The 57,671-nt window shown below is 47.9% G+C and carries 48 protein-coding genes and 2 tRNA genes (1 of these 50 cut by a window edge); 27 read left to right on the top strand and 23 right to left on the bottom strand.

Annotated features, from left to right (window positions below; translation table 11 throughout):
- From HMPREF0645_RS04800 to HMPREF0645_RS14360, 3 genes are all read left to right on the top strand, one after another.
- A protein-coding gene (locus HMPREF0645_RS04800; protein WP_007173767.1) for a DNA polymerase III subunit gamma/tau crosses the window boundary here: on the top strand, window positions 1–908 show its 3' portion. The gene continues 901 nt to the left of window position 1, outside the view; only the last 908 of its 1,809 coding nucleotides appear in the window; its start codon lies beyond the left edge, outside the window; its stop codon occupies window positions 906–908.
- 458 nt (window positions 909–1,366) lie between these two features.
- Window positions 1,367–1,558: a hypothetical protein gene (locus HMPREF0645_RS14365; protein ID WP_336433164.1), complete on the top strand. Its 192-nt coding sequence runs from the start codon at window positions 1,367–1,369 to the stop codon at window positions 1,556–1,558.
- Between the two features lie 13 nt (window positions 1,559–1,571).
- Complete coding sequence (locus HMPREF0645_RS14360; protein ID WP_007173765.1) at window positions 1,572–1,844, top strand: STAS domain-containing protein; 273 nt, start codon at window positions 1,572–1,574, stop codon at window positions 1,842–1,844.
- Window positions 1,845–1,861: 17 nt separating this feature from the next.
- On the opposite strand, the gene asnA is transcribed toward HMPREF0645_RS14360, so the two are convergent.
- A complete protein-coding gene (asnA, locus tag HMPREF0645_RS04785) occupies window positions 1,862–2,899 on the bottom strand; it encodes an aspartate--ammonia ligase (RefSeq protein ID WP_044123305.1) in 1,038 nt (345 codons plus the stop codon).
- Between the two features lie 344 nt (window positions 2,900–3,243).
- On the opposite strand from asnA, the gene HMPREF0645_RS04780 reads away from it, so the two are divergent.
- From HMPREF0645_RS04780 to HMPREF0645_RS04755, 6 genes are all read left to right on the top strand, one after another.
- Window positions 3,244–3,317 (top strand) — tRNA-Pro (locus tag HMPREF0645_RS04780).
- A gap of 145 nt (window positions 3,318–3,462) precedes the next feature.
- Window positions 3,463–3,539: transfer RNA gene (locus tag HMPREF0645_RS04775), tRNA-Arg, on the top strand.
- A 36-nt stretch (window positions 3,540–3,575) separates the two neighbouring features.
- Window positions 3,576–4,799 carry a peptidase T gene (gene pepT / locus HMPREF0645_RS04770; protein WP_007173763.1) on the top strand — a complete coding sequence of 408 codons (1,224 nt, stop codon included), beginning with the start codon at window positions 3,576–3,578 and terminating at the stop codon, window positions 4,797–4,799.
- A 133-nt stretch (window positions 4,800–4,932) separates the two neighbouring features.
- Window positions 4,933–7,185, top strand: coding sequence for a cation:proton antiporter (locus HMPREF0645_RS04765; protein WP_007173762.1), 2,253 nt, complete (start codon window positions 4,933–4,935; stop codon window positions 7,183–7,185).
- 40 nt (window positions 7,186–7,225) lie between these two features.
- On the top strand, window positions 7,226–8,035 hold the full coding sequence (locus HMPREF0645_RS04760; RefSeq protein WP_007173761.1) for a TrmH family RNA methyltransferase: 810 nt from the start codon (window positions 7,226–7,228) through the stop codon (window positions 8,033–8,035).
- A 47-nt stretch (window positions 8,036–8,082) separates the two neighbouring features.
- Window positions 8,083–8,658: an NUDIX hydrolase gene (locus HMPREF0645_RS04755; RefSeq protein WP_007173760.1), complete on the top strand. Its 576-nt coding sequence runs from the start codon at window positions 8,083–8,085 to the stop codon at window positions 8,656–8,658.
- An 83-nt stretch (window positions 8,659–8,741) separates the two neighbouring features.
- On the opposite strand, the gene HMPREF0645_RS04750 is transcribed toward HMPREF0645_RS04755, so the two are convergent.
- The 12 genes from HMPREF0645_RS04750 to nusB all read right to left on the bottom strand — a co-directional run bounded on the left by HMPREF0645_RS04750 (window position 8,742) and on the right by nusB (window position 21,019).
- Complete coding sequence (locus tag HMPREF0645_RS04750; protein ID WP_007173759.1) at window positions 8,742–11,600, bottom strand: putative LPS assembly protein LptD; 2,859 nt, start codon at window positions 11,598–11,600, stop codon at window positions 8,742–8,744.
- A gap of 62 nt (window positions 11,601–11,662) precedes the next feature.
- The gene (locus HMPREF0645_RS04745; protein ID WP_245544002.1) at window positions 11,663–12,220 is read right to left on the bottom strand and encodes an HD domain-containing protein; all 558 of its coding nucleotides are present in this window, start codon (window positions 12,218–12,220) and stop codon (window positions 11,663–11,665) included.
- A gap of 93 nt (window positions 12,221–12,313) precedes the next feature.
- A complete protein-coding gene (locus HMPREF0645_RS04740) occupies window positions 12,314–14,089 on the bottom strand; it encodes a biotin/lipoyl-binding protein (protein ID WP_007173757.1) in 1,776 nt (591 codons plus the stop codon).
- A gap of 447 nt (window positions 14,090–14,536) precedes the next feature.
- Window positions 14,537–15,004, bottom strand: coding sequence for a preQ(1) synthase (gene queF / locus HMPREF0645_RS04735; protein WP_007173756.1), 468 nt, complete (start codon window positions 15,002–15,004; stop codon window positions 14,537–14,539).
- Between the two features lie 5 nt (window positions 15,005–15,009).
- A complete protein-coding gene (locus HMPREF0645_RS04730; RefSeq protein ID WP_044123405.1) occupies window positions 15,010–15,699 on the bottom strand; it encodes a queuosine precursor transporter in 690 nt (229 codons plus the stop codon).
- A gap of 176 nt (window positions 15,700–15,875) precedes the next feature.
- Window positions 15,876–16,859, bottom strand: a complete 984-nt coding sequence (locus HMPREF0645_RS04725) for a calcium/sodium antiporter (protein ID WP_007173754.1) — start codon at window positions 16,857–16,859, stop codon at window positions 15,876–15,878.
- A 114-nt stretch (window positions 16,860–16,973) separates the two neighbouring features.
- Window positions 16,974–17,390 carry an Hsp20/alpha crystallin family protein gene (locus tag HMPREF0645_RS04720; RefSeq protein WP_007173753.1) on the bottom strand — a complete coding sequence of 139 codons (417 nt, stop codon included), beginning with the start codon at window positions 17,388–17,390 and terminating at the stop codon, window positions 16,974–16,976.
- A 186-nt stretch (window positions 17,391–17,576) separates the two neighbouring features.
- On the bottom strand, window positions 17,577–18,023 hold the full coding sequence (locus tag HMPREF0645_RS04715) for a DUF5606 family protein (protein WP_007173752.1): 447 nt from the start codon (window positions 18,021–18,023) through the stop codon (window positions 17,577–17,579).
- Window position 18,024: 1 nt separating this feature from the next.
- Entirely contained in the window at window positions 18,025–18,591 is a 567-nt protein-coding gene (coaE, locus tag HMPREF0645_RS04710) for a dephospho-CoA kinase (protein ID WP_007173751.1), read from the bottom strand.
- Between the two features lie 3 nt (window positions 18,592–18,594).
- A complete protein-coding gene (locus HMPREF0645_RS04705; RefSeq protein ID WP_007173750.1) occupies window positions 18,595–19,572 on the bottom strand; it encodes a CdaR family protein in 978 nt (325 codons plus the stop codon).
- Window positions 19,565–19,885 carry a preprotein translocase subunit YajC gene (gene yajC, locus HMPREF0645_RS04700; protein WP_007173749.1) on the bottom strand — a complete coding sequence of 107 codons (321 nt, stop codon included), beginning with the start codon at window positions 19,883–19,885 and terminating at the stop codon, window positions 19,565–19,567. The genes HMPREF0645_RS04705 and yajC overlap by 8 nt, the downstream gene beginning before the upstream one ends.
- Window positions 19,886–19,909: 24 nt before the next feature.
- Complete coding sequence (gene nusB, locus HMPREF0645_RS04695) at window positions 19,910–21,019, bottom strand: transcription antitermination factor NusB (RefSeq protein WP_007173748.1); 1,110 nt, start codon at window positions 21,017–21,019, stop codon at window positions 19,910–19,912.
- 228 nt (window positions 21,020–21,247) lie between these two features.
- Between nusB and HMPREF0645_RS04690 the strand changes: the two genes are divergently transcribed.
- The 4 genes from HMPREF0645_RS04690 to purN are packed head-to-tail and all read left to right on the top strand — an operon-like array spanning window position 21,248 to window position 23,576.
- Window positions 21,248–21,901 (top strand): 50S ribosomal protein L25/general stress protein Ctc, encoded by a 654-nt coding sequence (locus HMPREF0645_RS04690; RefSeq protein WP_007173746.1) that lies wholly within the window; start codon window positions 21,248–21,250, stop codon window positions 21,899–21,901.
- Between the two features lie 10 nt (window positions 21,902–21,911).
- The gene (gene pth, locus HMPREF0645_RS04685) at window positions 21,912–22,496 is read left to right on the top strand and encodes an aminoacyl-tRNA hydrolase (protein ID WP_007173745.1); all 585 of its coding nucleotides are present in this window, start codon (window positions 21,912–21,914) and stop codon (window positions 22,494–22,496) included.
- Entirely contained in the window at window positions 22,489–22,944 is a 456-nt protein-coding gene (locus HMPREF0645_RS04680; protein WP_007173744.1) for an RNA-binding S4 domain-containing protein, read from the top strand. The genes pth and HMPREF0645_RS04680 overlap by 8 nt, the downstream gene beginning before the upstream one ends.
- 59 nt (window positions 22,945–23,003) lie before the next feature.
- Window positions 23,004–23,576, top strand: coding sequence for a phosphoribosylglycinamide formyltransferase (purN, locus tag HMPREF0645_RS04675; protein WP_007173743.1), 573 nt, complete (start codon window positions 23,004–23,006; stop codon window positions 23,574–23,576).
- Window positions 23,577–23,670: 94 nt separating this feature from the next.
- Here the strand turns inward: purN and HMPREF0645_RS04670 are convergent, their stop codons facing one another.
- Window positions 23,671–26,625, bottom strand: a complete 2,955-nt coding sequence (locus HMPREF0645_RS04670) for a TonB-dependent receptor (protein WP_007173742.1) — start codon at window positions 26,623–26,625, stop codon at window positions 23,671–23,673.
- An 890-nt stretch (window positions 26,626–27,515) separates the two neighbouring features.
- Here HMPREF0645_RS04670 and aroB point away from each other — a divergent pair.
- The gene (gene aroB / locus HMPREF0645_RS04665; protein WP_007173740.1) at window positions 27,516–28,577 is read left to right on the top strand and encodes a 3-dehydroquinate synthase; all 1,062 of its coding nucleotides are present in this window, start codon (window positions 27,516–27,518) and stop codon (window positions 28,575–28,577) included.
- Between the two features lie 51 nt (window positions 28,578–28,628).
- Here the strand turns inward: aroB and HMPREF0645_RS04660 are convergent, their stop codons facing one another.
- From HMPREF0645_RS04660 to HMPREF0645_RS04650, 3 genes are read right to left on the bottom strand one after another with little or no spacing between them, the layout of a single operon-like run.
- Window positions 28,629–29,615 carry an AMP-binding protein gene (locus HMPREF0645_RS04660; protein ID WP_007173739.1) on the bottom strand — a complete coding sequence of 329 codons (987 nt, stop codon included), beginning with the start codon at window positions 29,613–29,615 and terminating at the stop codon, window positions 28,629–28,631.
- A 10-nt stretch (window positions 29,616–29,625) separates the two neighbouring features.
- A complete protein-coding gene (locus tag HMPREF0645_RS04655; RefSeq protein WP_044123303.1) occupies window positions 29,626–30,648 on the bottom strand; it encodes an o-succinylbenzoate synthase in 1,023 nt (340 codons plus the stop codon).
- Between the two features lie 23 nt (window positions 30,649–30,671).
- Window positions 30,672–32,969, bottom strand: coding sequence for an alpha-N-acetylglucosaminidase (locus HMPREF0645_RS04650; RefSeq protein ID WP_156777868.1), 2,298 nt, complete (start codon window positions 32,967–32,969; stop codon window positions 30,672–30,674).
- A 303-nt stretch (window positions 32,970–33,272) separates the two neighbouring features.
- Here HMPREF0645_RS04650 and HMPREF0645_RS04645 point away from each other — a divergent pair, with 303 nt between their 5' ends.
- Both HMPREF0645_RS04645 and HMPREF0645_RS04640 read left to right on the top strand, forming a co-directional pair.
- Window positions 33,273–34,829, top strand: coding sequence for a TlpA family protein disulfide reductase (locus HMPREF0645_RS04645; protein ID WP_007173736.1), 1,557 nt, complete (start codon window positions 33,273–33,275; stop codon window positions 34,827–34,829).
- Window positions 34,830–34,954: 125 nt separating this feature from the next.
- On the top strand, window positions 34,955–36,949 hold the full coding sequence (locus HMPREF0645_RS04640) for a TlpA family protein disulfide reductase (protein ID WP_007173735.1): 1,995 nt from the start codon (window positions 34,955–34,957) through the stop codon (window positions 36,947–36,949).
- Between the two features lie 206 nt (window positions 36,950–37,155).
- Here HMPREF0645_RS04640 and HMPREF0645_RS04635 read toward each other — a convergent pair whose 3' ends face one another.
- Window positions 37,156–38,187, bottom strand: coding sequence for an SDR family oxidoreductase (locus HMPREF0645_RS04635; protein ID WP_007173734.1), 1,032 nt, complete (start codon window positions 38,185–38,187; stop codon window positions 37,156–37,158).
- Window positions 38,188–38,835: 648 nt separating this feature from the next.
- On the opposite strand from HMPREF0645_RS04635, the gene HMPREF0645_RS13640 reads away from it, so the two are divergent.
- Genes HMPREF0645_RS13640 through HMPREF0645_RS04620 form a run of 4 tightly spaced genes read left to right on the top strand, consistent with a single transcriptional unit; the run spans window position 38,836 to window position 44,329 of the window.
- Entirely contained in the window at window positions 38,836–39,147 is a 312-nt protein-coding gene (locus HMPREF0645_RS13640; RefSeq protein WP_156777856.1) for a hypothetical protein, read from the top strand.
- Between the two features lie 33 nt (window positions 39,148–39,180).
- On the top strand, window positions 39,181–41,955 hold the full coding sequence (locus HMPREF0645_RS04630; RefSeq protein WP_007173732.1) for a TonB-dependent receptor: 2,775 nt from the start codon (window positions 39,181–39,183) through the stop codon (window positions 41,953–41,955).
- Between the two features lie 22 nt (window positions 41,956–41,977).
- The gene (locus tag HMPREF0645_RS04625; protein WP_007173731.1) at window positions 41,978–43,369 is read left to right on the top strand and encodes a hypothetical protein; all 1,392 of its coding nucleotides are present in this window, start codon (window positions 41,978–41,980) and stop codon (window positions 43,367–43,369) included.
- 12 nt (window positions 43,370–43,381) lie between these two features.
- The gene (locus HMPREF0645_RS04620; protein WP_007173730.1) at window positions 43,382–44,329 is read left to right on the top strand and encodes a metallophosphoesterase; all 948 of its coding nucleotides are present in this window, start codon (window positions 43,382–43,384) and stop codon (window positions 44,327–44,329) included.
- A gap of 104 nt (window positions 44,330–44,433) precedes the next feature.
- Here HMPREF0645_RS04620 and thiD read toward each other — a convergent pair whose 3' ends face one another.
- The 4 genes from thiD to HMPREF0645_RS04600 are packed head-to-tail and all read right to left on the bottom strand — an operon-like array spanning window position 44,434 to window position 48,292.
- Window positions 44,434–45,270, bottom strand: coding sequence for a bifunctional hydroxymethylpyrimidine kinase/phosphomethylpyrimidine kinase (gene thiD, locus HMPREF0645_RS04615; RefSeq protein ID WP_007173729.1), 837 nt, complete (start codon window positions 45,268–45,270; stop codon window positions 44,434–44,436).
- Window positions 45,267–46,043, bottom strand: a complete 777-nt coding sequence (locus HMPREF0645_RS04610; protein ID WP_007173728.1) for a sulfide-dependent adenosine diphosphate thiazole synthase — start codon at window positions 46,041–46,043, stop codon at window positions 45,267–45,269. The genes thiD and HMPREF0645_RS04610 overlap by 4 nt, the downstream gene beginning before the upstream one ends.
- 58 nt (window positions 46,044–46,101) lie before the next feature.
- A complete protein-coding gene (gene thiC, locus HMPREF0645_RS04605) occupies window positions 46,102–47,685 on the bottom strand; it encodes a phosphomethylpyrimidine synthase ThiC (RefSeq protein WP_007173727.1) in 1,584 nt (527 codons plus the stop codon).
- Window positions 47,675–48,292, bottom strand: a complete 618-nt coding sequence (locus HMPREF0645_RS04600; protein ID WP_007173726.1) for a thiamine phosphate synthase — start codon at window positions 48,290–48,292, stop codon at window positions 47,675–47,677. Before HMPREF0645_RS04600 ends, thiC begins: the two co-directional genes overlap by 11 nt.
- Before the next feature lie 433 nt (window positions 48,293–48,725).
- On the opposite strand from HMPREF0645_RS04600, the gene HMPREF0645_RS04595 reads away from it, so the two are divergent.
- The 6 genes from HMPREF0645_RS04595 (at window position 48,726) to HMPREF0645_RS04570 (ending at window position 54,748) form a co-directional block, all read left to right on the top strand.
- Window positions 48,726–49,361 carry a thiamine phosphate synthase gene (locus tag HMPREF0645_RS04595; RefSeq protein WP_044123403.1) on the top strand — a complete coding sequence of 212 codons (636 nt, stop codon included), beginning with the start codon at window positions 48,726–48,728 and terminating at the stop codon, window positions 49,359–49,361.
- Between the two features lie 74 nt (window positions 49,362–49,435).
- A complete protein-coding gene (locus HMPREF0645_RS04590) occupies window positions 49,436–49,882 on the top strand; it encodes a PaaI family thioesterase (RefSeq protein WP_007173724.1) in 447 nt (148 codons plus the stop codon).
- 11 nt (window positions 49,883–49,893) lie between these two features.
- Window positions 49,894–50,943: an isochorismate synthase gene (locus HMPREF0645_RS04585; protein WP_156777855.1), complete on the top strand. Its 1,050-nt coding sequence runs from the start codon at window positions 49,894–49,896 to the stop codon at window positions 50,941–50,943.
- An 11-nt stretch (window positions 50,944–50,954) separates the two neighbouring features.
- Window positions 50,955–52,625, top strand: a complete 1,671-nt coding sequence (gene menD, locus HMPREF0645_RS04580) for a 2-succinyl-5-enolpyruvyl-6-hydroxy-3-cyclohexene-1-carboxylic-acid synthase (protein WP_007173722.1) — start codon at window positions 50,955–50,957, stop codon at window positions 52,623–52,625.
- The gene (gene menB, locus HMPREF0645_RS04575) at window positions 52,625–53,488 is read left to right on the top strand and encodes a 1,4-dihydroxy-2-naphthoyl-CoA synthase (RefSeq protein ID WP_007173721.1); all 864 of its coding nucleotides are present in this window, start codon (window positions 52,625–52,627) and stop codon (window positions 53,486–53,488) included. The genes menD and menB overlap by 1 nt, the downstream gene beginning before the upstream one ends.
- Before the next feature lie 132 nt (window positions 53,489–53,620).
- Window positions 53,621–54,748, top strand: coding sequence for an acyltransferase family protein (locus HMPREF0645_RS04570; protein ID WP_044123302.1), 1,128 nt, complete (start codon window positions 53,621–53,623; stop codon window positions 54,746–54,748).
- An 827-nt stretch (window positions 54,749–55,575) separates the two neighbouring features.
- On the opposite strand, the gene HMPREF0645_RS04560 is transcribed toward HMPREF0645_RS04570, so the two are convergent.
- Window positions 55,576–56,214 carry a hypothetical protein gene (locus HMPREF0645_RS04560; RefSeq protein WP_007173716.1) on the bottom strand — a complete coding sequence of 213 codons (639 nt, stop codon included), beginning with the start codon at window positions 56,212–56,214 and terminating at the stop codon, window positions 55,576–55,578.
- A 656-nt stretch (window positions 56,215–56,870) separates the two neighbouring features.
- Here HMPREF0645_RS04560 and HMPREF0645_RS04550 point away from each other — a divergent pair.
- The coding region (locus tag HMPREF0645_RS04550) for an amino acid--tRNA ligase-related protein (RefSeq protein WP_007173714.1) at window positions 56,871–57,671 on the top strand (801 nt) is incomplete at its 3' end.

The raw sequence follows: 57,671 nt of genomic DNA, 5'->3' as shown, positions 1-57,671 counted from the left end.
AGACACTCCCACTGCTCGAGGTGAGCCAACAGCAGCGGCAGAAATATCAGGAACAAGCGAAAAAGTGCCCTAAACGCTTTCTGTATCAAGCTCTTAAAATCATGAACGAATGCGACGTGAACTACCGACAGAGCAGCAACAAGCGGCTTCTGGCAGAACTGACGCTCATCCGTGTGGCACAAATCACCCAACCGAGCGATGATGATGCCGAGGGGGCGGGGCGTAGCCCCAAGTGTTTGAAAATCCTGTTCAAGAATATCAAGACTTCTCAGCCTAAACCGGCGCAGCAGGTAGCCGGGGCCGAGAAACGTGTACAAGCAGCTGCAGAGCTCTCGCAAGCCGTTGCTGCCAACTCCTCTGCAATATCCCCTAACGAGGCAAAGACACACAACATCCCACAAAACACCACTCATGCCAAGCCTTCGGCATCCCGCGTAAAGCTGAAGAATGTAGGAATAACCTTCGGCAATCTACGGCGTGGGGTACAGCAACCCAACAGCATCGCGGTAAGTAAGGCCGAAGAAAAAAGCGTTCCAGACAACAACAAGAAGTTTACCGAGGAAGAACTCAGCATTCAATGGACACTGATGTGCAACCGTATGCCGCAACGCCTGGTTGGGTTGGCATCACGGCTCAAGAACATCACCCCGCACATTGCAGACTACCCCAATATTGAGGTGGTTATTGATAATGAAATCTTGCTCAGTCAAGTCAACGATATCAAGAACAGCATTGCTGCCACGATGAAGAAGACGCTGGGCAACGACGGGATAACCGTCAGCCTGAAACTTGCTGACATCGACAACAGGCGAAGAGCCTATACCAAGCGCGAAATCTTTGATGAACTGCGGCAGAAAAACCCTGCCATTGAGAAACTCAGAGTCAAGTTAGGTTTGGAACTCGCCTGACGGTTGTGCAGTTCCATGCTTTTCGCAACCATCATTCCACTGCAAATCCACGCCTTCTATATTCCACGAAAAATACGAACAAACCGGCTTCCGTATTTCTCGTATTCTGAAACAAAAAACCTTTTCTCCGAAATACTCGAAAAATGGTGCGTTTTTACAACTCCCTAATCCTCAGTCATTTGGCTTTCAATCACCCTTTTTCCTCATTATTTCCACTTTCTTTCCGACCGCGACTAAGCCTTAATGGCAACATCAATAAGCCTTAGTCGCAAGGCGACAAAAGCCTAAACGCAACGCGATTAGAGCTTAGACGCCATGCGATTAAACCTTTCTCGCCAAAACCCGACAGCTTGTTCCGCTCAAAAGAGACGTAAAACCTCGTATACATCAGGTTTTCCATTCTATTTCATCCGAAAAAATAGTCTGGTTTGGCGTTATATTTTCTTGACAAAATTGATATGATTCACTATAAGCCGTGTTTGCTCTTCATGCGGCGCATATCTGAGGCTGTAGATACCAGCGTGGCGACAGACGAGATAGACACCAACGACGAGACGGATATGCAATTGGACACAGAAAGCCTTACGATTCCTGACGGGGTTGAAGTGTATGAAATAAACGACCCCCTTCTTCTTTGGAGCCGGCAATAAATTTGAGGAGGTGATGGACGAAATGCGGAAACACCCCAAGGTGCGCATCATACGTATGCGCAGGGTTCCTTTTGTCGACTCCACGGGGATCCACAACCTCACAACACTTTGCAAGCACTCACGCCAAGCAGGCGTGCCTGTCGTGCTGTCCGGGGTGCTTCCAAAAGTGAAAGACGTGCTCGACAAGGCAAGGGTTAACGACTTGCTGGGCGAAGAAAACATCTGCCCCCATATCAATCTTGCATTGGAACGTGCCAATAAAATTGTGTCGACAATGAAAATTTAAAAGGCAGATGCTCCGAATCAAATGAGGGGCATACCCAGCTCGCCACATTCTCTCTTCATGTCTTCAGGCCAGATGCTTGCCTGGATTTCGCCTATATGTGCCTTGTGCAATAGTATCATGCACAGACGGCTCTGGCCGATACCTCCACCGATGCAGAGAGGCAGTTGGTCGTTGAGCAGCTGCTGATGAAAGTAGAGTTTTTTGCGGTCTTCTTTTCCCGTGCACTCCAACTGCCGCAGCAAGGCCTTCTTGTCTACACGAATACCCATGGAACTCAGTTCTATGGAACGTTGCAAAATGGGGTACCAAACCAATATATCGCCGTTCAAGCCAGCCTTGCCGTTCTCTGCCACCGTAGACCAGTCGTCGTAGTCCGGTGCACGACCATCATGCTTCTCACCATTCGACAGTTTTCCACCGATACCCTCGATGAACACAGCACCATATTTCCTGCATGCTGCCTCCTCGCGCTCCTTGGCCGACAGGTCAGGATATTCATCCAGCAAATCCTGACTGTGTATGAAATGAATCTCCTTGGGCAAGAAAGGCTTGATTTGCGGATAGCATTCACAGGCAAGGAACTCCGTGCGGAGAATAGCTGCATAAATGCGTCGCACCACATCCTCAAGGAATGCAACAGTGCGATCAGCTTCCGTTATAACAGCTTCCCAGTCCCACTGATCCACATATAAAGAATGGAGATTGTCCAGCTCCTCGTCAGCCCGAATGGCATTCATGTCAGTATAGATACCATACCCCGGATCTACGTTGTATTCAGCCAACGTGAGTCGTTTCCATTTGGCCAACGAATGAACAACCTCAGCCTTAGCTTCGCCCAAATCCTTAATGGGAAAACTAACCGGACGTTCTACGCCGTTCAGATCATCATTGATACCCAGTCCCTTCAATACGAAAAGAGGTGCCGTGACACGGCGCAAACGCAATTCCGTGGACAGATTCTGCTGAAAAAAATCCTTGATTTTCTTGATACCCTGCTCCGTTTCGCGCATATCGAGCAGAGCCGTATACCCTTCTGGTTTGATCAGATTGCTCATTGTATATAACCTTTCGTTCTTTTTACAGTTGCGTGCAAAGTTAATCATTTATTGAATAAATGCACACTCAATTGCGTTTTATTTTGCAAAATGGCAGCAATTTATTTTTTTAGATATCTTTTTGAACACCTATCAGTATACTGGAAAACCGAAACGAGAAAACCTCCAACGACTCCATGTGGAGTATATCTCGTCTTGTTCACATCCTGACAACTGCAGAACGGGTAGGCAGATACTTTTAAGAAAAAGAAGAAATTTTCTTGGTGGTATAACAAAAAAGATATACCTTTGCAGTCGAAATTCAGGTGGGCATATTCCACAGAGCCCGTATACCTGACATTTCACGGGGTGTAGCGCAGTCCGGTAGCGCTCCTGGTTTGGGACCAGGTGGTCGCAGGTTCGAATCCTGTCGCCCCGACTTTGGAAAAGCCGAATGACTGACAACAAGCCATTCGGTTTTTTATTGTAGAATCTTTGACCCGGCAACGTATCCCCTGTTTTTTTTCTTCATAGTCTTTGTATTTCCCAAAATTATTATTATTTTTGCACATATTTTAATTCACGGCTCCGTAGCTCAGTTGAATAGAGCACCAGATTCCGGTTCTGGGTGTCGCGGGTTTGAGTCCCGCCGGAGTCACCATGAAGCATTGCTTCACGTTATTTTTTCCTTGAAAATATGGATATAACTGAAAGATTTATTAACTACACGAAGTTCGACACACAGTCGGCAGAAGATTCCGACACCGTGCCCAGTACATCAAAACAGCTTGTTTTTGCCAAATATCTGAAGGAGGAACTTGAGCGCGAAGGCCTCAAAGACGTTGAGATGGACGAGATGGGATACATCTACGCCACATTGCCTTCCAACACCAAGAAAGAAGTTCCTACCATTGGATTTATTGCCCATTACGACACGGCACTTGATGCCAGTGGTGCCAATGTCAAGGCTCGCATCATCAAAAATTATGATGGCGGCGACATCGAACTGTCACCAGGTATTATTTCCTCTCCCCAAAAATTCCCAGAGCTTCTGGCTCACAAGGGTGAGGATATCATTGTGACCGACGGCACAACCCTTCTCGGCGCCGACGACAAGGCTGGTATTGCCGAGATTGTGCAGGCCATGTGTTTTCTGCGCGACCACAACGAGATTAAACATGGCGATATTCGCGTGGCTTTCAATCCCGATGAGGAGATTGGCATGGGTGCCCATCACTTCGACGTGGAGAAGTTTGGATGCCAATGGGCATACACCATGGACGGTGGCGACATTGGCAACCTGGAATATGAAAACTTCAATGCTGCTGCAGCCAAAATCCTGATTAAAGGCGTGAGCGTCCATACGGGGTATGCAAAAGACAAAATGATAAATGCCAGCCGACTGGCCTGCGAGTTCAACAGCTTTATTCCCGAGACCGATATCCCCGAAACCACCGAGGGCTATCAGGGTTTCTATCATCTCCTTGGCATTGACAGTCGTTGTGAAGAGGCCAAGTTGAACTATATCATTCGCGACCACGACCGCAAGAAATTCGAAGACCGAAAAGACTTCATCGAGGACATTGCCCGGCAGATGAATGAAAAATACGGTGACGGAACTGTAACCGTGGAATTACGCGACCAGTACTATAACATGAAGGAGAAGATCGATCCCAACATGTATGTCATCGATATCGTGCTCAAGGCCATGCAGGAAACGGGTGTCACGCCTAAGGTAGAGCCTATCCGTGGCGGCACCGACGGTGCGCAGCTCTCTTTCAAGGGTCTTCCCTGCCCCAACATTTTCGCCGGTGGCGTAAACTTCCACGGCCCCTACGAATTTGTTTCCGTGCAGGTTATGGAAAAGGCTGTGCAGGTCATTACGAAGATTTGCGAAATCACTGGAACGTATAATGATTAAGGTGATTTCTACTAATCACCTTCATCTACTATATAGGTTGAAAATATGGGATAGGCCATGTCGTCATCTGGCTTCCTCAAGGTTCAATCATAAAACCCGACATTAAAACATAGCCTCCGCACAGCAAGGGCTTATGGCACAACTTCCCGACCTCATCAAAGACTTGGCATTGATTCTTGTAGTTGCAGGAACAGTGACCTTGATATTCAAAAAGCTCAGACAGCCCCTTGTCTTGGGATATCTGGTGGCCGGTTTTCTGGTAAGTCCACACATGCCTTACACCATGCATGTCATGGACGAGTCAGCTATCCGGACTTGGGCTGACATCGGCGTGATGTTCTTGCTTTTCTCATTAGGGCTTGACTTTTCTTTCAAAAAGATTCTCAAGATGGGAATGTCGCCCATCATTGCTGCCATGTCCATTATTTTCTCCATGTCCCTATTGGGCGTTGGAGTCGGGCACGCCTTCCACTGGAGCCGAATGGACAGCCTTTTCCTGGGCGGAATGCTGGCTATGTCATCCACCACCATCATATACAAGGCTTTCGACGAGATGGGGCTGCGGCCACAACGATTTGCCGGTCTTGTGATGAGTGTTCTAATACTGGAAGACATCCTGGCTATTGTCATGATGATCATGCTATCGTCGCTGGCCAATGGACAAAACCCGGATGGCGAGCAGATGCTGGCCTCCGTCCTCCGCATTGGGTTCTTCCTAATTCTCTGGTTTGTGGTGGGGTTATTTATCGTTCCATCCCTCTTGCGCAACACCAGGAAACTCATGACCGATGAGACCATGGTCATCGTTTCAATCGGCCTGTGTTGCCTGATGGCATGGATATCCACCACCGTCGGATTCAGTTCTGCCTTTGGATCTTTCATCATGGGCAGCATCCTTGCCGAAACCATCGAGGCTGACAAGATCATCAGATTGGTAGAACCCGTAAAGAATCTCTTTGGAGCCATCTTCTTTGTATCCGTTGGTATGCTTGTCGATCCCAAAATCATCGTGGAGCATGCTCTACCTATTATAATCCTGGTGGCTACCGTTCTGTTGGGACAGGGCATCTTCGGTTCTGCCGGCTTCATGCTTAGCGGCCAACCGCTGAAGACCGCCATGCGGTGTGGATTCTCCATGGCACAGATTGGAGAATTTGCCTTTATCATTGCATCGCTTGGACTTTCGCTCGGCGTCATCAGCGATTTCCTCTATCCTGTAGTTGTGGCCGTATCGGTTATCACTACATTTCTCACCCCCTATATGATTCGATTCGCCGAACCATGCTATAACAGTTTGGAAAGGCATCTTCCCAAACGATGGATCAGGCGGCTTGATCACCTTGGCTCAGCCCAGGTGACCACCCCACAGGAACAGAGCAACTGGAAGAAACTGTTGCGAAAGATTATTGTCAGTACCTTGATTTATACCATTCTCTGTACTGCTGTCACGACGCTGATGTTGACATTCTTCCTGCCTTTTATACGCAGCATACTGCCACATTGGTGGGCTAATGCCGTCTGCGGAGTTGCCACACTTGCCGTCTTGGCTCCACTTATGCGCTCGCTCATCATGAAACACAACCACGGCCAGGAATTCAAGGTTCTGTGGATAGAGAACCGTCTCAACCGCTTGCCGCTCATATTCACGATCTTAGTCCGCATCGTTATTGTGGCAGCACTCCTCTTTTACATCTGCAACCTCCTCACACATTTTGCCAGTGCCGTGGTCATCACGCTGGCTCTGGTCATTATCGTGATCATGATACTGTCGCGAAAACTCAAACACCGCGCTATCCGATTGGAACGCATGTTTGTCAAAAACCTTCAAAGCAGGGATATTGAAGCACAGGTACACGGGCGGCGACGCCCACTCTATGAAGGCAGGTTGCTCGATCGCTCCATCCACATATCAGACTTTGAAGTACCACCCGACTCTGCATGGGCAGGCAAACGACTGAACCAACTGCGCCTGAGCAACCGGTTTGGAGTACATGTAAGCAGCATCCTTCGTGGCAGGCAGCGCATGAACATCCCCTATGGCGAAACCATCTTGTTTCCCGACGATCGCCTCCAAGCCATTGGAAACGACGAGCAGCTACATCAGTTCGGCAAGGCGCTGAAGGAAGAACTTGTACCCGAGGACGAACACATTGAAGAGCGAGAAATGAAGCTCCAGAAGCTCATCCTTACCGACCGCTGCCCATTTGTCGGCAAAACACTGAAAGAGAGTGGCATTCGTAGCCGGTTCAACTGCATGGTCGTGGGTATCGAGGAGGGGCAGGCCAATCTCACCATGATTAATCCCCTACACGTTTTTAAGAAAGGCGACATCATTTGGGTAGTGGGCGAAAAGGCATCGCTGTTGCAACTCGCACAGGCCAACTAACATCCACTCACTCCACCCCATTACTCCACAACGACACGACATGAATACTGAACTTATCATCTCCAGCCTACAAAATGCAAAGGTAAAAAATCTTGTGGCATTACAACAGAAATCGTCTGAACGCCGCAAGCAAGGACTTTTTGTAGTAGAGGGAGTGCGTGAGCTGATTCATTGCGCGCATGCTGGATATGAAATAGAAAATTTGTTTTGCTGCCGCGATATTCTTGACAAAAACCCAGAGGCATGGAAGTTGGACAGCCTCATTGGGCAAACAACCATATACGAAGTCACACAGGCTGTGTATGAGAAGATGGCTTATCGCGGCAGTACGGAGGGCATGATGGCCGAAGTCAAGGTAAAGAACAGGACATTGGCCGACCTCGATTTGCCCGAAAGCCCATTGATCGTTGTTCTGGAAAGCGTGGAAAAGCCGGGGAACCTCGGTGCTGTGTTGCGCAGTGCAGACGCATCGAAAGCAGATGCTGTCATCGTGTGCAACCCCCTGACCGACCTTTTCAATCCCAACCTGATTCGAAGCAGCATCGGGGCAATCTTTACGGTGCCCACAGTAGCTTGCTCTTCCCAAGCATGCATGAATTTTCTCAAAGAGCGAAACATCAAGATTCTCACGGCACAATTGCAGGATTCCGCTCCCTATTATGACTCCGACATGCGTGGGGGCACAGCCATCGTGATGGGTACCGAATCAACAGGTCTGACCGACGCTTGGCGAAAGGCTGCCGACGCCCACATCCGCATTCCGATGCTGGGTCAACTGGATTCACTCAACGTGTCGGTAAGTGCAGCAATATTGATGTTTGAGGCTGTGCGTCAACGCAGTTTTAAATAAAGCATCACATACACTGCACTATAAATTCCCCTTCAAATAATGCAGCAATGAAACAAAGAACCGATGAAGAGATGCGTTGGAAGACACTCGGCAGCGAGTATCTTATCAAACGACCATGGCTCACTGCACGTCGCGACAAATTGGAGTTGCCCACCGGCAAAGTGTTCGATGAATACTATGTGCTGGAATATCCCACATGGGTCAACGTGATTGCACTGACAAAAGAAAGGAAAATTATACTCGAACGACAATACCGACATGCCCTCGGGGTAGTGTCTACAGAAATTGTGGCCGGCTGTGTGGAAGAGGGTGAAACCCCAATTGAGGGTGCCCAGCGGGAGTTACAGGAGGAGACGGGCTACACAGGTGGTAAATGGACAGAGCTGATGACCATCTCGCCCAACCCCAGCACCATGACCAACCTCTGTCATTGTTTCCTCGCAGAAGGTGTGGAGCGAACCACCGAACAACATTGGGATGCCACCGAAGACCTTGAAGTGTTTCTGAAAAACGAAGAAGAAGTGTTTGCCATGCTGCAACAGGGAGTGTTTCTCCAAGCCATGATGGTGGCACCATTGTGGAAATATTTTGCCTCCCGGCACTCAAACCTGCCTTCAGAATAAATCTGTATTCCTATCGAACATCACGTTTCAGACGGCAGCAAAAAGTCAAAAAAACCACATCCGTCCTTTTAAGTCCATATTTCCTAATACCATTGCACAGCATTGCTGTAGCCACTTCGCTTGTCATATTTCAGAGCATCGGTAAGCGTCGCAGCATTGGCTCGGAAAGAGAAGTTATAACTTGTATAAGGTGCCAACACCACCGAACAACTCATGTTGAAACAGTGAAGATCGCGCTGAAGAGACGCCGTGGTCATGGAAATCTTCTTGTTTTCAAAATCATAGCCACTGGAAAAGCTGATATTCCAACCGTCGCTGATGCGAAGGTTACCACTCACATTCAGCGTCTGGCTGAACTTATAGGGATAGCGCATGGTTTTCTCGTTGAACTTGCCACTTGTATTCTCACGCATCGTGATGCCATAGCCAAACGTCAACGACCATGGCATGGAGAATGCCATATAGCCATTCTCGTCAGTCGTAGCTTTCCCGCTTCCGCTTTTGTTCTTGGCTCCACGTTGCCCTTCAACCATATCCTTGTCTATATTGCTCTCCCGGCCAGTGTCAATTCCTTCCTCGTCATCCTTGTTTGTCTTGTCCTCCTCGTGCTCACCACCACCAAACAGTTTTTTGATTTTTTCAGGATTCAGCGTGTACGAGATATTTTGCGACATGCCCTGAAAACGCCCGAAGCGTCCGTAGCCCCATTCTGTGTGATCACCCACGTATGGTTTGCCGTTCTCATCGAGTTCGTAGGCATAAGTGGCAAACACTGCATTCATGTTGAACGTATAGTTTTTCCACCACTTCAATCGGATGCGCATGGACAGGTCACTCCACGGACGCTTGGCAGCAGCCATGTTATAGGACATCGAGGCACCAAGCTCGTCGATAATACTTATTTTCTTAAAACCCGTGGAGTCTTTGTCAGTCTTAATTCTCATCTCAACGTTGTTGCTCACATCCCACGAAATACTTCCCGTGCGCCCTTTGCCCGGAACTCCATACAAACTATTCAAATAGGGCGAATATTCCACCAATGACACGTTGCCGTTGGCATCCGTCCTCTGGTAAGTTTCGTAATATCCATATCGCGATGAACCAAAATCCGGTGCGTAACTGAAACTTATCTGTGGTGTGAACACGTGCCGAATGGCCTGTATCTTGTCGCCAAACAGCTTTCTGTTGGGAACGAAGAAACCATAAAACTTGGTGTTCGCCGACACGCTCATGTTCCAATTATAAAGATTGTGAAATCCATAGGTGGTGTCAGCCACTTCTTTTTGGTTAGCCTCATCCCATGATTTCATTACCTTGCTGGAGGTCATGCGGTCGGTAAAACTAAACGAGGGAGTGACGTTGATATAATTAAACAGCGTGAAGTTGGCATTCACCGGTATGCTGTGTTGCATACCATTGCGCCAATCCTTGATAAAATTGGAGTGCAAGAGTTTATCTTCCTTGGTGTTGATCGAGTTGCTCAGCTGTCCGGTATAACTCATCGAAATCTTCTCGTACCAGCGCTCGTTGCCAACCCGGTGCTTGCGACGGAAGGGATAAAAACGACTGATGGAAATATTCAGATCGGGCAGAGTCATGGCGATGCTCGAGTCGCGCATGTTCTGCGAGAGGTTGGCCGACGTGCTCAATGACATGCCTATGCTTGAGAATGTGGTGCTCCAGCTCACCGACGATGTACGCGTGGTCTGTGTCATGGCCTGTGGGCTGTACATGCTCGTCAGGTTATTGCGCTCGTAGCTCTGCGATGCATAGTTGACGCTTGCCGACAAAGAACTGAACGGGTTGAACTTAGGGTCTTGGCGGTGACTCCATTGCAGTTTGAAACTCTCTTGTTCCTGATAGTCGGGCATGCCCTTGTCACCCGTCTTGGTGTTCTGAAAACTCACAAAGAAAGAGCCGTTGTACTTGTAACGTCTGCGGTAGTTGCTGGCAGCAGATACCCCCCATGAACCCTTGGTGTAGATCTCACCCAGTAGCTTCAAATCCCACTTGTCGCTCATGGCAAAGTAATATCCTCCGTCGCGAAGGTAGAAACCGCGACTGTTCTCATCGCCGTAGGTTGGCATGATAAATCCGCTGGAATAGCTCTTGGTAAAGGGAAAGAACCCATAGGGAACGGCCAGTGGCAAGGGCACGTCGGCCACGACGAGATATGCCGGACCGAAAACTACATCCTTGCCGGGGCGTACCTTTGCCCTCGACAAGGCAATATAAAAGTCGGGGTGCTCGAGGTCGCACGTGGTGTAGCGTCCACGGGCCAAAAACATTTCACCCTTGTCATTTCGCTTGGAGATCTCACTCGTCAGGAAACCGTCCTCCTGAGCAGTATAGGCATTCTGCACAAGCCCCTTCTTGGTTTTGAAATTAAACGAAATGGTGTCGGTGTCATATTTATCCTGCCCCATTGTGAAGACAGGGCGCCCTTTGATTCCCCGCTTCTCTGTTGAATCAGCCGTGCCCGTGGCGTGCACCAGACTGCTGTCAAGACTCATGTGAATCTTGTCACTCTTGAGGTTCATATTCTCATAGTCCACCTCTGACCCACCATACAGATAGGCTGTTTTCGTCCCAGCCTCATAGACCAAAGAGTCCTGAGCCTGGTATTTCACGGGGGCATCAATGCCGCTTTTTTTCTTCCTGTTCAGGGAGTCGAGATGTATGGAGTCGTCAATCGCCCTGTTGTGATGATATATGGCCAGCTCCAAGGAGTCCATCTCTGTGGTGTCCTTGACCACCTGCCCCGCGACAGACTTGTCGGCCGAACCCACTTGCGTCGAGTCCTTGCCGGCTGAATCTCTCGGGGCTTCGGCATCCATGCCCGCCTCGGCCCGATCCTCTCCCCAGTACGGGGACACTCGGCTTTCTGCCATGGCAAAAACCAAGGCAAAAACCAAGAATATGATGGAAAACCTTGTCCTCATTTGGAGTGCAAAAGTAAATAAATAATGATGAATAACCGACTGATTTCGCTATTTTAACGTTGTCAGCCGAACATTGTTTCCCATTCCTTAAAACGTGCCAATCCGTCGACTCCGAAGCGAGCCAGACTTCGCTCAGCCTCGGCCGTGGTTTTCACGCGCTCCAACTTCGATTTGCTATAAAACTTATCGGCATAACACACCACCTTTTCTTCCAAGCTCTCGGGCAGAAAATCCTCTGCAGGTAACGGAAGTTTACCTGCGATAATGGCCTCCTTGCTCAATCCGGCTCCCGTGTGTCGCTCACACACTCGGGCGTGGCGTGGGTAGCCCTCTGCCCTGAGCAGCGTTGCCCCAATGCGTCCATGCAGCAAATAGGGTTCATGACCGAAACAATGTATTTCCGGCGCGTCGCATTCGAAGATACCAATATCGTGCAACATAGCTGCCTCCTCCACAAATTGCCTATCAAGATGCAATTCGGGATGACGGTCGCATATCTGCAAGGCGCGCTCACAAACTGCCCTGCTATGTGTCAAAAAGATGCGACGAAGTTCACTTCCCTCAGGGTAATACCTGTCAATCAGCCGCATAACCCATTCCGTGTTGTCGTTTGCTTTCATATTTTCCAAAGTTTTCGCCCTCTCCTCCACCATTGGAGAAGAGGGCGCATACTACTGTCAATTCATCACATCGCCCCTAAACGGACGCTGCAATCATTCATGTTCTCTCTCGATATAGGCTATGACGTCGCCTTTCTGAACCTTTGATCCCTGTCGGGCATTGATTTCCACAAGCTTGCCACCCAAGGCAGCACTGACCTGCACAAATTCGCCCCAAGGAGCCTGGATACAGCAAAAGGCATCTCCCTCCTTATAGCTCTTGCCTATATAGGGTTCTACGGCCGGGGCAGCTTCGCCATCACCTTGGAACTCCCAGAACACCTGTCCCTTGACCGGAGCCACGATGGCATCGGCCTTGGCATGCTTATACGCAGCCAACTGCTCGGGCGTGGCATTGCTACCGAGCTTGGCATCCTTGGCTTTCTGCAAGTCGGCCAAGAAGTTTTTCTTAGCCTGCCCGCTCTTGTAGTTACGGTACTGCTCGGGGTGCATGGCCAGCTCCCAGAGTTCTTCGTCGTCCTGTCCGTAGACCCAACCGTTTTCATCCATCTCCTTCTTGAAGTCGTCGAGTGCGTTTGGAAGCAACGTGTGAGGATCGGCATCGGTAAACTCAAAGCCTTTCTCCTTGGCCAACTTCACCAGCTCTTCGTCGATCTTGCCGGGTACCTTGCCACTCTTGCCGAGAATCATACCCCACATGGCGTCGTCCATCATGGCATAGCGACCCTTGCCCTGCTCCATTGTCAGGAGATTGAAGAGTGCGATGTTTTTGGTATATTGTGAGAACGGGGTCACCAATGGTGGGTAGCCCACACGAGGCCACACGTAGGCCACTTCGTCGAACAGTTTTATCAACAGGTCGTCCACGCTCAGCTCAGGTTCTCCCTTCTTCTTGCGCAGATTGTTGATGGTGCCGTGAATGCCACTCAGATCCGACATCATCGAACCCATCATGCCACCGGGCAAACCACAGCCCAAGAGGAGCGAACTCATGATTTTGTTGCCGGGATTGATAAAGTAGCCGAGCCACTCATCAATAAATTCCTGTGTCATGGCACGTGCCTTCATATACGCACCCATGTTGATTTCCGGAACGTCGAAGCCGGCACCTTTCAGCATGCTCTGCACCGAGATAATGTCAGGATGTACCTTGCCCCACGATAGTGGCTCTATGGCCGTATCAATTATGTCGACACCGTTGCGCGCAACCTCAAGCATGGAAGCCATGCTCAGACCCGGACCCGAGTGGCCGTGATATTCGATAATGATGTCGGGATGTTTGTCCTTGATGCGCTTCGTAAGCTGACCCAAAAATGCTGGCTGACCAATGCCGGCCATATCCTTGAGACATATTTCCTCTGCACCGGCAGCAATCTCCTGATCGGCCAAATGCTCATAATAGTCGAGCGTATGGACAGGAGACGTGGTGATGCACAATGTTCCCTGCGGAGTCATTCCGGCTTCCTTGGCCCATCTGATGGAGGGTGCAATGTTGCGGATGTCGTTCAAGCCATCAAAAATACGGGTAATGTCCACGCCCTGTGCATGCTTCACTCGATACATCATGGCACGCACGTCATCGGGCACAGGATACATACGAAGTGCGTTCAGGCCACGATCGAGCATATGGGTTTTGATGCCGGCCTCATTGAAGGGCTTACAAAAAGCGCGCACGGCTTCGTTTGGATTCTCACCGGCAAGCAGTTGCACCTGCTCGAAAGCACCACCATTGGTCTCCACACGGGAGAAACATCCCATGTCTATAATGACCGGGGCGATGCGCTCTAACTGATCCTTGCGTGGCTGAAATTTTCCGGAACTCTGCCACATGTCCCTGTAGAGGAGACTGAACTGAATTTTCTTGCTCATTTATTTCTTCCTTTTCTGACAGTTTCATCAATCAGTCCGACAGACCGTCAGAAAGCCGGACTGATTAAAATGTCCATGATAGACTTGCAAAATTAGATAAAATTTCCCGAAATATCGAGCAAGCTATTATTTTTTATTCATTTATAACGAATGTTTTTGACACATAAAATTTAAAACGCACTGATAATCAGGTACAACTCGCGAGACATCCTTCATGTTGCCGCGAAACTTCTGTGACAGGGCGACAAGACTCAAACCACAGCGTGCTTCGGACGGAAGACACGTGTACGGCGGACGGAAGACACGTGTACGGCGGACGGAAGACACGTGTCTCTCGGTCGGAATACGCTAATCATAAAATGAAACGGAAAGCGTACTGTGTTTCAATCAGATCAAAATTCCTGTCGACAAATTCGCCGCACAAATATGACCCGCAACGAGTTCTACCTACCGTTGGCCATGGTTGAGAAACCTCGCCTCAGCCATCTTCTCGTATGGAGTGCCGGGCTGTCCATAATTGGCATACGGATAAATGCTGATGCCCCCTCGGGGTGTGAACAAACCGGTCACCTCAATATACTTGGGTGCCATGAGTTTGATGAGGTCTTTCATGATGATATTGACACAGTCCTCGTGGAAGTCGCCGTGGTTTCGAAAGCTGAAGAGATAAAGTTTCAGACTCTTACTTTCCACCATGCGTTCCGCTGGCACGTAACTGATGCGTATCTCAGCAAAGTCAGGCTGCCCCGTGATGGGACACAGCGATGTGAACTCGGGACAGTTGAACTGAACCCAATAGTCGTTTTCCGGATGTTTGTTGTTGAAAGTCTCCAACACCTCGGGGGCGTAATCCATGCTGTAGCGTGTTTTGGCGCCCAATGATTTCAATCCTTCTTGCTCTCGGTTTGATGCCATAGTCTCTACAAACTAAATACTTTCCAAATGCTATAATTCACGTCTGTGTCGTAAACGTCTTCTCCCTCATACTGCTTCAGTACCTTCACAACCCTCATGGTGAGAGGCAAAGCCACCACCTCATAGGCCGTCTTGAGGACAACCTGCCACAGCATAAGCCACGGCAGCTCGCTTGTCGGCACCACACCGGCCAGAGCCAAGGGAAAAAATATGACCGAATCACAAGTCTCACCGGCAATGGTACTGAGTATGGCGCGAGCCGAAAAACGTTTGCCGCCGTCTCGTATCTTCATACGACTCATCACATAGGCATTCACAAAGCTGCCGACAACAAACGCCACAAACGATGCTAACGCGATGCGCGGAGCCAACCCAAAGATGGCATGAAAGCCCTCATCGTTGTTCCAATAGTCAGCTCCCGGAATGAGGTCACAGATGGCTCCCATGGCCACGAAGAAGAAATTCATGACAAAACCCATCCAGATAAGCAATCGTGCCTTGCGGAATCCCCAGACTTCGCAAACACAGTCGTTAATGATATAAGATATCGGAAACACGATAAGACCACCCGTAAGGCTAATTGGACCAACCGCTATTTGCTTTGTTTCGAGAACGTTTGCTGCAATAAGGCAAACGCAAAAGAGTATGCTGAAAAGCATAAACAGCACACTCACTGTCTGTTTGTTATTATTCATGTCTTGTTTTTTAAGAGGTTTATCAAGCACTCTGTTTCGGTTGCAAAGGTACGATTATATTTCCATTTGCAACCGATAAGTATCTAAAAAAGTGTTTAGTGCCCAGCGATTATGGCAATAACGGGTATAAAAAATGACACCAAAACCCACTTTTGCCAGCCTTCACAAGCTAAACATCAGACGGTCTGGACGATCAGATAGGTCATGTAGCCCAGAAAACCGGCCGTGAGCAGTGCTCCCTCCCATCGTTCAACACGATATTTGGTGAACGAGAAGAGCCACAACACAACGATAGATAGCAACAGCATACCAAGGTCAATATTGGTTATGCCCTGGATGTTCATGGGCGAAATGAGTCCGGTGATACCAAGTATCATTAATATATTGAAGACATTGGAACCCAAAACATTACCAATGGCGATGCCACTGTTGCCTCGGCGAGCAGCTACTGCGGTGGTGGCAAGTTCGGGAAGCGACGTGCCACAAGCCACGATGGTCAGACCGATGAGCGCCTCGCTCATGCCGAGATTGGTGGCAATGGCCGACGCATTGTCCACAAAGACATTGGAACCCAACACCAAGCACGCCAAACCGAGAATGACCAGCAACACTGACCGAAGAACGGTCCTCGGTTGTTTTTCGGTAGCACCCTCATCAGATCCCTGTCCAAAACTAGCACGAGCACCTTTAAGCGTAATATACATGAACACGACAAATAGAATAAACAACAACAGCGCATCAATCCGAGAGATACTCGAATCAATGCACATCACCAGCAATACCACCGATGCAAGGATGGCAAAGGGCATGTCCTTTTTCACCGTTGCAGGCAAAACGTGTATGGGACATATCATTGCCGCGACGCCAACGATGAGCGCAGTGTTGAAAATATTGCTTCCCACGACATTACCGACAGCGAGATCGGGCGTACCATTCACGGCCGACATCAGGCTCACGAAAAACTCGGGCATGGACGTTCCAATGGACACAATGGTGAGACCAATGACAATTTGAGGAACCCCCATGCGCTCGGCCAAGCCCACAGCACCATCGGTAAGGCGGTCGGCCCCCCACAAAACCACGATAATTCCTACAATAAAAAGTACGATTTGAAGCCACATCTCTGAAGCTGCAAACGAAAAAAGGAGCATAGTATTCATCTTGAAAATAGTATAAATAACTATGCAAAATTACAAAAAAAGTCCCAAACACTTATACGTTTGGGACTAAAACCAACTATTATGTTGTTGTTTACTTATGAGATGTGCAGCAAACTACTTGACCTCAATGGCTCTCATCACCTTCTTTTCTTCCTTGCTGAGCTTCGGAAGTTCAATGGTGAGCACGCCGTCGGACATGCACGCTGCTATCTTCTCGCAGTCTACGTCATCTGGCAGAATAAGTGTCTGCTCAAACTTAGCGTATGAGAACTCGCGCCGCAGATAGCGACCATTTTCCTCCTTGTCGCTATTTTGCTTTTCCATCTTGATGGTAAGGTCTCCTTCAGCATCTACATTGATGTCAAAATCCTCCTTTTTCAAGCCCGGTGCAGCAAGTTCGACGATGTATTTGTCGTCATTCTCCCGTACATTGATAGCCGGTGAGGTTGAGCTTGAGCGGTTCATACTGTTCGTGTCAAAAAAACTATTAAAGACTTCTGGAAGCCATCCGTTACGTGTGTACATAATCATATCTCCTATTTTTAAGTTGTTGTGTTGTTTGTTATGTTCACCCTCTGAAATGCAACAACCATACCATCAATAATAAGAAGCCATTCTGTCACCCATGTGCGCCATTTTGACACAGACCTTTGTTTATGTTCTGAGATATAAGACAAGAAAAACCCCGTTATCTTGTGGACAACGGGGCTGTATGATTTATTCAGTTGCACTCTCTTGGTCGGTCTCACTGTCGTTTTCGACAGGAGCCAGAAGGGTCTTAAAGTCAGTATATCCGTTTTTTACCAGGATGTTGTACCACTGCAACAGCTTCTTGATATCACTGTCATGCACGCGATCACGATCAAAATTGGGTAACACCTCACCAAAATAGTCGCGGAGCTCCTTGCCAGAACATTTCTTATAATTTATGGTGGTCTCCTTGCCATCCTCTTTTTTACTTAGGTTCGCCAGCACTTGCCAAAGTGGGACATCGTCCGATTCAGTATACATGGCAATGTCGCCCAAGCTCGTTACACGATCGGTAGCGAAAGCGGGGAGGCGACGACGGTTTTCGTCTATTGTTTCAATGATAAGATTAGACTTGCCACGAGACACCAGTTTGTAGAGTCCAGGCTTGCCTGCAATTGATAGTATTGTTTCCATTTTACTTATTGTTGATTTGAATTAATAATTGATCTATTTGTACTTCCAAGTCTTTCCTCCCATCATTTTCTATAATAAAGTCGCTCCGCTCGGCAACTGCTTCTTGTGGCATCTGGCGATTTATCCACTCCATCGTCTTCTCAAACGTAGTGTTGTCTCGGCGCATCACCCGGGCGATGCGGGCATCAAGAGGAGCACACACGCAAACGACAAAGTCGAAAGAGACACGGTTGTTGAACCCACTCTCAAAGAGTATGGCACTCTCCAACCACGTATAGTCACTATTTATAAAATCGCGAGCCACCGCAGGGTGAACAACATTGTTGATGGCCTGTTTGTTGTGCTCCGACATGAGGAGATACCTAACCAATACCGCCTTCTGCAAAACGCCGCCAGAATAGACATCGGGGCCAACAAGGTCGGACAGCTCCCGGCAAAGCTGCACATCATCATGCATTAATCGCTCAGCAGCAGCATCACAATCGTACACTTTGATCCCCCGCTTGGCAAGCAGACGGCATACATGGCTTTTACCACTGCCTATTCCTCCAGTAATGGCAACTCTCATAGACTACTGTTCAATAAGATAGTCAATCTGTTTAATTTCCAAATGTGCATTGCTCACCCCACGGGGCTTGCTTTGCAGATACAGATTGCATTTATCAGACGGACGAGCAGCTATTTCACGGTAGTCTACCACCACCTGGAAGTCGCTTGGCCTTATCGTGCGGAACATGCTGGCACCTACCGTAAAACGCACCTTGACCTTTTGAGGGAATGTGCGAACCGTCAGACCTTCGGGCTTATTGATAGCCGTGATGGGAACCTCGACGCTCTCTTCGGTAAGGATGTCGGGGTACAAGGTGAGACTAATGGTGCTCGGGACTATTTTGGCACCCACGATGGGCTTGAGTCTGACCTTACGAACAACGGTGTCATCGAAGTTGACAATGTTCTGGTATTCCGTAGTCACCGAATGGATGCTGTCTAATTTGTCCTTAGTCGCATAAACCACGACCTTCTCGGGCGAAAACTGCACATGAGAGAGATAGAAGTTGCTGGCCGGAACGACGTTGCCCACAAGTTTGACCTCCACCTCTTTATTTAGTCCGTAGTTGAAATAAAACTCCAAGCGCTCTGCCTTGATGGCGGTAATAACTGTTGAGGCAAAAAGCTGTTGGCGAACAGACTTCTGTATATCGGCAACGCTTAACTGCCCCTTGTTCGTCTGACGATCAGCATAATCCGAAAAATTATAGGTAAGCGGATGAAGTTTGCTGCTGGTAATATATGACAACAGCATGAACCCCTTATCGCGCACGGTGATATACGCGGTGTCGGACATTTCGGTCGTCATCACCACATTCTTCGGTATCCCGGTAAGGCGCAAACCGACGGGGATCTCCTGCTCATAGGTCTCATTGAGCGTCATCATCAACCAGAAGATACCGCTGAGCGCCAAAAAGAACAGAAAAAACAGAAACTCCCTGTTCAACAATTTAAACAAGAAGCCTCTGAAAATATGATATGTCTTGCTAAGACTATGCATTAGGTTGCTGCTGAGTTACGTCTGCAAAGACATAGCTCCTGTCAACAGAGATAACAACGCCACGCGCAATTTCGACCTCGACAATGTTCTTGGCTTGATCAATGCGCTTCACCGTGCCGAATATACCTCCGCCACACACTACTTTCGTGCCTTCTTGAAGAGAATTCTGAAATTCGCGAATCTTCTTCTGCTTCTTCTGCTGTGGGCGAACCATGAAAAACCACATGATGGCAAAAATAACCACCATCATAACCAGCATGCCTCCCATGCCTCCTCCCTGTGCTGCCTGTGCAGCTAAAACTAATGTATTCATTGAGTAATTATTAATTGAGTTCTGTTAAAGATTATTCTTCTGATCCTCTGTCTCCCCATTTTCCACAGACTCCGAGTTACTGTCTGCATCTGGAGTCTGGGCATCTGGCTGCTCTTTGATTCGGGGACGGTGGACAAATCGTACAGGAGTCTTGCTGCTACTACCGAAACTTCCGTCGCCAGACTCTTGATTGCGCTGCCGCGTGTCTGGCAGTTCTTTGAACATCTTTCCCGTTTCAATGAGGTAACGCCCTATGGAATCAAGCATTCCGTTAATATATGCTCCACTGCGCGGAGTGGAATACAACTTAGCCAACTCCACATATTCATTGATAGTTACTGTGGCAGGAATATTGGGGAAAGTCAACATTTCGGCAATTGCAATCTGCATAATCACCACATCCATATAGGCCAACCGGGAAAAATCCCAGTTGCGGGATGTCTCGCTCATGTAGCGATGGTAGTCATCGGCATTGAGAATCGTTGCTCGAAACAGCTTGCATGCAAAATCCTTGTCTTCTTCATCCTTATATTCCGGTAACAAATCCTGCTTGCTCCTATTTTCAGGTGCGAAACGCTTGATGGTCTTGACAACAAATGTATCCACTATATCCTTGTCGTCGTTCCAATAGAGACTCTTTTCCTCTAAGAGTGCGTCCAAGTCGGCATTATCCTGTATGAGTGCTTTGTAAAGCCTGCGCCACAACTCACGGTCAGTCTCATAATCGGTTTCCGCACCTGCCATATAGTCTTTGTATATTTGGCTCTGTTCGATCTGGTTACAAAGCTTCCTCACAAACTCTATATCGTCATTCCATGTCAACTTCTTATCTTCAACAAATTCGTTGAGCATGTTATTCTCCTCAAGTTGTACAGCAAACCGATTGAAAGCAAACCTCTGGGAGGGTGCCTCCTCGCCCTCACGCTCAGCACGCTGACTCAGCACATCGGAGCGATAACGCTCTTCCCTGGTTACAGCAACAATGAGTTCTAATAGGAAATTGTAAAGGTCGTACGCCTTAGACAAACTGAAAAGCAATTCTTTCTCAGCGGTGTCCATGTTCTTGTTACCATTCTGATAGTAAGCGTAGGTTAGCTGAACTACCTTAATGCGTATTAAATCCCTATTGATCATTACTCTTACGTTTCGATGTATATGTATTATATACGTGCAAAAGTAAGTAATTTTCCATACTCCTGCAAGGAACGACTGTATAAAACGTTATTTTTTAGGGAAACTTTGCACATTAAAAATAAAAACTGTAACTTTGCACCGCATTTTCACTTTGGTAAAATGATTTCCAGTGTGATGGTGAATTAATTATACAGTTTAATTTAGAGTAACACATTTAAAAGTAAAATCATGAAAGAGATTAGTCTCACAGGTAAGAAGCGCGTAGACCTTGGCAAGAAAGCTTCCAAAACCCTCCGCAAGGAAGGCCTTATTCCATGTAACCTTTATGGTGAAGCAAAAGAAAACGGCAAACCAGTTGCCACAGCTTTCGTATCGCCTTTCAAGGAGCTTCGCAAGCTCATCTATACTCCTCATATCTACGTGATCAAGATTTCGCTGGACGGTGAAGAACACACCGCTATTATGAAGGAGATTCAATTCCACCCAGTAACAGATGCTCCCCTGCACGTAGACTTCTACGAGGTAAACGACCAGAAACCTATTACTATCGGTATTCCGGTTAAGTTGGTAGGCCTTGCACAGGGTGTCCGTGATGGTGGCCGCATGAACCTCTCCATCCGCAAGATTGAAGTTACCGCTCCGTATCAGCAAATTCCAGAGCATCTTGACATTGATGTTTCAAAACTGACAATTGGCAAGAGCATTCGAGTTGGCGACCTGAGCTACGAAGGACTCAAATATGCTACAAGCAAAAATGTTGTTATTTGCTCGATCAAGATGACACGTAATGTGGTTGACACAACCGGGTCAGCAGAAGAAGGAGAAAGTGCCGACACAGAGGCAGAAGCAGAAACAACAGAAAAACCTGCTGACGGAGAGTAAAACTTACTAAATGGATAAATTCTTGATTTGTGGACTGGGTAACCCCGGTGATGAATATGCCGGCACCAGACACAACACAGGCTTTATGATATTGGACGCTTTTGCTAAGGCGTCCAATATTTGTTTTGAGGACAAGCGGTATGGGTTCGTAGCCAACACGTCCATCAAGGGACGCAAGGTCATACTGCTCAAGCCTACAACGTTCATGAATCTCAGTGGAAATGCTGTGAGGTACTGGCTCAATGAAGAAAAGATAGACCAAAGCCGATTACTCGTTATCAGTGACGATGTAGCTCTCCCCCTTGGAGAATTCAGACTGAAGGCAGGCGGAAGCAACGGCGGACACAACGGGCTTGGTCATATCATACAACTCATTGGCGACAATTATGCCCGGCTACGTGTTGGGGTGGGCAATGACTACCCGCGCGGAGGACAAGTGGACTGGGTGTTGGGGCGCTATTCGGAAGACGAGATGAAAGTGCTTCAGCCTACATTCGACCTCTCTATTGAAATGATCAAGAGTTTTGTGTTACAAGGCATCAATAATACGATGAATCAGTATAACCGATTAGGAAAACGCAAAAACAATGGCTAACGACAATTCTAATCTTCGTCTTCCCAAACATGGAGAATCGGCACGCATCGACAAGTGGTTATGGGCAGCTCGCATCTTCAAAACCCGAACAGTAGCTTCAGATGCCATCAAAAACAATCGTGTAACGATAGACGGCAATTCCGTCAAGCCAAGCCGCGTCATCAAGGAGGGCGAAGTGATCAGTGTGAAGAAACCTCCTGTCACCTATTCTTTCAAAGTGTTGGCATGTATAGAACAGCGCGTCGGAGCCAAGCTTTTGCCTCAGGTCTATGAAAACGTTACCGACCCCAAACAGTATGAGTTGCTGGAGATGAGCCGCATCAGTGGATTCGTAGACAGGGCACGTGGTACTGGAAGACCCACAAAGAAAGATCGTCGTGCCATTGACGCCTTTATAGAACCTGCCATGTATGGGTTTGATGATGAAGACTGGGAAGATATTGACTAAATTTGATTATCCACAGTCCGCATTATCGAGAGAAACAGCAGCTCCTAAACTATAAAACCATGACCAACATAGCTATCTTCGTTTCAGGCAATGGAACCAACTGCGAGAATATCATTCGCTATTTTGAAAACAGTGCAGACATCAACATCAGGCTCGTTTTGAGCAACAAGGCTGATGCATACGCCTTGGTAAGAGCGCAAAAACTTGGAATCAAAACATATGTTGTACCCAAGGCAGAGTTCAACACTCCAAGCCACCTCATGCCCATTCTCCAAAACCATGATATCAACTTCATCGTGCTCGCCGGTTTCCTGTTGTTCATTCCCGATTTCCTCATCAAAGCTTTTCCCCATCGTATCATCAACCTCCACCCAGCCCTTCTACCCAAGTATGGGGGCAAGGGAATGTGGGGGCACCATGTCCACGAAGCTGTCAAGGCTTCCGGCGATACCGAAACGGGCATGACCGTCCATTGGGTAAGTCCTGAAATAGATGGCGGAGAAATTATCGTACAATACAAGACACCAGTCTCTCCAAGCGATACAGCCGATGACATCGCAGCCAAGGAGCATCGTTTGGAGATGGAGTATTTCCCCCAGACCATCGAAAAGATTATCAAAGGACAATTATAAAAATCTGTCTCTCCCCTGCATCAGTAGATGCCATCATCTTGCAATCGGGGGCATTTCATCTTGACGATGAAATGCCCCTGATTGTTTATTATCTTCAGAACATCGGTCTGCCGAAGCCGCCACCTCTCGGCCCTCTGCCGCCACGCCCATGGCTACCTCTGTGATAATCACCACCATGACCCATGCCCGGGGCACCCATACCGCGTCGTCCCGCTCTCGTACCAAAGAGATTGAGTCGGTAATTCACGTGCAGCATAACAAAACTATTGATAGAATTGTATTCCGTATCGCTGCGCATCATGGCATTGATGCTTCTGCTGAGATTGCTCTGATTGTGCAGGATATCGTAGAACTGTAGCATAACCACCAACGGGCGTCCCTTCAGGAAACTCTGCGACATCTGAGCATTCCACACCAATTCATTGGTATTTAGTGAATTGTCATTATATCCGCGTCGACTGTTCATGTGGATATCGCTGGACAGAGTTGTGCCCCAAGGTGCTGTGGCATTGACATTCACTCCGTACGCATACTGCCACGTATTCATATTGGCCGTTCTTTGTAGCTTATTGCGGGAGTGTCGGTAGTTCAGCGAACCATCAAGCTCCACCTCCAACCAGTCATTACGATAGCTTCCGGACAAGCGTTCACCAAGATTCAGATCCTTGGTGGTGTTCTTCTCAGAACTGGATGTCCTGTTCAGACTCACATATCCCACATTATTAGAATACTCCATATTGGTGAATGTATTGATATTCCAATGGCCAGCCGAGTCAATCGGCGTATTGAACATCAATGATCCGTTCACATTCCAGTCGCCGTTGATATTCTCAGGACGTGTAATTCGACCTCCGGTTTGCTCATTATAGGTCACCTTGTTGCTAATGGAGTTGCTCGTTGTAGAGAAGCGGAGGTGAGTCATCACCGACCGTTGTGTGGATTCGAAATACCCGTTGTAAAACAGCCTGAAGTTTTGTGTAAACGAAGGTTTCAGTCCAGGATTACCCGTGGAGATGTTCAGAGGGTTTGAGTCATCATAAATATCGAGCAACTGGTTAATGCCCGGTTGCGTCGTATTGGCTCGGTAGTTTATGCGGAGATTAGTCACTTTGTTGAAACGATAACGAAAGTCTAACGTTGGCGACACGTTGAACACATTGCGCGTGGTATCCACATTCACTCCCTGGTAATTCTGAACATATTTGGATGTCTGAGGCTGCATCATAATTCCGGCATTCAACTGGTATTTCTGACGAATCATTCGGAACATCACCTCAATAACATGCCTGTAGTTTTTATATTCCGAGAAACGGCTCAGGTCCTTGTCCAGATAATCAGTATAGGCATTCTCCAAACGACCTAAGTAATTGTCCCATGTGCGGTATCCCCCTTGGATGTCTGTAAAGAAATTCTCTCCAAGATTCGAGAAGTCGTAGGTCGAACGGTCGCTCTTGCTGTAATTGTAGCGAAACTGATAGCGAAACTGCAAAAACGTGGCTTTCCACAGTGGTTCGCTGTAGGTGGCTTGCAACCCATATCCCCAGTTCTTGCTTGGAGTCAGGGTATATCTGTTGGTCTGGTAGGTAGAGTCTGTGCCAAACAAGTTTTTCAGTTGGTATAGGTGCACATTGTTGGTCGAGAGATTCCTCGACTCCCTGTCGCCATAATCCACATTAGCCCTCAGCGTTACATTGCGTCCCTTGTTGTTCAGCCGGCGGTTGTATTGTAGCATGGCTCCAAAATTTTTGTTGTCAGAATAGGTCATGCCCTTGCGGTCGCTGGAGTTGACCATCAGACTGTCTTTGCTGAGCAGTTCCATTGATTCTGGCGAAAGCGGGTCGGTCACATATTGGTAGGGATCCTCGTTATACGACGCTGACCGACTATCCGAAAGTCCGTCGCTGGTGCCGAAACTCACGTTAGGTCTGAACATAATGTTGCTCATCGAGTCGGGCATCCATTCTATACGAGCCTGCGCGTTCCAGTTGTCGCCACGCGAGTAGTTCTGACTACGACTGTTTGAGAAAGATCCCGACCGACTCACAAAATTTTCCGTCGACCTCTTGGTCAGCACATCGCCATCATTATGGTTCCATCTCACGCTGCCGTCAATTTTCAGCACATCTTTCTTCTCATAGTTCATGTTCAAGCCTGTCATTTTCGAGGCATTCAGGCCATTGCGCCCTCGACCAAACCGTCCCCCTCGGCCGCCAAACCCCATGTCGTTCACATTGTTGGCATTGCCGATGCCGAATACGCGCAACTTGCTGTTAAAATAGGCACCAAACACCTTGGCGCCATAGCGATCCTTGGTGCCAATACCCACATCGGCGTTAGCCATCAGCCCCCGATTCATACCTGGCTTCACGCCGAAGTCGAGCACAGTCTCTTCTTCTCCATCGTCAATACCCGTCACGCGAGACAAATCGCTCTTTTGGTCATACGATTTGATCCTGTCGACTATTGAGGTTGGTATATTCTTCAAAGCCGTTTTCGTATCACCGGTCATAAATTCCTTGCCGTCCACAAGAATCTTTTTCACCTCCTTGCCATTGATCGTGACCTTTCCATCGTCGTCTACCTGCGCTCCCGGCAGACGTTTGACGAGTTCCTCGATGGCCGATCCTTCTGGTGTTCGATAGGCTGCACTGTTATAAACAAAGGTATCCTCCTTCACACTTACCTTCAGAGCCTGGGCGGTAATCTGTGCCTCTTTCAGCATCACCGCATCAGACTTCATCTCGATTTTGCCGACATGGTGGTTGTGATTAGACTGGATATGCATCCGTTTAAAAGTGGAAACATATCCTATACTCGACATTTTCAGTATGTAGCGTCCATTGGCTGGTGCGCGGAGTACAAACTTTCCACTGTCATTTGACACTGTCCCACCAACAAACGTGGAGTCCAGCTTCAGCAGCTGTACCGTCACCATCGGAATAGATTCCTTAGAATCGCTATCAATGAGAATACCTGAAATTTCTCTTTTCTGGGCTACGGTTATCACAGATATCAACATCATCATAGCCAGCAGAAGACCTTTTTTCATCACTTTAATATGCTATTGAAAATAATAGTTTACATTTTTAAGACGTAATGACCGTCCTTTGGTTTAACCTGTCATCCTGAAAAATATGGTTCATCCGACATTTCGAGTGATACGACAGTCATATAGTGCATATTCTTCCCTCTTCATTCTTCCCTCTTCATTCTTCCCTCTTCATTCTTCACTCTTCATTCTTCACTCTTCACTCTTCACTCTTCATTCTTCACTTTATAAAATATTATTACCGTTTCCGGTCATTTTCTTTCGTCTCATCTGGACAGAAATGCGCCATGTTTTTGCAAATAATTCTAATCCCGAAGAGTATCAAAAACATAAGCCCGATGCGACTATAGCCTTGTGGCACCGCGATTCGAGCTTATCGATTGTGCGACCAAAGCTTTGTCGCATCGTGATTAAAGTTTAAACGCAATCGCGTTTAATATCTAATCGTAGACAACAAAAATCGTATAGTAAAATCGTATTTAGTAAAACTCTGATTGTCAACCCACTACGAATCATCTCAAATTTCTCGAATTTCAAACCGATGGATTTATATTTTTAAATTCGCGAAATATAGAGAGATGTTTGTCAGAAAAAATATCAGTATCTGTTGTCTCAGGATTCATCCCGGACAACTGTTGATGAGAACAAAACTGCATGGATGACCGATGATCCATTTTAGCTGATGTAATAGGACACAGAAAGCATCCTCGTCAGGTATAATCTTGCTTCTCGTGTTAAATCACTCCAAATGTCGTATGAACCAAAAATATCACCCCATCGAAGACTCTTAACTCTTAAACACACGTATAGAAAACAATATAAAGGGTAAAAAGTTGGCACAAAACACATATTCTCACTATATTTGCATCTGAACATAATTTGTATTGATCATGGAAAGAAGAGTGATTATTTCCAACAACATCGAGGCCGACTTGACCACGGCTCTCTCTGAGTACAGACACGACAAACTTTTTGTATTGACAGACGACACCACCAAGGCCAAGTGCTGGCCCGTAGTACAGCACTATAGTTGCCTGCAGGATGCACACCTGATGACCATCAGCCCCACCGACACACATAAAAACATCGAATCGCTTACCCACGTCTGGCAAGCTCTGCAGAACGGAGGTGCCACCCGGCACTCGTGCATGCTGAATCTCGGGGGAGGCATGGTGACCGACCTTGGCGGTTTTGCAGCCGCCACTTTTAAGCGAGGCATCCGTTTCATCAACATGCCCACCACGCTCCTTGCCATGACCGATGCTTCGGTGGGTGGCAAAACGGGCATTAACTTCGGTGGTCTGAAAAACGAGATAGGTGTTTTTTGCAATGCCGAATATGTCATTCTTTCCACTGATTTTCTACAAACCCTCGACCCACAAAACCTCCGTTCGGGCTATGCCGAGATGATCAAGCACGGGCTTATCTCCAACACCGCCCACTGGGCAGAACTGCTTCGTTTCGACCTTGCAGAGCCTGACCTCAACCAACTGCAGTCGATGTTGGAAAAATCGGTACAGGTGAAAGAGCACATCGTTGAGCAAGATCCCAAGGAGCAAGGCCTTAGGAAAGCCCTGAACTTCGGTCACACCTTCGGACATGCTTTCGAAAGTTTCTCGATGAAATACGATCACGTCACGCCACCCTTGCTCCATGGTTATGCCGTGGCTTTTGGTATGATATGCGAACTCTACCTATCTGCTGTCAAAACAGGATTCCCAACCGACCGAATGCAGCAAACCACACGCTTCATACGCGACTATTATGGATCGTATCACATCACTTGCGACAATTATCCAGAGCTCATCTCACTAATGATGCACGACAAGAAAAACACTGCCGGCATCATTAACTTCACACTCTTGGGCGACATTGGTGACATTCGTATCAACCAAACCGCTACCGAAAAAGAGATCAAAGAAGCACTCGATTTCTTTCGCGAAGGAGGTTGATAATTCATAATTCACAATTCATAATTCATAATTAAGGCTGCGCGGTGGCAATTATGAATTGTGAATTATGAATTGTGAATTAAATCTCGCCGGCTTCCCGGTTTCGGTTAATGGAATTTTGTCCACATGGACATATTTTCGGGGCACCCAATATTTAGGCAAGGCATTCAAACAAATCTCCGATACCTCTGCCATATCGGTGTCTTCGGTGAGTAGCACCACCTCCTCGCCAAATTTTTCGGACGGTGCCTTAGAAATGAGGAAAGGCTTGGCAAGAAAAGGCCTGAGCGTTTTCTCCACCTCTTCAATCTGTATCTTCACTCCACCCGAAACAATAACATTATCTTTCCGACCCAAGATTCTAAACCCCTTGGTTGGGCATATCTCCACCATATCATTGGTGACCAAAGCCCCATCATGTATCATCGGTGCGTTAATGACCAAGCATCCCTCCGCGTTCTTGCTGATTTCCACCGTATCAAACGGCCTGTACCACTCGCTTGCATCGGGCCCATTGAGCTGTCTGAGGGCAACATGCGAAAGCGTTTCCGTCATGCCATAGGTGCTCCAGACATGATTTGGGAATGTCCTCAGCTGTCGGGCGAGTTGTCCGTCAACAGCCGCGCCGCCTATAATCAAGTGGTTTATGCTGCGCAGCCAGTCGGCTTCCTCCGCCACCTGCAACGAGTTGTACACCTGCAGAGGCACCATTGCCGCAAACGTGATGCGCCCATGCTCTCGATATTCGGCAGGAAGTCCGGCGTATGGATGACCCATGGGCGGCACCGCCACAAGTTTCATGCCTCGCTCCAAACTCCTAACCACCATCATTTTGGCTCCGATATAATCGAGATTCATGCAGAGTAGAGCCGTATCTCCAGCCGTGAGCCCAAGAAAATCACAGGTCGTTTTGGCAGAATGAAGCATACGCTCCTTCTCCACCAACATTGCCTTGGGCTTGCCTGTAGACCCACTGGTATGCACCGTCAGGCACGACTCACCATTCTTCCACTCACTTAAAAAATCATCCAACAACATGACATTAATTCTAAATGGCCCACAGCTTGTCTCCCCTAATCTGTAAGGGCGTCTCAATATTATCAATGTAGAGCTGTCCCGTTCCTAACCCCTGGGGCATCGTGATGTCCGGTCCGTACACCTTTGCACACAGTTGTGCCACCGCGTTCAGCCCAATATTGCTTTCCAAGGCCGACGTAATCCATGAACCAATACCACGCTCCTGCGCAAGTCTTATCCACTCCCGGGTGCCCATCATACCCCCATGTAAACTGGGTTTCAACACGATATAGGCCGGACGTATCTCGTCTAACAGCCTCGCCTTCATGTCTGGTCGATTCACACCGATAAGTTCCTCGTCGAGCGCAATGGGCAAAGGCGACTCCCGACAGAGCCGAGCCATCTCACGCCACTGGTGCTGACGTATGGGCTGCTCTATGGAATGGATGTCGTATCGACTCAATTCCTCCAAGCGACTCATGGCATTTTCAGGCGTGAACCCGCCGTTGGCATCCACCCGAAGTTCTACCTGTTCACGGGAAAAGCACTGTCGGATATGCTTGATGAGTGCAATCTCTTTCTGCCAGTCAATAGCACCAATCTTGAGTTTCACACATCCAAAGCCGGCCTTCAGCTTCTCCTCTATCCGTGCATACATCTCTTCAAAAGTGCCCATCCATACTAATCCGTTAATGGTGATGCCTTCCTCACCCCGTGAAAAGGGCGTGTCGAAAAGAGCCGTAGAACCCTTGGCGTCAAGCTGGGCAAAGGCAGTCTCGAGCCCAAAAAGTATAGAGGGATAAGGGCGGAGCATCTCATAAGGTATGCCGCCCGTCTTTTCCACAAGACTGCACACCCTGTCGAGAATCTGCTCATAGCGTTTGTCCGGCATGGCATCGCAGCTGAGGTCGGGCAACACCGAGCATTCGCCAATACCCGCCACGCCTTCTTGCTCCATGCGCACATAGTAGGAATGGTGCGTGGTGTACACACCGCGGCTTGTTCCTGCCGGTTGCTTAAAGTGAAGAACTCTGTCTGTATATGATATTTTCATTGTCGTTGAATGGATATTGGGAGTCATTTCACGTCCAACAAGCATGATCGGCTTTGGCTCAGAAACCTCATCACCTCCTTAGCCACATCCACACTGTTGCCTTCGGGAGCCGATGTATAAACGTTATGCTGCTTGGTCCAAGGCTCCTCCAAGGCATACCAGTCGATCTGTGGTGCGGCCGGCAGAGCCAGCTCATACAATTCGTCGGCAGTTTTTCCGGCATAAGAACCTGCTCCGAGAGCGTCGAAATCGGGCTGCGCATGGGCTGTCATCTGTTTGGAGAGCGCATCAAGATAAGTATGCCAGCGCATAAAATAGAAATCGCGGAGCAGTCCCTGCCATTCCTTGTGGGCATAGTCGCGCAGTCCGCCCTCGTTGGCACACGTGCGGTTGCCCCATGTCGTAATCTGAACCCGGGCATTCCATTCGTAAAGATTCTTTTCCTCGAGTGTAGTGCTCAGACTTCGAGCCTGTTCAATACGGGTGCCCAGACGGAACTCCTGACGCGTGCCGAGCAACTTGTCCTGTAGCAACAGCATATTAAGGAAGCGAGCAGAGTCGGCCGAGAAGGCCGTTCGATCGAAACCCTTGTAATCGGCTATGGTGCGAAGATATTGCAAGCGAGCCTGGTCGTCCATGGCTTGGCGCACGATATCCACAAGGTCGTACTCAAAATTGTTATTACCACGATACCGGTCGGCCACACTCGTCATGAGTTGTGCAGCCCTGAGCGTGACGTTGGGGTCGTAATAGTTGCGCATCTTCGACCAACTTTTAACCTGAAAGTTATCAAGCGACGGTCTCCCGTTAAAAATACTTTCGTGAGGTCCCTGCTGATTGTTGCCAACAGGACAGTTGTATATCGAGCCTATAAGCAATTGCCAAGCCTCCTGTATCTTCGGGTTGTCTATACCATAGCGAGCCTTGACATAGTTGCGCGTCCAGCCCTCCTTGAAGTCCCTCCTGTCACGTTCTGCGGAAACAAGATCGTTGGCACGCCAAACCAGTTCACTCATCAACTCGAACATGATAGGATTATTTTCAGAGCCCTCCATCGTGAATCCAATGCCCTTGAGATGTTTCCGGGCATTCTGATAAGGTGTTGAGGGCGATGCTGCAAGTTTGAAATTATGGACAAGCTGATCCATACGGCCATGCAGCCCCACATTGGCACCAAAATTCTCGAGCATACAAAACAGCCAGTTGTGCCTGCCATAACCTTCCTTGCGCTGCCAAATCGACGGTGCTCCGAACATTGGACGACACTCCGAGAAAAGGTCGAGAATGATGATGTCGCCTTCGGGCAGAGCTTCTATCATTTGTGGGCGCGGGTTCTCCATCCATCCCTGAATCACCCAGTTTGACTTGCCATTTGCCCGCTTCATAGCAGCAAGCAATTTGCGCCCGGCCTCAGCATAGTCTACCGAAGCATCATCCGGTGACTCATGAAACGGATCCATCGAATAGTAATCAGCCTTGCCATAAAGGCGAGTAAGTTCTCGATAATACAGATCAGCTATATGGTCAAACTTCGGGTCGGTGGCAGAAAGGTTGGCCGGACGTGTGTAGCCGTTCCACGTACCGCCGTCAGTGACGTCGAGTCCCAGTTTCGCCTTGGCATCGTGGGGCATCATGCCACAGTATCCGGGAAGCACAGGACTCATCCCCAACTCCTTCTCACGCTTGAGTATACGTTTTTGCAGTGCCTCTTGCTGGGCGTACCACGCATCGGGCAGCGGACCGCCCCACCCTTCAAGATTGTTCATCTCCCACCACGCCAAAAACGCGGGACCAGCAATAAACTTGTTGACCTCGTCTTTGCTGTAGCCAAGTTTCATCAGCATATTGCGCCACGCTACTTCTGCCCCTACTACAGCCAGTGGCATATTTACCCCGTGCAATGCCATCCAGTCTATTTCCTGCTCCCATCTTTCCCAGTCCCAGAAAGCCATGGAATAGGAAAATGTGCAATAATTAAAATTGTATCGCCATGTCAAATCGGTCTCACGCCGCTCTACCTTCGGCACGGTTGGCCAGGTTACAGGGGCTTTCACCTTCATGTTGTTCCATGTGAGGTGTATGCCGGCATAATATTTCAGATACCAGTTCAACCCCGAGGCGATATTCACCCAGGAGTTTCCTTTGATGCAGACACGTTTTCCCTGCTGCGAGAGTTCAAAGAAGTCTCGTTCTGACGGTTGCAGGACAGTTTTGAAATGTCGTGATGCCCCGGGAGCGACACGCTCTATCAGATCATCAACAGGATTGCCCTGTATGGTCAAGGCACACATGCAAAACAAAGTTATCAACAAGTTTCTCATAAGCTCATGATTACGTTTCATACAAATTTACATATATTTCGCGACATATAAGCCAGTGGGAATAAAAAACAAAAAAATAATTTCCCAAATGCCCTTTCCTCTTGATGAAAAAGAGACCAGCATAGATTCGTTGTTTTTTTAAATATTGAAGACTTTATTAGGTAACCATACGTAAATGATGTAATTTTGCAAATAGAGATATACGAACTTTTGATTAAATTCTATAAGACGTTGGAATTAATCTGTCAAAGTATGAAGAATGATCATCTTATCCCACATTTACACTGTCAAGAACCTATATGAATGATTGGACAAAGGATTGAAAGACTACTTGCCATTACTGTTCTTGCTGTTGTCACGATAACTGTAAAAAGTCAAGTTCTGACACAAGTTCCCGAGCATATAAAGAACCATCAAATGGACATGAAAGCACCGTTGCCAGAGCCTTCGTTCAGAATGGACACAACGGTTGTACGGATTCATTTTCTGAACTGGAACACAGAAAAGAATACATTTAAAGAAGTTCTGCTATCCGCAGCGGGGGTATTCCCCAATTATACAGATCACTATAACGGGCATATCAATAATGAGGGACATGCCGTGATACGTTTCTTTCAACATGGGTCGAGCCGTGCGTCACTAAGAGTAGGCAACATTTCTAAAGAATTTTATTTATTTCCCGGTGAAACAGCGGATATATATGTTGATTTACCGAGACTTGCAGAAGTTTGCGATAGCTTCGAAAACAATGGGATCAACAATAAGACCTATAGCCTAAGCCAAACGGACACATTGACTGCGGAACAGCAGGAGAGGCTTCTTATAAAAGAGGAATATGATTTGTCACATCATCCCTATTTGTGGTTTGAAGGACATTATGCCGATCTCAACACGGCTATCCATAGATACATGCCTTTTCAGGAGGGATATGGATGGAATCTAAACTTAGAAGCCGATCTGTCTCTGAATCGACCTCTCGCAGATAGTTATGTTGACGGGATGATGAAATGGCGCAATTACTTAAAGCACAAGATTGTAACTGACACTCGACTTCCTCTTTGTGCCAAGCAACTCTGCTCTTTTTCAGTAGACCTCAATGCAGAAAGTTTCCTCTGGGGGAATGTGCAATTACAAGATGTTATGGCTGCATGCAAAGAAGGTAACTCTCCAAACAAATATGAAGAAAGGCCCATGAGTCAACAGCAAACAGAATTTTTACGCTCACTTGGAACCAACAATAACTTTCGGGCATACTTTTTTCAACCCCATAATACAACACCAAAGTACTGGGATGCTATTTCAGGTGACAATCCGTGCGATTTTATTCACGATCTACGCATCGTACAAGACTATCCACGTCATATAAACTTCTACGGTAAACTGCCAGACGGATCAATGGACAATGTGCGTCTTTCATATTTTCATCAACTGTTTCAACAATTAGTAATTGCGCAGAAGAGTATTGAACACCAAGTGTATAGCAATGTCCTTGAAGACTTGAAACGTCGCTATAAAGGAAAAGTGGTGCTTATTGATTTTTGGGCTACATGGTGTGGCGGGTGTATAGCTACTATGAATGAGATGGAACCGTATAAGGACAGTAAGTTCAATCATCCTGATTTAGCTTTTGTATATATCACTGATCAGAGTTCCCCCGTAGGTCGCTGGCAACAATATAGAAACAAAATACGAGGAGATCACCTCCGTTTGAATGATCAGCAGATGGACTCGCTTAATCAACTATTTACCATTAGAGTATTACCTACATACATTCTAATGGATCGAAAGGGAAACGTTCACGAGATACAGCATAAATCTATAGAGGAGGAACTGAATAAAGAACTAAATAAAAAGGAATAGATTATAAAACAATCCTACATTCTCATGACGAACCCATATCATATCCTTCATAAAGGATTATAGGCCAAGAAGTATAGAACTTCATTGCAAGTTTCATCGCAAAATATCTAATATAAATCTAGGAAATGAATAGAATACTCCTTATTGCAATACTCTTACTCAATAGTATAACAGCATTTAGCAATCTCTGTCTTCAAAATATAACTTGTGATAATAAACTCACTTTATCCAATTGGAGAAACCTGAAAACCGGTAACTGGGAAATAGGTTTTTATGAAGAGGGTGTTATTTACAATTCGCATTTTTGGAGATATAAGTCAAAAAAAAGGAAAGGAGATATCTATAATATTCTTATTACAGATGGCAAGGAAGATATTCCTGTACAAGTAAAAGTACTAAGAAATAATACGAGCGAGATTACAATTGCTAATCTCAAGACTATTGTTTGCGAGAAAATAACAACAAAGTATCTACCAGATTATCCTGCGAAAGATGATTCGCCCATCAAAAACGTCGGCTATTTACATAAAGATTCTGTAACAATAATTGGATGGCTACGTAATATGTCTGAAAAAGACAAATCTTCTAACGGTGATTTTGGCGTGACCTTTGATGACCTGTTTACAAATCTGGAACGTACATATTCTGCAAGAATTAATCCTGATGGACACTTTTGTTTGACATTACCCTTAATCAACACAACAGAAGTCTATCTTGATTGGCAACGCACTAATATCGTGTCAGTGTTTGAGCCTGGTGAGACTTACTTTCTACTTTGTGACTATCAAACAGGTGAAAGGTTTTTTATGGGCACAAGTGCACGTCTGCAAAATGAACTTCTGCGGACAAATTTCTTCCCAACATTTAAACGGAAGGATGAATCAGAAGATTTCACCTGTTTTATGAAAAAATTAGAACATAACAAAAACAATGTCTATCGGTCGCTTAATGAACTTATTAACCAACATTCTAATCTTTCAAGTCGCTTCAAAGAGTATACCAGAATGACTTTGAAATTTGCGGAGGCATACACAATAAGTCAGTCTAAGTATATGACTTCCTCTTTTAAATTGCCAAAATACCTCTGCGATTATCTTTATCAAAACTTTTGGAAAAGTCCATTACACCCATATTCTTTATATCGAGAAATGATTTGGTTTATGGAAGATATGGTAAGCAATTACACTCCAAGCACCTTTTCAGAAAAACTTGATGCTGCAGAAAAGCTATGCAACGTACACTTAACTGACGCTGAAAAGAATTTAGGTGCAAAATGGGACCAAATCATAGGCGAAATGCAGCATCACCTTGAAAAGATAGTTAATGACGAAGAGAAGAGAAAAATATATGAGATGTATCGAGACAAGAATACAAATATTTGGGATGCTTATATCATGTTGTCGCAAAAGTATGCCACGCAAATTGAAGTGGCAAAACTAAAAATATATAAGCAGGTCATTGACTCGTTGGGCTGCGATCAAGATTTAAAGGACATTCTGTTGGCACGTCGTTATTTTCAAATCATAAATACAAATCGTCAATCTCTGTCCCAACCTTTGCTTGCTTGTCTGAATACAGACATAAGTATGACTACCGCCAAAGATGCTATTATGAGTGAGCATCTTAAATATCTATCTATGGAGCAACTAAAAGGAAACAATGTAAAATACTTGAAATCCAATGATGATGTGGCAGGAATTAGTGACGGCAGGGAATTGTTGGCAAAAATAACAGAGCCGTATCGAGGACACTATATTCTCATAGATATTTGGGGAACATGGTGCGGTCCATGTAAAGAAGCTTTGTCACATAGTGAGGTTCTCTATGACAAATTATCTCCATACAATATGGTTTTTATGTATTTTGCTAATAACAGTCCGGAAAAATCATGGCGAAACACGATTCAGGAATATAAACTGACCAAGGAAAACTGCGTACATTATAATTTACCCCGTCATCAACAAGTATTGCTTGAGAAATATATGAAAGTAACATCTTATCCAGCATATAGATTGATTGCCCCTAATGGATCGTTAATGGACATCAATGTTGATCCTCGAAATTTATTGGAATTTGAAAAACAGATATATTACCTTTCAAAGAAGGATTCTCAAAATTAATTGAAATCGATTGTTTTCAATAAGCTATACGTATTTAGTTTCTTCATGATTTGATTTTGCACACATAGTATCTTCTATATTGATAATCAGGACAAAAACAGAACATAGGCTCTTTACTGTGCATGATATGTACCTACACAGTGGCAGCACAGCGCATCACAGGCAAGTAACAACCGGCTGGCATATCTTTGGAGATCATTCGGTCTTTATACCGTGACAGCTGCAATCTTGCGCGATGCTTCTTGCATCACTGCCACAACGTGATCGCACCACAAGTCAAATTCCGGGTCAGGTATCTGACATTCCTCGTGTTTCAAGATGTAGTCCACAACCTGTTTCACTCCGTCTCGGTATTTCACCTCTGCCTTGAAGTCGGGTACCACGCTTTTCAGCTTGCTGTTGTCAAAAACCACCGTGCTGGCCTTATCGCCAAGCAGATTTCCGGTCATGTCGTATTTGTCATTAGCCGCCAATAGCTCCGACGGCACATAGCAGGCCTGCAACTTTACACCCAAAGCATCGGCCAAAACCTGGTAGATTTGATTCCAGGTGATCGACTCGTCGGAGGTAATATGGAATGTCTCACCTATGGCTTGGGCATTGCCCATCAGTCCGAAAAAACCACGGGCGAAGTCGGTGTTGTGGGTCAACGTCCACAGTGAACTACCGTCTCCGTGGATAATCACAGGCTTTCCCTTCATCATGCGCTTCACTACTTGCCAACTGCCCTTGTCACCATGCACGGCCACGGGCACCGAACGCTCGCAGTAGGTGTGACTCGGACGGATGATCGTCACCGGGAATCCATCTTCGGACGCATATCGGTGGAGCAGCTCCTCACAGGCTTTTTTATTGCGCGAATACGCCCAGTAAGGGTTTTCAAGCGGCGTTTCTTCCGTGATGAGATAGTGTTCCATAGGCTTTTGATAGGCTGAGGCTGAGCTGATGAACATATATTGGCGGGTGTGACCGTTGAAGATGCGGAAATCGCGCTCCACATCCTCGGGCACAAATCCGATAAACTCTGCTATGACATCATAGACTTCGTCTCCGATCATGGCCGACACATCGTCTTTTTTGATATCAGCCGTGATGGCCTTCACGTTATCGGGCAGGTCCTCGTTTCTCGTCCCTCGATTCAACAACGTCAGTTCCCAGTCGGGCTGTGTGGCCACCAGCCGGGTGATAGCCGAGCTGATCGTTCCCGTTCCGCCCACAAACAATGCTTTCTTTTTCATTCAAGTCCTATTTTAGTTCAACCATTCCGCAATGATAATGATGTTGCTATGCGCTGTTGAGCTCCGCCCCTATTTTCCGAGCATGCGCATCTTTTTTACAAAAATACACATTAGTTGATGACTAACCATGCTTTCCGGCATCTTTTTCATTGTTATGCTACATCGCCTTTGCCACATTCTGTTTTGCGAATGATGCGTTGTAGAAGAAGGTCACGCTCCGCCAAGGGGCGATTCCGTAGGGGCGTGATTTATCACGATCCGTACTACCTAACATCCTCATTTTTGTACATGAGCCTACTATAAAGTTACTGCTCATCAGCCAGTTAACCAGACTTTATTATTTATATATAGTTAATTGACTCACTCATCTTCAAACGATTATATTAGGATCAACGAACTATTGTTCGACCAGAACGCTCAAAGATATCGGGCGAGTTGCAGTGAACTGCCCGCTATCCCTGAAATGGAATGGCTCAAACATGACGATACTTTTTTACAAATGCACTTCTGTGTTTGGCGAATTTCAAAACAAAATTCCTTTGGTTCGAAATACGCGAAATTTGCGATAATTTGTAGTTAGCTAATAATCAACCATTTACCAAAAATGTCCTTGTGACTCCGATTTTGTCATGCGACGTTGGATATCGAATGGCATTACGATTGAACCTTAATCGCACCATGACTAAGGTTCATTCGCGCGATGATGAAGCCCAAAACGCAGGACGACAAGATAGTATTCGTGACGTCTCCAATATTTTTTTGTTTTCCCGGCAGGTTTTTTCGGCAAAAACATGGCGCATTTTTTTCTGGTTGCTCCAAAAACAATCACAGGAAAACAGTAATTCTGTTTTACAGCCCATTCCATGGCGTGTGCAGCAACTGACTTGCGATAATCAAACCAATCTCATCTTCACAACTTCGTCATATTCTCTTTCTAACTTTGTAACATCTGTTATCTAATTTTGCCGACGAAAAAGTATAGAAGTGAATTTTATGAAGAAGATTGTTCTCATGGTAGCCTTGAGTTGTTTGGTCATTCCTGCTTGTCTTGCCGGATCATTGAATGGTGTGGTGAAAGACAAGACGACGGGTGAGACACTCATAGGCTCCGTAGTCCATGTGAAGGGAGACAGGGATAACAGCACGACGACCGGATTGGACGGTTCGTTCGTGTTGAAAAACCTTCCCGACGAAGGTACTATCACGCTTGTAGCCAACTATCTGGGTTATGAGCCTGTTGAAATTCAGGTGGATCTTTCCTCCGGCAAGGCTGTCAATCTGGAATTGAAGCCAGAGGCACAGGAGCTGAATGAAGTTGTCGTGAAGGGCTTTCGCCGTAACGACACGGACCAAAGTGCCTACTCGATGGTAAAAAATTCGTCGCAGGTGCTCAATGTGATGAGTGCGCAGGCCATTCAAATCTCTCCTGACGTCAATGTGGCGGCTGTGCTGCAGCGCGTCTCCGGCGTAACGATGCAACAAGATGCATCGGGCGAAGCCTCATATGCGATATTAAGAGGTATGGACAAGCGCTACAACTACACATTGGTCAATGGTGTGAAAATACCAAGTCCTGACGACAAAAACCGCTATATTCCACTGAATCTTTTCCCGTCAGACCTGATGGACAGGGTGATCGTTTCCAAATCGCTCACAGCAGATATGGAGGGAGATGCGGCAGGTGGAGTTGTGGATATGAACATGAAGGACGCGCCGGGCAGCTTCAGGCTTCAGGCCAACTTGGCAACAGGAGCAAGCGACTTCTTCTGGCAGGGCGACAAAACGCAGTCGCCATTCGGCAACATCAGTTACGACTACCTGAGTGCCAAGCGCGGCAATACCACTTCGAAAGCACCCTACGAGCAATATGGAAGCACCTACGATGCCACTGCCGCAGACTTCAAAAACGGTGGTTCGCAGATTTCGCGCCACAGCATGCCTATGCCAAACGTTCATGCCGGCATCTCCGTTGGCGACCGATTCTGGGATAAAAAACTTGGCGTTATACTTGCGGGCAACCTGCAGAACGTCTATCGTGGCACAGAGCGGGAGCTCAACAAGGAAGTGATGGCTAATGGTGAGGAGACAGCGTACATCAGTTCGATCAAGAAAAGGCACTATTCGATACACGACCTCAACCTGGGGGCACATGGCAAGATAGACCTCACGCTGGGCAATCACAAATTGGAATGGTATAACATGCTTGTGCATCGTCAGGAGGACAACACGCGTTATAGCATGGACATCACCACCGACTACGACTTCGACCTCGCCAACTCCAACTGGACGCGAGCCGACGAAATGCGCACCATGACACAGACGCAGACTATCTTTGCGTCGAACATCAAGGGAGTCCACCGGCTGACCCCGGACTTCACCGTGGACTGGGCCGGTCTCTTTGCCGATGCAAGAGAAAAAGACCCCGACCGCATTTACACAACTATCAAAAACACGGTGACAGGTGGAGAAGTGTCGAAGATATTTCCGACATCGCAGGAGCGGCGCTTCCAGCACAATGATGACAAGGACTGGACGGGATATATCAACCTTTCCTGGGAGACACCTTTTGAGCGTAACATGAAAGCGCTGTGGAAAGCGGGTGCGATGTATCGCAACAAGAAACGCAACAACCATTATTATTCCTATATTTTCTCACCCTCCGACAATGGCATCGTCTTGTCCTCAAACAACCTCGACGCATTCGACGGCATCGACTGGACACTCAAGACACCACGCTCGCAGGCCTCGCAGCTCAACTACGACTCCAAGGAGCGCATAGGTGCAGCCTATGGTATGGTGACGCTTACTTCGGATCATGGTGAGTTGGTAGCGGGATTCCGTGCCGAACACACCAATCAACTTTACACCATGCTGCAACGTTTCGAGACGACGGGGTCTCTCGGCGAGCAGTCGTATTGGGATTATCTGCCTTCCGTGTCGCTGCGTTGGATGATGAACAACAAGATGAATCTTCGCCTCAATTATTACAAGAGCATCAATCGTCCGGGATTTTATGAGCTTGTTCCCTATCAGATTGACGGTGAAGACTACACCGAGAAGGGTAATCCGCTGCTGAAACGCACACGTATCGACAACCTCGACCTGCGCTGGGAGTGGTTGCCCTCGCAGGATGAGCAGGTGATGATTGGCGTGTTCTACAAGTATCTGAAAGATCCGATAGAGACGACCTTCGATGTGGATCAGCGTCAGACCAACGCCAGTTACTATATGCCCCAAAACCTGGGCAATGCCAAGAACTTTGGTGTGGAGCTGGATGTGGTGAAGTATATCCGCCACTTCGGTGTGAAGGCAAACTATACCTACACACACTCGGCGATCACGACAACAAAGAAACACTATGTTGCAAAGAACCAAGTTGAGAACGTGGATCAGACCCGTCCGCTCATCAATCAGGCACCACACACAGCCAATGTCTCACTGCTTTATAAAGATACCAACCACGGCTGGAACGGACAACTGGCCGCCGCGTATACCGGAACACGACTCGTGCTTGTTTCACCTTATTATAATTCAGATGAGTGGGAGAAGCATATTTTCTCTTTGGACCTTAGTGGTGAGAAGAGTTTCAAGAACGGAATATCAATATTTGTCAAGGCCAACAACTTGCTCAACAGCAAGCGTGAGCGCTACTTGAAGACCGTAAACGAGTTCAACACCAGCATTCCGGGACAACCCGGCGACTGCACCATCGTGGGAAACTACAAATATGGACGCACATATTTGTTGGGCGTGAGAGTAAATTTATAATCAGTAATTTGTAAAAATCAATATGAAGAGATTTAATTTGTTTACAGGCATTTTAGCCATAGCATTTGCTGCCGGCACGAGTTCGTGCGAGAATGAGAATATCAACCCATACGACTATGCCGCCAAAACCGACACCATAACCATCAATACGGGCGATGGCAACACAGTGAAGACAGCCATAGCCTCTTATCCCACAGGCTCTATGGTGTGGAGCCACGACACCACACTGACTTCGTCGTTCAAGATTCCCGCCGGCGCGTCGCTCTATATCGAGCCGGGCGTGAAAGTGACCGTCAGTTCCAAGCCTACGGAAGACCACCCCGTCGAGATTGTAGCCTTGGGTAATCTCTACGTCATGGGGACCAAGGAAAAACCCGTAGTCATCAAGTCGGACACTGGTAAACCCAACGACTGGGGCGGCATTATCTGCGGATACGACTGTGGCGAGGTGGTGTTGAGTCACGCGGAAATCGCCCATGCCGGTGCCACGCCGACGGAAAGTTCCCTGTCTTTCCAAAACAAACTCTTTAAAACAACCATCGACGGTGGTGTCCCCGCGTTCCATTTCTGCAATACCAACGGCCGCTTTGCCATTGTCAACTGTTTCTTCCACGACAATTACAACGACCAGACTTACTTCACCGGTGGGAACGGAGTTATCCATGGCTCAGTGTTTGCCGATAGCGGGAACGAGAGCGACGGTGGTGAGGCCATCAACGTGAAGTCGGGATGCATACTCGATATCTCCTACAACCTGATATACAATGCCTGCACCAATGCTTTCAAGCTCTCTGGGTCGGGTGTGGAGAAGAACTTCGCGTCGAAGCTTGTCATCTACAACAACACGGCTGTGGACTGCGGATGGCGCCGAACGAAGAATAAGAAAGGTGGCAACGTATGGATTGAGAAAGGCATCGCACCGGTCTTTGTCAACAACTTGATGGTCGACAACCGTTATGGCATACGGCAGCCTGACAAAAATGGTGGCGATATTGACAACAGTGTGCTCCACCCCAACTACTTCTTCGCATCCACCGAAACGGGCGTCAAGCAGCAGGGTAAGGACTTCAAGATGATTGTCTGGGACGACCGCAACATCACGGGAGCGGCTCCGGAAGATTTGTCAAAACTGTTTGTCAGCTTCGCCCAAAACGACAAGATGAACATCAACTGCGAAAGCGACAACGTAGCCAACGGCGCACCACTGAAATGGAACGCCTCTTGGGATTTCCATTTGCAGCCGAGTGCACCACAGCTTTCCGGTGCAACGTCTGCCGTGATGCGCAACTTCCCCGGAGGACTTGCCTTCTTTGGTATGAAGAAAGTGAAGTGGACAAGCAATGCCGACGACCAAAACTATTATGTCACAGCACCGGTTCCGAGCAACTTCTTCGGAGCATTTGGTACAAAATAAACACGCACAACAATGAATAAACTATTCAGACATATATTATTTGCAGGCCTCCTCGTTTCGTCTTTCATTTCTTTGCAGGCTCAAACGCCCGCAGAGTGGAAGCAGATGAAGGCAGACGTCAATCTCTATTGGGTAAACGACATGGGCCGTAACGGCTATTACGACCAGAAAACGATTGGCGAACTGATGGGTACAATGGCAGAAACCGTTGGCCCGGAAGCCGTCATTGCGGTGGGTGATGTCCACCATTTCAGTGGTGTGGAGAGCGTCACCGACCCCTTGTGGATGACCAACTACGAGCTCATCTATTCCCATCCGGAACTGATGTGCTTTTGGTATCCTCTATTGGGCAACCATGAATATCGCGGCAACACACAGGCCGTACTCGACTATGCCAAAGTGAGCCGTCGCTGGGCCATGCCCGCACGCTATTACTCCAAGGTATTCGAAGGCAAGGATTGCTCCGTGCGTGTGGTCTTCATCGACACCACCCCATTGATGGGCAAATATCGCAAAGACACCGAAACCTATCCCGATGCACACTTGCAGGATCGCGACAAGCAACTGGCATGGCTCGACAGCACGCTGACCGCAGCCAAGGAAGATTGGGTTATCTGCGTGGGGCATCATCCCATTTATGCGCAGACGTCCAAGGCAAACTCGGAGCGCGCCGATATGCAGAAATACCTTTTGCCCGTGCTGCGTCGCCACCCCAATGTGTCGGTTTATGGTTGCGGGCACATCCATAACTTCCAGTACATCAAAAAGCCGGGCGACAACATCAACTATTGGGTGAACTCTGCGGCTGCACTCTCGCGTTCCGTGCAGCCTATGGAGGGCACGCGTTGGTGCGATCCCTCAACGGGATTCACAGTAGTCAGTGCCGACAAGCAGCAGCTCACGCTCTATGCCATTAACAAAGAAGGAAAGATTCTCTATACTCTGCCTATGAAGAAATAGAATCGTTCGATTCTTTTCATTACTAACACACGCTGTTCTACAGACAGCTTTTGTTAAGAGTTTTCTATATTTTAAAACGATGTCGTCAAGACGAGTTCACACCATCAGTCTGCCCACATGGGCAGCGGGTTGAACGTATGGTTTACCGGACCATGACCTTGTCCAATGGCCAAATCGACTCCATGTAGAAGCGCTTCCTGCAGATAGTTGACACCTTTCTCCACCGCCTCGACCAGCGGCTCACCCATGGCCAGATAAGTGGCAATGGCCGACGACAAGGTACAACCCGTTCCGTGTGTATTTGATGTGTCTATACGGGTGTGAACAAACCGGTCAATTACCATACTGCCCCGTGCATCAAACCTATACAACCGGTCTTCCATCGTGTCGCCATCCATATCGTGCCCGCCCTTGATGAGCACTGCGCCACACCCCATGTCGAGTATGCGGCGAGCTGCTTCATCGCGCTCGGCTATTGTAGAAGCGCGATGCCCCACCAACTGTTCGGCTTCCGGCAAATTGGGCGTGAGCAGCGTGGCCATTGGCACGAGGCGTTCGATCAGTGATTTTATCGCATCTTCTTCTGTGAGACGGCAGCCTGAAGTGGATACCATCACGGGGTCGAGCACTATGGGAACAGTAGCATAGGCCGACAGTCCACAAGTCACAGCATCTATCGTTTCCCGGCTCCCCGTCATACCAATCTTGACAGAACGGGGCACAATGTCGGTCATCACGGCACGAATCTGCGCCTCAACCATCGTGGGAGACACGGCTTCAACGGCCGTCACTCCCAAAGTGTTCTGTGCCGTCACCGCAGTGATGGCAGCTGCAGCATAACCTCCCAAGGCAGAAATCGTCTTGATGTCGGCCTGAATGCCGGCTCCGCCACTACTGTCGGAACCGGCAATGGTCAGCACGGGAACGCAACGGCGGCTCATGGGGTCTTTAGTTGTTCAATAATGCTGTCGGCCACCTTTTTGCCCGACATCAACATTCCGCCGAAGATAGGTCCCATGCGCGGCGTACCGCCCACAGCACTCGACGCCATGCCACAAACCCAAAGCCCGGGATAGATCTCCTTCGTGCCTTCTACCACCTGACGCTCACCCTCAGTAACATCAAGCGAACGCTCACCCACGACTCCACCTGTAACGGTGTTGAGCCGGGCTCCGTTCTTGCGCGCTACGGTTTGGCACACCTCACTGTCGTGCCCCGTTCCGTCGATTACACATTTGGCTCTGATATTTAATGGATCTACGTGCATCCCCTCGCGCAGCACAGGAGTCCAGTTCACCACTACCCCACTCACACGGTTGTTCTTGTAAACCACATCCTCCACCGAGTAACAGTTGAACACCGTTGCTCCGGCGTGCACGGCATGATAGAGCAGTCCGGCCGTACTTTCCACCGTGTCTATGGTGTAAAGACTATCTTCGTATGGCTTGAAATTAATGCCAAACTCACGAACAATGGATATGGCCTCCTCTTGAATCACAGCTTGGTTGAACATCATCGCGCCACCCCACAAACCGCCTCCGGGTGACAGCTTACGGTCGAACAGGGCCACACGCAGTCCGGCTTTGGCCAGATAATAGGCGGCTACGATACCCGACGGACCGCCGCCCACAATGGCCACGTCGAGGTTTAAATTCTTCTCCAGCTTTTCATAATAGGTGCTGATAATACCTTTGGAAACTTGTGTCTCAATCATTGTAATGTATTATAAATTGATTATAAAGTGGCATTCTACGAATGAACACCTCTAAGAACTACTTGTCAATATCCTCACATTCATCTAATGTGTGTGAAATGCGCGCGGCGCAGAAGTTTGGGCCGCACATGGAGCAGTACTGTCCCTCTCTCGGGTTGCCATCTATATAATATTGTCGGGCAAGATCGGGGTCGAGTGAGAGATTGAATTGATCGGTCCACCGGAACTCATAACGTGCCTTGGACAATGCGTCGTCGCGCACAAAAGCTCCAGGATGTCCTTTGGCCAGGTCGGCAGCATGGGCCGCAATCTTATAGGCTATCACACCCGTGCGCACGTCTTCCCGATTGGGCAAGGCAAGATGCTCCTTCGGGGTGACATAGCAAAGCATCGCCGTTCCATACCAACCGATGGCTGCAGCACCGATGGCACTCGTGATGTGGTCGTACCCGGGTGCAATGTCAGTCACGATTGGTCCGAGCGTATAGAATGGGGCACCGTGACACCGCTCTATCTGGCGGTCCATATTCTCGCGAATCTTGTGCATCGGCACATGGCCGGGGCCTTCAACAAATACTTGTACGTTGCGTTCCCACGCACGTTCCACGAGTTGCCCTAAGGTGTCGAGTTCGGCAAACTGAGCCGCATCGTTGGCATCGCGCGTGCATCCGGGACGCAAGCCGTCGCCCAAAGAGATGGCTATGTCGTATTGCTGACAAATGTCGCAAATATCGTCAAAGTGAGTGTAAAGAAAACTTTCCTGTCGATTGATGGTGCACCACTTGGCAATAATGCTGCCACCACGGCTCACCATTCCCGTGAGACGACTTTGGGACAAGGGCACATTCTCCAGTCGGATGCCGCAATGGATGGTGAAATAGTCAACCCCTTGCTCTGCTTGCTCAATCAAAGTGTCGCGAAAAAGTTCCCAAGAGAGGTTTTCTATCTTGCCTCCCGCCTTCTCAAAAGCTTGATACATCGGTACCGTTCCCACCGGCACCGGGCTGTTACGCAAAATCCATTCACGCGTCTTGGTGATGTCTTTTCCGGTGGAAAGATCCATGATGGTGTCACCACCCCATTTGCAACTCCACACCGCCTTTTCTACTTCCTCGGTGATGCCCGACGACACGGCCGAATTACCGAGATTGGTATTGATTTTCACCAGGAAGTCGGTACCGATAATCATCGGCTCGGACTCGGGGTGGTTGATGTTGGCCGGAATCACGGCATGACCCGCAGCCACCTGCTGTCGCACAAACTCAGGGGTGATATGGCTCTCTATTCCCAGTTTTTCACAGTTCATGTTCTCACGGATAGCCACATATTCCATTTCCTCGGTAATCACGCCCTTGCGTGCCCAATAGAGCTGAGTGCCGGAGCCACGACGTTCTATCCATGGCTTGCGCAGCTTGGGCAATCCCCGGCGGAGATCTATCTCCACATTCGGGTCGCTGTAGGGGCCCGACGTGTCGTAAACCACGACAGGGGCATTGGGTGTGGTGTGGCGCCTGCCATTTTCCACCGTTACGGTAGGTGTCTGTCTGATGCGACGCATACCTACGCGCAGGTCGGGATATAAGGTGCCCGACAAATAGATTTTCTCCGATTTCGGATAACTGATTCTGATATTATTGTCCATAGTTGATAAGGTTTTGCATAGCTAAGGTTGGATTGGGAGCATTGAGCACACTGCCACTGACAGCAATACCCTCCACGCCCACCTCGACGAGGCGGGGAAGGTCTTTCTCGGTTATGCCGCCTATGGCCACAAGGGGCAAGCGAATGCCCTCGGCACGCATACGACTGATAAGTCGACGGTAGCCGTCGAATCCCAAAAGAGGTGCAAGGTTTTGCTTAGTTGTGGTGAAACGCAGCGGTCCGCAGCCAATATAGTCGGCTCCCCACGCGGCCAACCGCCTGATGTCTTCGATGGTGTTGGCCGTTCCGCCGATAATCCGGTTATGCCCAAGGAGCCGTCGAGCCAAGTCTACGGGCATATCGAGCCGCCCCAAATGAACGCCGTCGGCACGGGTAGGCTCCACCAAGTGCACGCGATCGTCGAGAATCAAGGTCGCTCCATATTCGTCACAGAGCCGACGGGCCTTCACGGCCACTTCGATCACGACCTCATCGGTAGCGTCTTTCATGCGCAGCTGCACCCATCGGCAGCCGCCGGCCAATGCCAGTCGGATGCCCTCCAAATCGTCGAAGCGTGCGTTGCGATGACTGATAAATTGTACATTCATAGGTGTTTTTTTAGGATTGTCGCCTTGTCTTAGAACGACAACAAGTACAGAGAACTGTGACAAGGAACGCAAAAGAGATACAAATGGGCACAATCGGCAAACGCCAAGAAAAAAAAACCTCTCTTAAACGACAATCATTTAAGAGAGGCTCTTCCACGATAAACGCGAAGTTTCGCAATTCCTACGGCAGCATTACCTGCATCAGGTCATACGGGTCTAATCTCAGCCTGCTTCCATGAGCACAGCACCCCTCTTTCGGATTCTTTCCGAAGTTCATCGATAGCAAAGTTAGCCTTTTTTGTTTAAAGAGAAAAATAATCTTCAATAAAATTGTATCTTTGTCATCATATATTAATATCAACGTGGCTCCATGAACCGATCTCAACCGATTGGAGGCTTTTTGTTGGGAGCAACGCGTAAACAGATATTGACTATGAAAATCATCGTTATCACCTCTCCGGATTTCATTGTGGGTGAAGCGGCTGTCATAGAACAGTTGCTTAGACATGGCGTGTGGGCTGTACACCTGCGCAAACCACAGTCGGACAGCCGTGATATGGCACGGCTCATCGAGGAGATTCCGGAAATATGCAGACCGAAAATCGTGCTTCACGACCATTTCGACCTGTGTGCGCCCTACGGCCTGAAAGGTATACACCTGAACCGACGGAATCCTATCGCTCCGGAGGGACATCGTGGTTCGTGTTCAAAATCAACCCATTCTTTAGACGAATTAAAGGCAACCAAACCATTAACGGACTATGTCTTTCTCAGCCCGATATTCGACAGCATCTCCAAGCAAGGTTATCGTTCCACCTTTTCGGAACAACAATTAAGACAAGCCCACGAAGAAGGTGTTATCGATGGTCGCGTCATCGCTTTGGGAGGGGTATCGACGGAGAAACTTCAACAAGTGGCTGACTACGGTTTTGGCGGTGCCGCCATGTTGGGCGACGTTTGGAAACATGCCCAAGAAAGGAACTTTCAGAACTATATGCAACAGCTGGAACAATGGGCGAACAGAAAAGGGGGGATGAAGGGCAATTCTTCCGGAGCAATAAGTCTGTAAAAAACCATACATATAGGACCTTTCTACGATTCTTTTTATTATCTTTGCAATAACAACATCCAAAGAAGATTGCAATGAACGTAGAACAGCAAAAAGAAATGATAGAGCGACAGGACGGCCTGTCCAACACGCTGGGCATGGAATTCTTGTCCACTCCCGAACCAGACACTTGTATGGCTCGCATGAAAGTGGACAAACTCAACCGGCAGCCGTTTGGTTTTCTCTCGGGTGGCGCAACACTGGCTTTGGCTGAAAACTTAGCCGGTGTGGGGTCGATGTCGCTATGCCCCGACAAGATCAGCGTGGGCATCAATGTGAGCGGCAACCATATCAGCACCGTGATGGAAGGCGACACCGTGACCGCATACGGCAAGCTGCAACATCGAGGACGAACGCTGCACGTATGGCAGGTGGATGTGAAAAACTCGCACGGCAAGCTGGTGTCCACCGTTCAGGTAACCAACTACGTGATGACGCCGAAAAAAGACGGACAGCCCACTCAGCCCTACGAAGACGAATAGAAAACCATTCTGTGGATAGAAAACTGAACAACTTTGCATATTACAGACTGCCCGGACAGAGCCATTATACGTTTATGGCACAGTCGAAGGGTGAGCCGTCGGCATACGGTTCGGTAGCCGAATTGGATGAAGAAGAGGGCTTTGTAATGGCTCCCTTTATGGTTTCAAGACAACATCCTGTCTTGGTGATGCATCCTGACGTGGTAGAAAACCATGAGATTCAGTTCCAGCAAAATCATGCAAGCACCAAAACAACTGCACCAGAACGGCCGACAGAAAAAGCCGCCTACGCCTCCGCCTTCGCCAAATTCCATGCAGAGACGCAGACGAGGAAGTTTGGCAAGATTGTGCTTTCACGGTGCTCACCAACTGACTTGCCCGATGACATCACTCCCCAAGACCTATTCCTGAAAGCCTGCAACATCTATCCCCACCAATTTGTAGCCCTTGTGTGCCTGCAACAAGCCGGTACTTGGCTCATGGCCACGCCCGAGATTCTGCTCGATGGCAACCCGGAAGAATGGCACACCATGGCTTTGGCCGGCACCATGAAACGAGAAGAGGGCATACCACATGTCAGCAAAACCGTATGGACAAAGAAGAATAGAGAAGAGCAACAGTATGTAAGCACGTATATAAAAGACGTACTCAGCAAACACGCTGATCACATTTCGGAGCAAGGACCCTACACCGTGGCTGCAGCTCATCTGCTGCATCTGAGAACGGATTTTACTTTCAAACTGAACAACACCGCCAACATCGGCGCGCTGATAGAAGCCCTCTATCCCACCCCGGCGGTATGCGGCATTCCCAAAGAGAAAGCCCGTGCTTTTATTTCTGCCAGCGAACAGATAGACCGGAAATATTACAGCGGCTTTTGCGGACCCCTCTCGCTGCATGGGGAAACCCATTTATATGTAGCCCTGAGATGCATGGAGATCGTTGGCAAAACAGCAAACCTCTATGCGGGAGGAGGTATCCTCCATGACAGCAACATGGAGCGGGAGTGGAAAGAAACGCAAACGAAAATGCTGACCATGCACCGTCTGCTTAACAACTAATATCAAAAGCTATGTATTCGAATAAAGACAACGTCAATATACTTACCGCCTTGTTAGTGAAATGGGGTGTTGAATACGCTGTAGTATGCCCTGGGAGCCGCAACGCGCCTATTGTACACAACCTCAACGAATGCCCGGAGATCGATTGCTTTCCGGTAACCGACGAACGCTCGGCAGGTTTTTTCGCCCTGGGCCTGAGCCAGATAGACGACGGACCTGTCGCCGTTTGCGTTACCTCGGGGTCGGCATTGCTCAATGTGGCACCTGCTGCGGCTGAGGCTCTGTATCAGCATCGCAAGCTCATCATCATTTCAGCAGACCGACCAGCCTGTATGATCGACCAACTGCAAGGCCAGACCTTGCACCAACCCAACGCCTTGCGCGACTTCGTCCGCAAGGCTGTCAACCTGCCCGAACCCCACGACGACACCGAGCGGTGGTACTGCAACCGACTCATCAATGAAGCCTTCATCGAGATGCAACGCGGTGAAGGTGGTCCCATACACATCAACGTGCCCATCAGCGAACCCTTATTCGAATTTTCGGTCGAATCACTTCCCGACGAGCGAGCAATTCTACCGCATTTGGCCGAATTTAATTTCTACACACAACCGGACGTTGCCGAGGACTTCAAGAAGGCCAAACGCCCGATGATTATCATTGGACAAACCAAGGCAGAAAACTTTGAAGGTGCCGACAACCAGCTGGCGGACTTGGAGGAATACGCTGTGGTGCTCTACGAGAAATTAGGCCATGATTATTACACACCGCCCGCTCATATCGACAAGATGCTTTTGATGATCGAAGAAGAAGAAGAGGACTATCTGCCCGATTTCATTATATATTTTGGTGGGCACTTGGTGAGCAAGCGCATCAAACAATTCCTGCGAAAGGCCAAAAGTGCCCGCACCGTCATCGTCAATCGTGACGGAATACTTTATGACGTATTTATGAATGCCACCGAGGTGTTGCAATCTACCCTTGTCGAAACCCTGAGCGCATTGGCTCTGGCCGTTAATGATAAAAAGCCAACCGCCTATCACGACAAATGGGACACCCTGAAGCAAAACTGCATAGCATTTTGCGAAAGCTACGAGCCGGACTTTTCGCAGATGTCAGCCGTGCGCCTTCTGTGTAAGAATATCGGCAAAACGAACTGTGTACTCCAGTTTGCCAACAGCATGGCCGTGCGTTTAGGACTGATTTATGCCAGTCAATATATATACGTCAACCGTGGAGTGAACGGCATAGAGGGGTGCCTTTCCACGGCCGCCGGATTGGCCTGCGGAATCGAAGACTTGGTGTTCTGTGTCATTGGCGACCTCAGTTTCTTCTACGATCAAAATGCATTGTGGAATCAAAACCTCACCAGCAACCTCCGAATATTGCTCCTCAACAATGGCGGTGGGGGTATTTTCGGACAGCTGTCCGGTCTGCAGGAAAGCCCTGCCAGCGAGAACTATATCATGGCGTCACACAACACGACAGCCGAGGGAATATGTGAGGAGAACAACATCAAATATTATGCCGCATACAATAACGAACAACTGGCTGAGGGAATAGAAGCGCTGACAGCCCCAAACAGCATGGTCCCCATACTCTTAGAAGTGTTTACCGACCGGGAAGAAGACGATCGGGTGCTGCGCGACTACCTCTACGGTGACAAGAAAAAATTGAACTGATGACAACAAACAACGATCAAGCTAAAGACAAAACGACGACCCAACGTCATTGGAAAGCGATAGAGGGTTTCGACTTCAAAGAAATACTCTTTGAGGAGTATCATCACATTGCAAAGATAACCATCAACCGACCGCGCTACCGGAACGCCTTCACCCCACGCACAGTGATGGAAATGGGGCAGGCCTTCACCTATTGCCGCGACTGCATGGACATTCGCGTGGTGATATTGACCGGTGCTGGCGACAAGGCCTTCTGCTCAGGAGGCGACATGCACGTCAAGGGCAACGGCGGATACGTGGGCGACGACGGCGTGCCCCGCCTGAATGTGCTCGACGTGCAGATGCAGATTCGCCGATTGCCCAAGCCTGTCATCGCCATGGTCAACGGCTATGCTATTGGTGGCGGACACGTGCTACACGTGATGTGCGACCTCAGCGTGGCTTCCGAAAATGCCATCTTCGGACAAACCGGTCCCAAGGTGGGCAGTTTCGACGCGGGTTTCGGCGCCAGCTACCTGGCTCGCATTGTGGGACAGAAGAAAGCGCGCGAGATATGGTTTCTCTGCGAGCAATACTCCGCCCAAGAGGCGTTAGACATGGGACTGGTCAACAAGGTGGTACCGTTCGAGCAGCTTGAAGACACCTGCGTGGCTTGGGCAGAGACCATGATGGAGCGGTCGCCGCTGGCCCTGCGCATGATGAAAGCGGGCTTCAACGCCGAACTCGACGGCCAGGCGGGCATCCAAGAGTTGGCCGGAGATGCCACCATGCTCTACTATACGCTCGACGAAGCCCACGAGGGCGGCCGCGCATTCCTCGAGAAGCGCAAGCCAGACTTCGACAAATATCCCAAATTCCCATAATCAATCCCTCGGAAGCAACCCTGCTCTCCCCCATTTTTCCCGGTATCACCGGCACGAACCTACGGTCACCGTAGAGTTTTCGTCAGGCCGATGCATCGGGAAAATGGTGTATCAATATCCATTCTTACCCTTATGCCACAACAGCGACTCATCAGCCTTGACGTGCTTCGCGGACTCACCGTGATGCTCATGATATTCGTGAACAACGGAGCCGGAACACAAATCTTCTCCCCTCTTCGACACTCCCGATGGAATGGCATGACGCTCTGCGACCTTGTCTTTCCGTTTTTCCTGTTTATGGTGGGCGTCTCCACATACCTGAGCCTCAGAAAGTCCAACTTTGCATGGTCGGCAAAAACACTCCGAAAAATTGCCCGCCGAACGGCGCTTCTGTTCCTGATCGGATTGACCATTAACTGGTTCGACATGGCCTGCAACGGGAGTCCTTTAGACCTGGCACACCTGCGCATCATGGGCGTGATGCAGCGCATCGCCCTATGCTATGGCGCAACAGCTTTCGTGGCCATTCTCTCATCCAAAGTGCCACAGCGCCTGCATCTCATTCCGTGGCTCATTGCCGTCTTGCTCATCGCCTATTCCCTATTACTCATCATTGGTGGCGGATACGACTACAGCAGTGCCACAAACCTATTGGCTATCGTCGACACCCACATCCTGGGCTACGACCACCTTTACCACCGCTCGCCCGTAGACCCCGAGGGGCTGCTTTCCACCCTGCCCGCCATTGCCCACACGCTCATCGGCTTCTGGGTTGCCCGCCTGACAATCGGGAAGCAAGGCTCGCACTCCACTCAAAACACTGTCAGAATGTTCTTGTTGGCTGGCGCAATGCTTGTCGTGTCAGGCATTATCCTCACCCTTCTCCTGCCACTTAACAAGCGAATTTGGAGTCCTTCCTACGTGCTTACAACCTGCGGACTTGCGTCCTTCACACAAGGTTTGCTCGTTTATCTCATCGAAGACACTCGCCAAACAGCCTCTTTTCTCAACAAAGACAAAGGGCGTGCATGGACTTTCTTTTTGATTTTCGGCTCCAACCCCCTCTTTCTTTACGTTGCCAGTGAGGTTCTTGCCATCAGCTTGGGAGCTGCCGGCATCAAAGACGCTGTCTTTGCCGGACTCCAAACCATCATCACCAATGGCTACTGGGCCAGCGCAGCCTATGCAACACTATTTGTCCTTTTGCACGCCGCCATTGGCTACCCCCTCTGGAAACGCCACATCTACATTAAAATCTAAGCATACGCTTCCTCTGCACACGCCCCATGCTGTGTAAAATAATATAACCAAAAACTGATGATAATTCCCGGAGCAACCAGAAGAAAAAGAGCCATGTTTTTACGGCTAAAATCTGTCTGGACAAACAAAAAAAATCCGTGGCAGTACGATGAGTATCTAATGACGGTACGACTTGGGCTTCATGGCGACACGATAGAAGCTTCCTCGCCTTGCGATCAGGGCCTAACCATGCTGTCGTTTGATATGCAATCGCAGACAATAAAACTGTGAAAGAGAGAGTATGGTTACGAAACTACTGACTGTCAACCAACTACAAATTATCTCAAATTTCACGTATTTCGGCTCACAGGATTTTTATTTTTAAATTCGCGAAAACTGCAAGACCATTTGTCAAGAAAATATACAAACTTCATGGAGTCTAAAGATAAAAAAGTTTGATGTTATGCAAAATAAAACAATAAAATATTCTGTAATTTTATTCTCTTTATATGTGCTATATTTAAGTATAGGTGTAGTATTGAATGGGGAGGTTAATTTAAAATATAATGCGATGAGTGTGGATGATATCAATCATATTATTAACTATGCATGGCTCATAATAGTCTACGTAATAACGGTTTTACTTCTATTACTACTACCTTTTTTTCATAAAAAGAAGTGAGTGGCAATGCTCCAAATTGGGGTTAAGTTTTTGTCTTCTCATCCTCACATCATTGACACATGACAAGGAATACATGATATATTGACATGATATAAGAACAAGCGAGGGGTAGACATGCAGCCACCCCTCGCCGATATTATCACCATTCAAACAGCGTATCGATGCATCAAAACACCACTTTCTTGCCATTCACGATATACACGCCTTTGCCTATCTTGCCCACGCGACGCCCCTGCAAATCGAACACATCTGGTATTTTCTTGTCTGCGTTCACATGGTCGATGCCCGTGAGGGTTGATTTCTTTTTTCCTTTAAATACATATTGTATATGCGAGTCTTCCTTAAAAGACAAGAAAAAACTAAGTTTCAAGTTGCCGTCCTTATCCACAAAACTCTCTTTCTCATCAATACTACCTGATAACCATACTATGTGCTGTTTGTCCTTGGTAGCCACCTCGTCATCAAGATTGTTGTATGCCTCTACATGCCATTTGTTGTTATTAGGCAACAGATAGCAATCTTTGAAAGGTATTGACGCGAACTCATATTGGCCGATCGTAACGTCTTTTAAGGTTAAAACAGTGAACGAACGTTCACCCTTGCCTATCTCTATGACCATTTGTTTCTTACCACTCGGAGTCTTCGTCTCGGTCGTACGGTCGAACAACTCCGTGGTGGCCTCACCCTCATAAGTACCCCAAACATCCGGCACAACCTCAGGCCTGATTTCTTGAGCCATCATCATATTCACCTGCGCACAAAGCACAACCAATAACATGGGAATTTTGTGATAAATTTTCATCATTGTTTTTTTCTTTTAATTTTTGATTGATTATTTAATGAAGTGACCACAACAATTCACATACAACATTGCGACTTGTTTGCGACCACAAAAAAAGTGGCGCAAAGGTATGAAAATCGTGGTAAAAAAAACGCAACTCTATTTGCAAAAAAAACATTAATAACGTAAATTCATGAAAATGGCATAAAAAGTAATGTCTATTTAAAAACGACTCTTTATATCTAAAGGGTATTTGTCAATTAAGTCTTGGAAAATCAAAAGAAGCATATAGACTTATAGAAAAACTTGATCAGATGGTGGCAACTTATGAATGTTTAAAGATTAGCCATAGAGGCATGGATAGATTCCCTGCCTTTTGTTATATTTGCAAGCATAAACAAAGAAAAAATAAACTTACAAGAATGCGTCGAATGTTTATGTTCCAACTTGGGGTTAAGTTTTTGATGTACACATGGCTACTCAACAGAAGATTCCGCAAGCAAGCAGAAGCACCTCCCGCAGCAGGTGTGCCATTTGACGACACGCTCAATGCGGACTACAGGCTGCCCGTTTTGCACAACTGTTGCATACATACGGTTATTTTTAGCAAATACGCCGACACTTTGAATACTTTTTAGTAACTTTGCACGTTAGAAAGAATATATTCGAACAGATTTAAGATGAACATTTTAGAACTGAGTGAGCAGGAAATTGGCCGTCGCCAAAGCCTGCAAGAACTAAAAAATATGGGGGTTGACCCCTATCCGGCCGAAGAATTTCCCACCAATGCATTCTCCGCAGATATCGTGGACGAATTTAAAGACGGGGATGAACGCGAAGTGGTGATAGCCGGTCGCATGATGTCCCGTCGTGTGATGGGCAAGGCCAGTTTTATGGAATTGCAAGATAGCAAAGGTCGAATCCAAGTTTATGTGACCCGTGACGACATCTGTCCGGGAGAGGACAAGGATCTATATAACAAGGTATTCAAGAAACTTCTCGACATTGGCGACTTTATCGGTATCAAGGGATTCGTGTTCCGTACACAAACCGGCGAAATATCTGTACATGCCAAGGAAATCAAGCTTCTGAGCAAGAGTTTGAAACCACTGCCCATTGTGAAATACAAAGACGGCGTGGCCTACGACAAGTTTGACGACCCGGAGTTGCGCGCCCGCCAACGTTATGTGGACCTCGTGGTGAATGATGGCGTGAAGGAAACGTTCCTGAAACGCGCCACCGTACTGCGTACCATGCGCAAATTCTTTGATGAGGCCGGCTACACCGAGGTGGAAACCCCGATACTGCAAAGCATTGCAGGCGGTGCCAGTGCGCGCCCGTTCATCACTCACTTCAACGCGCTCAACATTGATATGTATATGCGCATCGCCACGGAACTTTATCTGAAACGACTCATTGTAGGCGGTTTTGAGGGGGTGTATGAGATTGGAAAGAACTTCCGTAACGAGGGTATGGACAAA

This window comes from Hallella bergensis DSM 17361, assembly GCF_000160535.1.
Taxonomy (GTDB): Bacteria; Bacteroidota; Bacteroidia; order Bacteroidales; family Bacteroidaceae; genus Prevotella; species Prevotella bergensis.
Note: the sequence above shows the minus strand (reverse complement) of the source record. Positions and strands in the feature narration are given on the sequence as shown.

Excerpts from the sequence above, each read along its gene's own strand:
- HMPREF0645_RS14365 (WP_336433164.1), top strand. The coding sequence starts at position 1,367 with ATGATTCACTATAAGCCGTGTTTGCTCTTCATGCGGCGCATATCTGAG.
- HMPREF0645_RS14360 (WP_007173765.1), top strand. The coding sequence starts at position 1,572 with ATGGACGAAATGCGGAAACACCCCAAGGTGCGCATCATACGTATGCGC.
- asnA (WP_044123305.1), bottom strand. The coding sequence starts at position 2,899 with ATGAGCAATCTGATCAAACCAGAAGGGTATACGGCTCTGCTCGATATG.
- pepT (WP_007173763.1), top strand. The coding sequence starts at position 3,576 with ATGGATATAACTGAAAGATTTATTAACTACACGAAGTTCGACACACAG.
- HMPREF0645_RS04765 (WP_007173762.1), top strand. The coding sequence starts at position 4,933 with ATGGCACAACTTCCCGACCTCATCAAAGACTTGGCATTGATTCTTGTA.
- HMPREF0645_RS04760 (WP_007173761.1), top strand. The coding sequence starts at position 7,226 with ATGAATACTGAACTTATCATCTCCAGCCTACAAAATGCAAAGGTAAAA.
- HMPREF0645_RS04755 (WP_007173760.1), top strand. The coding sequence starts at position 8,083 with ATGAAACAAAGAACCGATGAAGAGATGCGTTGGAAGACACTCGGCAGC.
- HMPREF0645_RS04750 (WP_007173759.1), bottom strand. The coding sequence starts at position 11,600 with ATGAGGACAAGGTTTTCCATCATATTCTTGGTTTTTGCCTTGGTTTTT.
- HMPREF0645_RS04745 (WP_245544002.1), bottom strand. The coding sequence starts at position 12,220 with ATGAAAGCAAACGACAACACGGAATGGGTTATGCGGCTGATTGACAGG.
- HMPREF0645_RS04740 (WP_007173757.1), bottom strand. The coding sequence starts at position 14,089 with ATGAGCAAGAAAATTCAGTTCAGTCTCCTCTACAGGGACATGTGGCAG.
- queF (WP_007173756.1), bottom strand. The coding sequence starts at position 15,004 with ATGGCATCAAACCGAGAGCAAGAAGGATTGAAATCATTGGGCGCCAAA.
- HMPREF0645_RS04730 (WP_044123405.1), bottom strand. The coding sequence starts at position 15,699 with ATGAATAATAACAAACAGACAGTGAGTGTGCTGTTTATGCTTTTCAGC.
- HMPREF0645_RS04725 (WP_007173754.1), bottom strand. The coding sequence starts at position 16,859 with ATGAATACTATGCTCCTTTTTTCGTTTGCAGCTTCAGAGATGTGGCTT.
- HMPREF0645_RS04720 (WP_007173753.1), bottom strand. The coding sequence starts at position 17,390 with ATGATTATGTACACACGTAACGGATGGCTTCCAGAAGTCTTTAATAGT.
- HMPREF0645_RS04715 (WP_007173752.1), bottom strand. The coding sequence starts at position 18,023 with ATGGAAACAATACTATCAATTGCAGGCAAGCCTGGACTCTACAAACTG.
- coaE (WP_007173751.1), bottom strand. The coding sequence starts at position 18,591 with ATGAGAGTTGCCATTACTGGAGGAATAGGCAGTGGTAAAAGCCATGTA.
- HMPREF0645_RS04705 (WP_007173750.1), bottom strand. The coding sequence starts at position 19,572 with ATGCATAGTCTTAGCAAGACATATCATATTTTCAGAGGCTTCTTGTTT.
- yajC (WP_007173749.1), bottom strand. The coding sequence starts at position 19,885 with ATGAATACATTAGTTTTAGCTGCACAGGCAGCACAGGGAGGAGGCATG.
- nusB (WP_007173748.1), bottom strand. The coding sequence starts at position 21,019 with ATGATCAATAGGGATTTAATACGCATTAAGGTAGTTCAGCTAACCTAC.
- HMPREF0645_RS04690 (WP_007173746.1), top strand. The coding sequence starts at position 21,248 with ATGAAAGAGATTAGTCTCACAGGTAAGAAGCGCGTAGACCTTGGCAAG.
- pth (WP_007173745.1), top strand. The coding sequence starts at position 21,912 with ATGGATAAATTCTTGATTTGTGGACTGGGTAACCCCGGTGATGAATAT.
- HMPREF0645_RS04680 (WP_007173744.1), top strand. The coding sequence starts at position 22,489 with ATGGCTAACGACAATTCTAATCTTCGTCTTCCCAAACATGGAGAATCG.
- purN (WP_007173743.1), top strand. The coding sequence starts at position 23,004 with ATGACCAACATAGCTATCTTCGTTTCAGGCAATGGAACCAACTGCGAG.
- HMPREF0645_RS04670 (WP_007173742.1), bottom strand. The coding sequence starts at position 26,625 with ATGAAAAAAGGTCTTCTGCTGGCTATGATGATGTTGATATCTGTGATA.
- aroB (WP_007173740.1), top strand. The coding sequence starts at position 27,516 with ATGGAAAGAAGAGTGATTATTTCCAACAACATCGAGGCCGACTTGACC.
- HMPREF0645_RS04660 (WP_007173739.1), bottom strand. The coding sequence starts at position 29,615 with ATGTTGTTGGATGATTTTTTAAGTGAGTGGAAGAATGGTGAGTCGTGC.
- HMPREF0645_RS04655 (WP_044123303.1), bottom strand. The coding sequence starts at position 30,648 with ATGAAAATATCATATACAGACAGAGTTCTTCACTTTAAGCAACCGGCA.
- HMPREF0645_RS04650 (WP_156777868.1), bottom strand. The coding sequence starts at position 32,969 with ATGAGAAACTTGTTGATAACTTTGTTTTGCATGTGTGCCTTGACCATA.
- HMPREF0645_RS04645 (WP_007173736.1), top strand. The coding sequence starts at position 33,273 with ATGATTGGACAAAGGATTGAAAGACTACTTGCCATTACTGTTCTTGCT.
- HMPREF0645_RS04640 (WP_007173735.1), top strand. The coding sequence starts at position 34,955 with ATGAATAGAATACTCCTTATTGCAATACTCTTACTCAATAGTATAACA.
- HMPREF0645_RS04635 (WP_007173734.1), bottom strand. The coding sequence starts at position 38,187 with ATGAAAAAGAAAGCATTGTTTGTGGGCGGAACGGGAACGATCAGCTCG.
- HMPREF0645_RS13640 (WP_156777856.1), top strand. The coding sequence starts at position 38,836 with ATGGCATTACGATTGAACCTTAATCGCACCATGACTAAGGTTCATTCG.
- HMPREF0645_RS04630 (WP_007173732.1), top strand. The coding sequence starts at position 39,181 with ATGAAGAAGATTGTTCTCATGGTAGCCTTGAGTTGTTTGGTCATTCCT.
- HMPREF0645_RS04625 (WP_007173731.1), top strand. The coding sequence starts at position 41,978 with ATGAAGAGATTTAATTTGTTTACAGGCATTTTAGCCATAGCATTTGCT.
- HMPREF0645_RS04620 (WP_007173730.1), top strand. The coding sequence starts at position 43,382 with ATGAATAAACTATTCAGACATATATTATTTGCAGGCCTCCTCGTTTCG.
- thiD (WP_007173729.1), bottom strand. The coding sequence starts at position 45,270 with ATGAGCCGCCGTTGCGTTCCCGTGCTGACCATTGCCGGTTCCGACAGT.
- HMPREF0645_RS04610 (WP_007173728.1), bottom strand. The coding sequence starts at position 46,043 with ATGATTGAGACACAAGTTTCCAAAGGTATTATCAGCACCTATTATGAA.
- thiC (WP_007173727.1), bottom strand. The coding sequence starts at position 47,685 with ATGGACAATAATATCAGAATCAGTTATCCGAAATCGGAGAAAATCTAT.
- HMPREF0645_RS04600 (WP_007173726.1), bottom strand. The coding sequence starts at position 48,292 with ATGAATGTACAATTTATCAGTCATCGCAACGCACGCTTCGACGATTTG.
- HMPREF0645_RS04595 (WP_044123403.1), top strand. The coding sequence starts at position 48,726 with ATGAAAATCATCGTTATCACCTCTCCGGATTTCATTGTGGGTGAAGCG.
- HMPREF0645_RS04590 (WP_007173724.1), top strand. The coding sequence starts at position 49,436 with ATGAACGTAGAACAGCAAAAAGAAATGATAGAGCGACAGGACGGCCTG.
- menD (WP_007173722.1), top strand. The coding sequence starts at position 50,955 with ATGTATTCGAATAAAGACAACGTCAATATACTTACCGCCTTGTTAGTG.
- menB (WP_007173721.1), top strand. The coding sequence starts at position 52,625 with ATGACAACAAACAACGATCAAGCTAAAGACAAAACGACGACCCAACGT.
- HMPREF0645_RS04570 (WP_044123302.1), top strand. The coding sequence starts at position 53,621 with ATGCCACAACAGCGACTCATCAGCCTTGACGTGCTTCGCGGACTCACC.
- HMPREF0645_RS04560 (WP_007173716.1), bottom strand. The coding sequence starts at position 56,214 with ATGATGAAAATTTATCACAAAATTCCCATGTTATTGGTTGTGCTTTGT.